Genomic DNA, 55,296 nt, shown 5'->3' with positions numbered 1-55,296 from the left:
ATTCCTTGTCGGGTAAGTTCCGACCTGCACGAATGGTGTAACCATGGCCATGCTGTCTCCACCCGAGACTCAGTGAAATCGAATTCGCCGTGAAGATGCGGTGTACCCGCGGCTAGACGGAAAGACCCCGTGAACCTTTACTACAGCTTGGCACTGAACATTGAACCTACATGTGTAGGATAGGTGGGAGGCTTTGAAGGCGTGACGCCAGTTGCGCTGGAGCCGTCCTTGAAATACCACCCTTGTATGTTTGATGTTCTAACGCAGGCCCATGAATCTGGGCCGCGGACAGTGCCTGGTGGGTAGTTTGACTGGGGCGGTCTCCTCCCAAAGAGTAACGGAGGAGCACGAAGGTTGGCTAATCCTGGTCGGACATCAGGAGGTTAGTGCAATGGCATAAGCCAGCTTAACTGCGAGACGGACAGGTCGAGCAGGTACGAAAGTAGGTCATAGTGATCCGGTGGTTCTGAATGGAAGGGCCATCGCTCAACGGATAAAAGGTACTCCGGGGATAACAGGCTGATACCGCCCAAGAGTTCATATCGACGGCGGTGTTTGGCACCTCGATGTCGGCTCATCACATCCTGGGGCTGAAGTCGGTCCCAAGGGTATGGCTGTTCGCCATTTAAAGTGGTACGCGAGCTGGGTTCAGAACGTCGTGAGACAGTTCGGTCCCTATCTGCCGTGGGCGTTGGATGATTGAAGGGAGTTGCTCCTAGTACGAGAGGACCGGAGTGAACGAACCTCTGGTGTTCGGGTTGTCACGCCAGTGGCACTGCCCGGTAGCTAAGTTCGGAATCGATAACCGCTGAAAGCATCTAAGCGGGAAGCGAGCCCTGAGATGAGTCATCCCTGACCCCTTGAGGGTCCTAAAGGGCCGTTGGAGACCACAACGTTGATAGGTGGGGTGTGTAAGCGTAGCGATACGTTGAGCTAACCCATACTAATTACCCGTGAGGCTTAACCATACAACACCCAAGAAGTGTTCAGAGACTTGTAGCAGATACCGAGAACGAATAACTAAATCAGCTTTTTCAGATTGAAGATTTTTGCCTGGCGGCAATAGCGCAGTGGAACCACCTGACCCCATGCCGAACTCAGAAGTGAAACGCTGTAGCGCCGATGGTAGTGTGGCATTCGCCATGCGAGAGTAGGACACTGCCAGGCACCCAATTAAACGGTGATGTGAAGAATCACATGACCGGCTACGAGGATGACACCTCACAAACAAGCAGCAAAAGATTTAGCGAAAGCTAACCGAATGCGGAGCGGTAGTTCAGTCGGTTAGAATACCGGCCTGTCACGCCGGGGGTCGCGGGTTCGAGTCCCGTCCGCTCCGCCACTAAATTGAAAGGCCTTCCCTATCGGGAAGGCCTTTTTGCTTTCTGGCGTCGGGATAAGAGCTCAGGAAACAAGAGGCAACCACCAGGGCTGCGATTTGCCACTGGCAACTTTGTCCCGCTCTGTTGTCCCTTGTACTTGAGTTGGACTTTGTCCGTCTCTGCGTCCGTTATGCCACTAACAAGAAGCCCAGTCGAAAGACTGGGCTTTTTTTCGTCTCCACGGTCTCCTCTTCGATCTTCGCAGCAGAAGCATTGCCTTCTTGAGCCGTGAGCTTGCTAGTAATAGACGCAGAGCCAGACGGTTGTCTCGGTCGGATGGGTCCACTCCACCCTGTGCTGAAGGTGCGCCGGGATGTTGATGTAATCCCCCGGCCCCAGATGGACGCGTTCCTGTACCCCGGTATCCGGTGTGATGAAGACCAGGATGGCCTCTCCCTGCACCAGCAATACCCATTCGTGTTCATCCTGATCGAACCACTCTCCGGTAGGGGTCTGCTGCCCCTGGGAGAGAATGCGCTCGATACGAACATTGTTGGTACTGACCAGATCCGCGAACACTTCACTGGGCAGGGGGGAGGGGATCTGGCCAAGCAGGTTGCCTGTGTGCATGGGCTTCTCTCCGGTAGATGGGAACGTGGCTAGCTAAGAGTGTAGAAGCTTGGGATGGGCCGCTCTCATGGAAAATGAGGCCTCCAACGAGCCCTTTTATGAAAAACTTCGGGGAAATGGGGGCTTATCCGCTGCAATCTCGCCAAATTCTTGCTATTTTGCGCGCCAGCAAGCAAACGATTTCCTTCACACTTTCAGGATGAACTATGGCAACGCAACAAACGACGGCCCGCGCCGGCAATGGCGGGTTTCTGGATTCCTATTTCTCCATCAGCCAGCGTGGCAGCACGGTGCGACAGGAGCTGCTGGCCGGGTTGACCACCTTCCTGGCGATGGTCTACAGCATCATCGTCGTGCCGAACATGCTGGGCGCAGCCGGTTTTGAGCAGGGCCCGGTGTTTGTGGCGACCTGTCTGATCGCCGCCTTCGGCTCCCTGCTGATGGGGCTCTGGGCCAAGCTGCCGATGGCCATCGGTTGTGCCATCTCTCTCACCGCCTTTACCGCCTTCAGCCTGGTGCTGGGTCAGGGGCTGAGCATTCCGGTCGCGCTGGGCGCCATCTTCCTGATGGGGGTGCTGTTCACCCTGATCAGCGTCACCGGCGTGCGCCAGTGGATCCTGGACAACCTTCCCTCCGGCATCGCCCACGGTACCGGCATCGGTATCGGCCTGTTCCTGCTGCTGATCGCCACCAACGGGGTCGGCATGGTGATCAAGAATGAAGGGGCTGGCCTGCCGGTGCAGCTCGGCGAGATCACTGCCTTCCCGGTCATCATGACGGTGCTGGGGCTGGCTGCCATCTTCGGTCTGGAGCGCCGCAAGGTGCCGGGCGGCATCCTGATGGTGATCATCGCCATCTCCATCCTCGGCCTCATCTTCGATCCGAAAGTGACCTGGCAGGGCTTCTTCGCCATGCCGAGCCTGAGTGGCGAGAATGGCTCCCTGGTGGGCAGCATGGATCTGCTGGGCGCCCTCAATCCGGTGGTGATTCCGACCGTGTTGGCGCTGGTGATGACCGCCGTGTTTGACGCCACCGGCACCATCCGTGCCGTGGCCGGTCAGGCTGGCCTCATCAACGAACGTGGTCACATCATCAGCGGTGGCAAGGCCCTGACTGCGGACTCCGTCAGCAGCATGGTGGCGGGCGTGGTGGGTGGTGCTCCGGCAGCCGTCTACATCGAATCCGCCGCAGGGACCGCTGCCGGCGGCAAGACAGGTCTGACCGCCACCCTGGTCGGCGTGCTCTTCCTGCTGATGATCTTCCTCTCCCCGCTGAGCTATCTGGTACCGGCCTACGCCACCGCACCGGCCCTGATGTATGTGGGCCTGCTGATGCTGGGCAACGTCACCAAGCTGGACTTCAGCGACTCGGTCGATGCCCTTTCCGGCATGCTGTGCGCCGTCTTCATCGTGCTCACCTGCAACATCGTCACCGGCATCATGCTGGGCTTCGTGGCCCTGGTGGTCGGCCGCCTGTTTGCCGCCGAGTGGAAGAAGCTCAACATCGGCACCGTCATCATCGCTGTGGCCCTGGTGATCTTCTACGCCGGTGGCTGGGCCATCTAATCCTCACGCTATCGAGAAGGGCCCTGCGGGGCCCTTTTTCATGGCTGTGAGGCGGCTAACAATTTCCCGGATCTTCCCCATCCGCTCGTTTCAGATTGAAACGTCAGGCTTCGTTTGTTGTTTCAGATCCGAACCGAAACCCCTGTCATGTTTATCCCCCTATGGCTCGCTAGACTGGCTGCATCAACCATCTGTCCACCCGTATGGTGGCAAGCCAAGGAGTGAGCCATGAAGAAGCTGATCAATGCTGTCGATGCCGTGGTCCGTGAACAACTGATGGGGATGGCTGCTGCCCACCCCGAGCTCAAGGTGCGAATCGAACCCCACTACATCACCCGCGCCGACGCCCCCGTGGCGGGCAAGGTGGCGCTGGTCTCCGGCGGCGGCAGCGGCCACGAGCCCATGCACGGTGGCCTGGTGGGCAAAGGAATGCTGGATGGTGCCTGCCCCGGCGAGATCTTCACGTCCCCGACCCCGGATCAGATGTACGAGTGCGGTCAGGCCGTCGACGGCGGCGCGGGCGTGCTGTTTCTGGTGAAGAACTACACCGGCGACGTGCTCAACTTCGAGACCGCGGTCGAGCTGCTGCACGGCGACGGGGTCAAGGTGGGCTTCGCCCTCATCGATGACGACGTGGCGGTGAAGGACAGCCTCTACACCGCTGGCCGCCGCGGGGTTGCCACGACAGTGCTGTGCGAGAAGCTGGTCGGTGCCGCCGCCGAGGCGGGCTACGATCTGGCGCGTTGTGAGGCGCTGGCCCGCCGGATCAACAACCAAAGCCGCACCATAGGCGTGGCCATGCACGCCTGCACCGTCCCTGCTGCGGGCAAGCCCTCCTTCACCCTGGCTGACAACGAGGTGGAGTTCGGCGTGGGCATTCACGGCGAACCCGGTATCGAGCGCCGTCCCTTCACCGACCTCAACGCCCTGGTGGATGACATGTTCAAGGAGCTGACCGACAACAGCCCCTATGGCCGCACTCTGCGCCACTGGGACAGAGCCACCGGCAGCTGGCAGGAAGAACACACCTTTATCGAACCGCTCAATGGGGGTGACCGGGTCATCGTCCTGGTCAACAGCCTCGGCGGCACCCCTGTCTCCGAGCTCTACGGCGTCTATGGTCGCCTCGCCACCCTGTGCGAAGAGGCGGGCATTCATCTGGTGCGCAACCTCATCGGCCCCTACTGTACCTCTCTCGACATGACCGGCATCTCCATCACCCTGCTCAAGGTGGATGACGAGCTGATGACCCTGTGGGATGCCCCCGTTCACACCCCGGCCCTGCGGCGCGGCTGCTGAGGAATATTCATGTTAAGCAAGCATCAGATCGTCAACTGGCTGCTCGATTGCGAGCACATCTTCACCGAGCAGCGTGACTACCTCACGGCGCTGGATACCGACATCGGCGACGGCGATCACGGCCTCAACATGCAGCGCGGCTTTGCCAAGGTGGCGGAGAAGCTGCCCGCGGTGGCGGACAAGGACATCGGCCAGGTGCTCAAAACCACCGGTATGACGTTGCTCTCCTCGGTCGGTGGCGCCAGCGGACCCCTCTACGGCACCTTCTTCATCCGGGCCGCGGCCAGCAGCGATGCCTGCCAGAGCCTGACCCTCGGCCAGCTCGGCAAGATGCTGAGCGACGGGGTGGAGGGGATCGTCTCCCGCGGCCGCGCCGAGCCGGGTGACAAGACCATGTGCGACGCCTGGTGGCCCGCTCTGGCCGCCCTGCAGCAGGCTGAACAACAGGGCCTGCCGCTCCCCGAGGCGCTGGACAAGGCGGTGGCTGCCGCCGCAGCCGGCACCGAGGCCACCATCCAGATGCAGGCCCGCAAGGGGCGCGCCAGCTATCTTGGTGAGCGCAGCATCGGCTATCAGGATGCGGGGGCCACCTCGACCCTGCTGCTGCTGACCGCCCTGCGTGACAGAGCGAGGTTGTGACATGATCGGCATCGTAGTGGTCTCTCACAGCGCCATGCTTGCGGCCGGTTTGAAAGCCCTGGCCGATCAGCTGGGCAGCCCGGCGAAACTGTTGCTGGCGGCCGGGGTCGATGACCCCGCCCATCCCATCGGCACCGACGCCATCGCCGTGATGAGTGCGATGGAAGAGGCGGATGACGGCAGCGGGGTGCTGGTGCTGATGGACTTGGGCAGCGCCCTCCTGAGCGCCGAGACCGCCCTCGAGCTGCTGCCCCCAGAGCTGAGCGCCCGGGTGCGGCTCAGCCCCGCGCCCCTGGTCGAGGGCACTCTGGCCGCCGTGGTGGCCGCTGGCGCAGGCCTGACGCTGGACGAGGTCGCCGCCGAGGCGCTTGGCGCCCTGGGCCCGAAGCAGGGAATGCTGCCTGCCAGTGCGGCGCAGGTCACCACGGAGGCAGCCCCCGTTGCCGACGACGGCTGGCTGCGCTGCGAGGTGGTGGTGGAGAATCCCCACGGCCTGCATGTGCGCCCCGCCGCCCGACTGGTCGCGGCACTCAAGCCCTTTGCCGCTGAACTCAGGCTGCAAAAGGGGGAGAAAGAGGCGAATCCCCGCAGCCTGAGCCGGCTCGCCATGCTCGATGTGCGCCAGGGGGACAGGCTCATCCTGCTGGCGCGAGGGGAGGATGCCGGGGCGGCGCTGAGCTGCTTCCAGCAACTGGCGCAGGATCGCTTCGGCGACTGAAACATTCCCCCATCCGGGCCCCGTCACGACGGGGCCCGCTTTTTTTGAGGGGCGTTCTGGTCAGTGGTGGTAGTCGGCGGGATCGATGTCGAGCAGTTTGAGTCGCCGCCAGAGGGTGGTGCGGCTGATCCCGAGCTGGCGCGCCATCTGGCTGACCTGGCCCTTGCTGGCACGGGCGGCCCGCAGGATCGCCTGATGCTCCAGCTCCGCCAGGGTGAGCAGCGGCTGTCCCACCACTTCGTCCGCCAGCAGGCAATGACCCTGGCGGATGGCGGCCGGGAGCGCCCGGGGCGGGATCTGTGCCTCACTGCAATGAAGCAGGGCGTACTCGATGGCGCTGCGCAGCTCCCCCAGGTTGCCGGGCCAGGGGTAGGCCAGCAGGCAGTCGAGGGCGTCAGGGGTGAACTGGCGCCCCGGCTCGCCCCCTTGCACCGCCAAGTGCTGGCGGATGAGGCCGGGCAGATCGGCGCTGCGCTCCCGCAGGCTCGGCAGCCAGAGTTCGCACCCTTGCAGCGCATAGAGCAGCTGGCGACCGAATCCCCCCTCCTGCACCCGCTGCTCCAGCGGGGCGCTGCTGGTCGCGATGATCCTCACCCTGAGGGGCAGGATGCGGGCGGAGTCGAAGCGCTGGATGCGCCCCGTCTTGAGCAGTTGCAGCAGGGCGGCCTGCATGGGGGCGGGCAGGCACTCCACCTGCTCCAGCACCAGGGTGCCACCGTGAGCCAGCTCGAACTTGCCGGCCCGCTCCTGCCCCGCCTCGTCGGACCCCATGAGTTCCAGCGCCATCCGCTCCCTCGGCCATGCCTGGCAGTTGAAGATGACCAGGGGGCCGGCGGCTCGCTCGCTGCCAAAGTGGATGGCCTCCGCCAGCTGGGCCTTGCCCACCTCCTCCTCCCCCCGCAGCAGGACGGGGCCCTGTCCCCTGGCCGCCTGGCGGGCGTGGCGCAGCAGTTTGCGCATGGCGCTCGACTCCCCCACCAGGGCGGAGAGCTCGGGAACCGTCTGGCGCAGTTGATGAATGGCGCGCAGCCGATCGGTGGGATGGAGCAGGACGATGAAGCTGACCCCGTTCGGTCCCGGCAGGGGCTTGAGGCTCACCAGGGCGTCGATGAAGGCCTCGCCCCGGGTCTCCCGCCGCTCCAGCGTCACCTCCACATGGCTCAGGGGGGTCATCTCCGCGATGGCCAGACGCAGGCGCTGGGGCAACAGCAGATGGTGATCGAGGGGCTGACCCAGGCAGACAGCCGGGTCGAGTTGCAGCCGACTGGCCGCCAGGGCGTTGAGGTAGCGCAGCCGCCCCTGGGGATCCCAGGCCAGCACGCCGTCTTCCATGCCATCCAGCAGGGCATAGAGCTCGCTCAAATGGTGCTGGGACTCCTGCATCAGGCGCTCCATCTGCAGCAGATTGGCCAGCTCGCGGCCGGCGCTGACGGTGAGCGCGAGATCCCCCGGCGCGGCCTCTTCCACCCGGCAGATCAGGGCCACGATCGCCACCTGGCGACCGGTGCTGTTGTAGACGGGGCTGGCACAACAGTGCCAGGGGTGCAGACGCTGGTTGAAGTGCTGGGGGCCGCTGACGCAGAGCGGCACCCCCTCCAGGGCCGCCAGGTTGACGGCATTGGTGCCGATGCGTCCCTCGCTGAAAAACGCGCCTGGGCCAAAACCGAGTGCCGCCAGCGCCTGCAGGGTATCGGGGTGGCCGGTCCGGGCCAGCAGGCAACCGCTCTCGTCTGTGAGCAGCAGGGCGCAGGGGCGCCCCTCCATGAACTCGTAGAGATCCTCCAGCGCCATCTCGCCGGTGGTGAGCAGGTCCCGCTTGCGCTGGCGTAGGCTCTCCAGGGTCTGCCCTCTGGCGCAGTGGGGAGGATGCCAGAGGGACGCGCTGGTCTGGTGGGCACAGCGCAGCCAGGAGGCCTGCAGGTGCTCGGGCCAGGACGAGAGGGGCTGGGGGACGGATGGCATGGTCACGGCGATATCCGGCAAAAGGGAAGAGGCCATTTAATCACCCTTGCCGCCCCGATTCAGTGACCGCTCTCAGAGTGTCGCGTCCTTGCCCCGGGTGGCAGCCTCTGCAGCAAACTGCTGCTGGAGCCATTGGCTCACCGCGCGGCACTGGGGGCTGCCTTCGCTTTCCTGATGGATCAGCATGTTCCAGTTCGGCCCGGCCACCCGGTGGGACGAGAGGGGCAGCAGCCACCCCTGTCGGCGTGCGTCGCGAGAGAGCAGCTCGCTCGCCAGTGCCACCCCGAGCCCGGCGCTGGCCGCATCCTGCAACAAGCCGGGATCGGAGAAGTTGAGCCCCTGGGTCTGCAGGTGCAGATCGTCGCCGCCCTTGAGGGTCCAGTGGTGCCAGTCCATCTCCCGCTCCCCGTGCAGGGTGGTGCGCTCCTGCGCGGGCTGTGCCAGCACGGCCGGGCTCGCCACCGGCAGCAGCCGATCCGCCAGCAGCGGCTGATGGCGGCATTCCGCCTGGGGAGCCAGCCCCCAGCGCAGCGAAATGTCGATGGTCTGCTCGGCCATGTTCGGCGTGTCGTCGCTGGTGAACAGCCAGAGATCGATGCCCGGATGCTGGCGGTGAAGGTCGGCCAGCCGGGGCAGCAGCCAGAGGCGGGCGATGGCGGTGCTGGTGTTGAGCACCAGCTGGTTCGGCTTGCGGTACTGCTCGAGGCGCTGTATTCCCACCGCCAGTTGCAGCAGCACCTGCTGGGTCGTCTCCAGCAGATCCTGGCCCGCGTCGGTCAGGGCGACGGAACGTCCCTGGCGGTGAAACAGAGGCTGGCCAAGCAGCTCCTCCAGCGAGCGGATCTGCTGACTGATGGCAGACTGGGTGAGGTGCAGCTCCTGGGCCGCCTGATGAAAGCTGCCGAGCCTGGCCGCCGCCTCGAAGCCGCGCAGCACGTTGAGAGGGGGCCAGTGTTTGAACATCATTGATTAGCTCCGCTTATCACTTTTATCGAAAATCGATCGTTTGTTACCCATCAACGGGGAGAATAGTCTATTCCCATCGTCAATAACCTTAATGGTACCTAATCAGAGAGGCTGAGATGCGCGAGCAGGGAATGAGGGCTGTGGGCTGGTTCATGCCAGCGGAGTGGTGCCGGCACGCGGCGACCTGGATGGTCTGGCCGCACAACAAGGCGCTGTGGGAAAACGGCTGGGGCGTGACCCTGCCTCAGGTTCAGCAGGACTTCGCCCGGGTGGTCAATGCCATCGCCCGCTTCGAACCGGTGAACCTGGTGGTGGATCCTGCCGCACAGGCCGAGGCTCGCGCCCTGTGCGGCGACGGGGTGCGCTTCATTCCCCTGCCAGTGGATGACAGCTGGTGCCGTGACTCCGGCCCCACCTTCATCTGCCATCCCGAGCTTGGCACCGCCGGGATCAGCTGGCGTTTCAACGCCTGGGGCGGCAAGTCGGCCCACGGTCTGGACGAGGGGCTGGCGCGGCGCGTTCTCAACAGCCTGGAGCTGGAGTGCATCGGCAGCTTCCTCGCCAACGAAGGGGGCGCCATCCATGTGGATGGGGAGGGCACCCTGATCACCACGGAGTCGGTGCTGCTCAACAGCAACCGCAACCCCGGCATGACCAAAGTGGAGATCGAACGGATCTTCAGCCGCCTGCTCGGCATCGAGAAGACTATCTGGCTGCCGGGGGATCCGGACCACGTCACCGGCGACATGACGGACGGTCATGTGGACGGGGTCTGCGCCTTCAGCCGCCCCGGCCACCTGTTGGTGGACGCCACCCTGGACGGGCACTCCACCTATGGCCGCGTGGTGCGGGAGAACCGCCGAGCCCTGGCTCTGGCCACCGATGCGAGAGGTCGCTCCTTCGAGTGCCTCGAGCTGTTCGAGGCGAGCGAGGCGGTGGACGCCGAGGCGGAGGTGTTCTGCGCCTCCTACACCAACTTCTACCTCGCCAACGGCGCCATCATCATGCCCGCCTACGGCGTAGGTGCGGACGAGGCGGCGGGGGAGGTGCTGAGGCGCGCCTTCCCGAACAGGCAGCTGGTGCCGGTGCGCATCAACCAGTTGGCCCACGGCGGGGGCGGCATTCACTGCATCACCCAGCAGCAGCCGGCCTGGCCGGTGCAGGGGTAAGCGTTTGGAGCGGCCTCGTCAGGCGTCTGCGAGGCCTCATGACGGGATCAGGGAGGAGAGATTCATGAACAAGGTCGTCGCAACCATGCAGTTTGCCTGTCAGGGGGAACGCGTGTCAGGGAGGGTATCCGGATGAGCAAGATCGTCGTCGCCACCACACAATTCGCTTGCAGCTGGGAGCTGGAGCGCAATCTGGACACAGCGGAGAGCCTGGTACGGGACGCCGCCGCCAGGGGGGCCAACCTGGTGCTGTTGCAGGAGCTGTTCGCTACCCCCTATTTCTGCATCGAGCAATACCACGGCCATCTGGCGCTGGCGGAGTCGTTCGAACAGAGCCGGGTGTTGTGCCGCTTCTCGGCCCTGGCGCGGGAGCTGGGGGTGGTGTTGCCCATCAGCTGGTTCGAGCGCGCGGGCAACGCCTGCTTCAACTCCCTGGCGATGGCGGATGCGGATGGTCGCCTGCTCGGGGTCTATCGCAAGACCCATATCCCGAACGCCATCGGCTATCAGGAGAAGGAGTATTTCAGCCCGGGGGATACGGGGTTTCGGGTCTGGGACACGGCCGCTGGCCGCATCGGGGTCGGCATCTGCTGGGATCAGTGGTTCCCGGAGGCGGCCCGCGCCATGGCGCTGCAGGGGGCCGAGCTGCTGCTCTATCCCACCGCCATCGGCTCGGAGCCGGGGGCAGAGGGGCTCGATTCGCGGGATCACTGGCAGCTGACCCAGCGCGGCCATGCCGCCGCCAACATCATGCCGGTGATCGCCGCCAACCGGGTGGGTCACGAGGTGGCGACCCGGGATCCCGCGTTGCAGATGCGCTTCTATGGCTCCTCCTTCATCACGGATCACAAGGGGGCCCTGCTGGCCGAGGCGGACAGGGATACCCCGGGCGTGCTGGTGCGGGAGCTGGATCTCGCCGCCATGGCCGAGGAGCGGCTGACCTGGGGCATCTACCGGGATCGTCGCCCCGAGATGTATGGCGCCTTGCTGAGCCTGGATGGGCAGGGCCAGCGGGGAGGGCGTCCATCATGAGCGCCTTGACCAAGATAGCCATGGGGCTGGCCCTGCTGCTGGGTCTGGGGGCCCAGGCCGCAGAAGGGGCGGGGGAGGCGACAGAGGAGAAGGTGCTGCGCCTCTACAACTGGTCCGATTATTTCGCCCCCGATACCCTGAGCGAATTCACCCGGGAGACCGGGATCCGGGTCATCTACGACGTGATGGACAGCAGCGAGACCCTGGAGGCCAAGCTGATGGCGGGTCGCAGCGGGTATGACCTCATCTTCCCGGGGGACACGGTGGCGGAGCGGCTGATGCGGGCGGGCAGCCTGCAGCCCCTCGACAAGGGCAAGCTGCAACACCTGGGGGACATAGACCCCGGCCTGGCGCGGTTGCAGCAGGCCTATCCCCATGCGAAGGAGGCGGTGGTGCCCTACACCTGGGGCACCATAGGGCTCACCTACAATGCGGACGCTATCAAGCAGCGGATGCCGGATGCCCCGGTCAGCAGCCTGGACATGCTGTTCAAGCCCGAGCTGGCGGCGAAATTTGCAGATTGCGGCATCTCGGTCATCGACTCCCCGGACGAGGTGCTGGCGGTGGTGCTGCACTATCTTGGGCGGGATCCCCGCAGCGGCAAGGCGGACGATCTGGAGGCGGCCCTGGCCCTGCTCAAGGGGATCAAGCCCTATATCCGCAAGTTCCAGTCCCAGCCGGTGACCCAGCTGGTGAACGGGGATCTCTGCCTCTCCCTGGGCTACAGCGGTGACATGACCCAGGCCAGGCGCGCCGCCGCCGAGGCGGGCAAGGGGGTCGACTTCGAATACCGATTGCCGAAGGAGGGGAGCACCATCTGGATGGACACCATGGCGATCCCGGCGGATGCCCCCCATCCTGACTATGCCTATGCCTTTATCAACTTCGTGATGCGCCCGGCCAACATGGCAGCCATCACCAACAGCACCGGCTATCCGACCGCCAGTGCCAAGGCCAAGCCCATGGTGGATGCCTCCATGACGGCCAACCCGGATATCTACCTGGACGAGGCCAGCTACCAGCGGCTCATTCCGGGCCAGGATATCGCTCAATCCCAGATGCGTGCCCGCATGCGAGCCTGGACTCGCTTCAAGAGCAGCCTCTGAACCCAGGAGTAGAACGATGTTTTCCCGACGCCACGTATTGAAACAACTGGTCGCCCTCGGCGCCATCGCCGGGTTTGGCAGCCTGCCCGGCGCCCGCTCGGCCTTCGCCGCCGGCGAACCCGGCGCCGCTGCTCGCTACCACATGCCGGAGGAGTCCTCCCCCCAGGCCCTGGTGTGGGTGGCCTTCGGGGCCACCAGCGAGATCTGGGGTCGCCACTACAAGGAGGTGCAGGCCACCATAAGGCGGCTGGTGCAGGCCATGGTGCCCTACACCCGGGTCAACGTGCTCTGCCACGAGGATGACGAGGCGCTGGCGCGCCAGTTATGCGGCGAGCGCAACACCCACTTCGTCCACGCCGAGATGGATGACATCTGGCTGCGGGATACCGGCGGCGTCTTCGTGCAGGACGAGCAGGGAGGGCTCGGGCTGGTGGACTTCAACTTCAACGGCTGGGGTGACAAGCAGGAGCACAGCCATGACGCCAGGGTCGCCGCCCTGGTGGGCCGGCAGACCGATGCCTATTACCTGCAGAGCGAGCTCATCGGTGAGGGGGGCGGCATCGAGGTGGATGGCAACGGCACCGCCATCATGACCGAGAGCAGCTGGATCAACAGCAACCGCAACCCCGGCCTCACCAAGGCGCAGGTGGAGGCGGAGCTCAAGGCCAACCTGGGGCTGCGCAAGATCATCTGGCTGCCGGGGATCAAGGGCAAGGACATCACGGATGCCCACGTGGACTTCTACGCCCGCTTCGTGCGCCCCGGGGTGGTGGTGATCAACATGGACAACGATCCCGACTCCTACGACTACAAGGTGACCCGCCAGCACCTCGCCATCCTGCAGCAGGCGACGGACGCCGACGGCAACAAGCTGGAGCTGCATCAGCTGCCGCCGCCCCTGGGCGGGCGGGACAATAAATTCAGCCGCAGCCCGGACTTTGCCGCCGGTTACATCAACTACCTGCCCATCAACGGCGCCGTCATCGCTCCCCAGTTCGGGGATGCCAGGGCCGACCGCCATTGCCGGGATCTGCTGGCCCGCCTCTATCCGGGGCGCAAGATAGTGCAGATAGACATAGACCCGGTGGCGGCCGGTGGCGGCGGCATCCACTGCATCACCCTCCATCAACCTGCCTGATCTTACGCGCAGGCCGCCTCTGGCGGTGTGACGCAGAACAAGGGGCGCCTCGGCGCCCCTTGTCCTTGCTGGCGTTCCATGGTGCCTCGCTCAGATCCCAGTCATGCCGATCTCGTCGAGCTGGACGTGAGCGGGTTGGCACAGGGTGTAGAGCACGGCCTCGGCCAGATCCTCCACCTGGAGCCAGCCGGGCTTGCGATCAGCGGCGCAAGCCGGGGGCGGCACCTGCACCAGTCCGGGACAGAGGGTGTGGACCCGGATGCCCTGGTGTTGCACCTCTTCCCGCAGTGCCCGGGCGAACCCCAGGACCGCAAACTTGGCGGCGCAGTAGACGCTGGCCCTGGCATAGCCGTGCCTGGCGGCCTGGGAGGCGATGTTGATGACGGTGCCGTGGCGGTTTGCCAGCATGTCCGGCAGGCAGGCCCGGGTCAGCAGGAAGGTGCCCTTGGCACAGGTATCCATCACCCTGTCCCACTCCGATTCCGGCAGGTCCTGCACCAGGTGGTCGCTGCCGACCCCGCTGTTGTTGATCAGCAGATCGACGGGGCCGAGCCGCTCCCGGATCCGGGCATGGCCGTCCCGCACCTGATCGCCGTCGCACACATCCAGCGCCAGTGCCATGACTCGCACTCCGTATCGCGCCTCCAGTCTGGCCGCTTCCTGCTCCAGCAGCCCCAGGCGGCGGGAAGCCAGGATCAGCTCCACCCCCTGGCTGGCCAGGGCCTCGGCGATGGCCAGTCCGATGCCGCTGGCGCCGCCGCTGATGAGGGCCCGTGTTGCTCTCAGTTCGTTCATCTTGTCTTCTCCTCCAATGGTGCAGGCATTGTGGCGGGCGCCTTCGGCAGGGAACAGGGGAGGGGAAGGAGTGATTCGAACCCTGGTTCGTGTTTTGGCGTTCCGGTTCGAACTTTGGTTCTAAAGGCCGCGACCAGCCGTTGGCTCGATTAGCCGTAAGGGGTAATCGGAGGTTCGCGTAAATCAATTCTTCCACTATAACAGCCATCCATATTTTCCTGCTGCAGATGCCGATGATTCATGGACACACCGGACAGCGGCATCTCGATCGTCCGATTACGCTTCGCTCATCGAACCTGCATGGGACGGCAATAAACAAAAGAGCCGCCCTGGGGCGGCTCTTTGCATCGGGGATGAATGAATCGTCACGGCGCCTTGGGCGGCTCCACCAGAGCGCTCGCCGGTTGGTCATCTTCCTTGATCCAGGCATCCAGCAGGGTGTAGCCCACCGCCAGCACCACGGGGCCGATGAAGAGACCGATGATCCCCATGGCCAGCAGGCCGCCGATGACCCCCACCAGAATGAGGATGAGGGGCAGGTCGGCCCCGCGTTTGATGAGGAAGGGGCGCAGGAAGTTGTCCATGGTGCCCGCCAGCAGGGACCAGACCAGCAGGAAGGTGCCCCAGGTGGTGTCCCCGCTCCAGTAGAGGTAGCCGACGCTGGCCAACAGTACCGGGAAGGGGCCTATCTGGGCGACGATCAGCAGGAACATCAGCACCACCAGCACCATGACATAGGGAATGCCGGCGATGAGCAGGCCCAGGCCCGCCACCGAGGATTGTACCAGGGCGGTCACCACCACCCCCATGGCGACGGCGCGGATGGCCTGGGAGGCGAGCACCACCGCATTGTCACCGCGCTGGCCCGCCAGACGGTGGGCGAAGCGGCGAATGCCTTCTGCCGCCTTCTCTCCCGAGTGGTAGAGCAGGCCGCAGATGGCCACGGTCAGCAGGAAGTGGACGAACAGCAGGCCGAGGTTTCCCGCCTGGGCCGCCAGCCAGCGGGCGGTCTGGCCGAAGTAGGGGGCCAGCTTGGTGAACAGCACCTGGCCGCCGCTCGCGAGGATCTGCTGCCAGAACTCATAGAGCTTGTCGCCCACCAGGGGCACTTGCTGCAACCAGAGCAGCTCGGGGGGCGGGGATTGGCTGAGCTCGGTGCCCAGCTCGATGAGCATGGGGGCCTTCTCCGCCACGTTGGCCAGCGTCATGAAGAGGGGAATGACGAAGATGAGCAGCAAGATGCTGGTCATCAGCAAGGCCGCCAGGGTGCGCTTGCCCCACAGCAGGCGCTGGGCCATCTGCATCAGGGGCCAGGTGGCGATGGTGATCATGGTCGACCACACCAGGGCGGGCAGGAAGGGGCGCAAGACCATGAAGCACGAGATGATGAGCAGGCTGAGGAACAGCAAGCCCAGGGTGATCTTGGCCAAATCCACTTTTTTCATATTCATGGCATTCCCTTAACGAGGGGTTGAGCGCCCGGTTCGGGCACCGTGACGGATAGCGGATAACGACCACCAGAGCCCGGCGCTGAGCCAGAACCCCAGGCAGCCAAAGAGCCACCCTTGTCCCGCGAGGATCAGCAGAGAGCTGCTGGTGAGCGCGGGCACCAGGAACAGGAGCCCTGCCACGACCAGTCCCCCTGCCAGGGTCAGCAGTGCGGCGGGCAGGGCGGGGGTGGGGCTCCGTTCGAGTGATAGCAGATTACCCGATACCAGCCCCAGGGTGAACATGGCAAGCCCGGCCAGGGCGGTGGACTGGGTGAGCCAGGCCGAGAGGGCGCTGGCGATGAGCAGCCCGGCCCAGGGGAGCGGGCGCGCCGCCAGCTTCGCCAGCGTGGCGCGCAGTGCCAGCAGCAGGGCCCCCAGAGCAAGGCCGGCCACCACATCCGAGAGGAAGTGGACCCCCAGCCAGACCCGGGCCAGCCCGGCCACGCCGGCCAGCAACAGGGCCAGCAGGGCCCCCTGCCATGCCCGCAGCGCCGGCAGCCAGCCAAGCAGCAGGCCCCAGTAGAGCAGGGTCGAGGCGGCGTGGCCGCTCGGCATGCCGAAGCCCTGGGCACTCTGGCGGGCCAGCTCGGGTTGCAGGTGGAAGGGCCTGGGCCAGCCGATGCCCGCCTTGAGCAGGTTCACCACCAGGGTGAGCAGCACCATGGCAAACAGCAGGTGGCGCAGCCTGGACCAGCCGAGCAGGGGCAGCAGCAAGGGCAGCAGCGCCAGCTGGAAGGGGGCCGAGCCCAGCAGATTGCCCGCCATTGGCCAGAGTGCATCCGGCCCTAGCCACCGTTGCAGGCGCTGGATCAGCGGCAACTCGGCGCGGTGCAGCGCACTGGCCGCGTCGCTGAAATCCGTCACCCACAGCACCTGGCTCTCGGGCACCTCGGCCAGCCTCGGGGCTATCCAGTCGAGCTGCGCCGGGAAGCGACGCTGGTCAGGGGGCAGGTCGGCGGCCGTGATCAGCCTGGCGTTCAGGATCTCGCCACCGAGATCCGGGGCCTGGAGCAAGGAGACAAACCCCGTCCCTCGCTGGACCCGCAGGGGCTCCAGGGTCTGGCAGGCGAACACCCTGGCCCGTTGCCAGCGCCCCAGCTCGCCGGTGACGCGACCCTGCAGGCCGGTCTCCTCGAACAGCTCGCGCAGGGCCGCCTGCTCCGGGGTCTCCCCCCTGTCGATGTAACCGCCGCTCAGGCTGTAGCGCGAGGAGAGCCTGTCCTGCACCAGCAGGATCCCTTGCTGGTGGCGGATCACGCAGGCGGCCGCAGAGGGAGGGGATTCGGCGCGGGAGGCGGGCAGGGCACCGCCCAGCAACAGCAGCAGGCAGAAGACGACTCGAAACATGATGACACCCAGGGGTAAGGAGTGGGGACAAGGGTCACAGAAATCAGACGGCCGGGCAATGGGTTGCAGGGGCACCGACCCTGTCGGGGACGCAAGGATTGCCGTCTGCGCGGGCAGTCCCTAGTATTGGCGGCTATTGTTCTTCTCATTCACTACATTGTGGGGCTCTTCATGCGACAGTTCGGTTTCTTTCTGGGGATTGCCATCGGCGTCATCCTGATACTGTTTGGCAGCATCGTCATCTTCCAGGCCCTGCCTGCGGCGCTGGACGTGCTGGAGATGCCGAGCCGGATCCCCTTCGTGCGCGAGGTGTACACCTGGCTGATGAGCAGCGCCAACGGGCTCACCGCCCAGCTGGAGCAGAACTTCCTGGAGGCCTTCCAGACGGTGCTCAAGCTGATCCTGCTCATCACCTTCATGTGGGTCTGCGTCAAGCTGGTCAACATGGGGGTGCTGATCATCCGGGCTGGCGTCGACCTTATCCGCACCGCCATCGAGCACAGCGAAGAGAAGGGTGCCAAGCCCACCGAGCAGGACCGCCATTTCTGATCTTCCCCTGCCACGGGTCAGATAAACAACAGGCCATCATGTGATGGCCTGTTTTTATGGTGGCATGACGCTTAAATAAATCAGTTAAGCAGTTTTTCCAGCTCCGCTTCGGCATCCGCCCTGGCCTGATCGCTCAGGGTGCCGGAGGTCGCTTCCCGCTTCTCGCCCTGTTGCTGCACCGCCTTGGCGGCTTGCTGCTGCGCACTGGTCGCGGTACTGATGGTCGCGGCACTGCTGGCGGCTTGTTGCTTCGCCGTGGTTGCGGCGCTGCTGGCGGCCTGCTTGGCGCTGTCGCTCACTGCCTTGGCGGCTTGCTGTTGCGCCGTGGTGGCGGCACTGATGGTCGCTGCGCTGCTGGCAGCCTGTTTGGCGGTGTCACTTACCGCCTTGGCGGTTTGCTGCTGCGCCGTGGTTGCGGCACTGATGGTCGCTGCGCTGCTGACGGCTTGCTTGGCGCTGTCGCTCACTGCCTTGGCGGCTTGTTGCTGCGCTGTAGTGGTGGCGCTGCTGACGGCCTGCTTGGCGCTGTCGCTCACTGCCTTGGTGGCTTGCTGCTGCGCCGTGGTTGCGGCACTGATGGTGGCTGCGCCGCTAGCGGCCTGCTTGGCGCTGTCACTCACCGCCTTGGTCGCTTGCTGCTGCGCTGTGGTGGCGGCACTGATGGTCGCTGCGCTGCTTGCGGCCTGCTTGGTGGTGTCGCTCACCGCCTTGGCGGCTTGCTGCTGCGCTGTGGTGGCGGCACTGATGGTCGCGGCGCTGCTGGCAGCCTGCTTGGCGGTGTCGCTCACCGCCTTTTCGGCTTGCTGCTGCGCCGTGGTTGCGGCACTGATGGCGGCGGCACTGCTGGCGGCCTGCTTGGCGCTGTCGCTCACCGCCTTGGTCGTTTGCTGCTGCGCCGTGGTTGCTGCGCTGCTGACGGCCTGCTTGGCGCTGTCGCTCGCCGCCTTGGTCGCTTGTTGCTGCGCCGTGGTGGCGGCACTGCCGATCACCTGTCTGGTGGAGTCGGACAGGGCCTTGCTGGCGCTCTGTTGCAGGCCCCCCATCATGGTGCCCAGCAGAGAACTGCCCGCGCCCGTGAGCCCCTGACCGGCACCGGTCAGGGCCGTGGCGGCCGGGGTGGCCTGGGACTGCCAGCCCTGCATGGCGCTGGGCCAGGTCGGGGTGGCGGCCGTCAGGTTTTCCCCGAAGACCTGGGTCGCCCCGTCACCTTTTTGCACCATGACGGCGAGCTGGTTGGTGTCGGCGTTCCAGACCATGCCGGCCTGCTTGGCTACGTCCGGCACTGGGGCGTAGCGGGAGACCACGTAAAAGAGCGGCCCCTCCTGTTGCAGCTCGTCGGCGGTCTTGAGCAGCTGCATGGTGCTCTCGTAGTTGGGCCCCAGCATGGCGGTCATTCTGTCCTTGATCAGCGGCTGCTCGAACAGGTTGGCCTCGTTCGGATCGAAACCGACCAGCGGCTTGAGCAGGGCCCACATCAGCTGGCTGGTGGGGCTCATCATCAGCAGGGGGGCGACACAGGCGGACAACATCAGGCTCAGGCAGGCAGCCTTGAGCAACGGCATGATACGCATTGACAACATATCCAGTTAATTATCTGATTATTAAGGGTTATTCATTACCGCATCCCGGCGATGCCGGTGGGGGCCCACGGCAGAACCCTGACAGGCCTTGGCGGGCGCAGGCAGGCTATCATATTGCTTCCGGAATGCCAGATGAGCCGACATTTATTGGTCAAGTCGAGGGCTCTGCTGGTCGCTCTACACTTTCACTCCCCCGTGACAGGAATTCCCATGATCCGTTGTGCAGGTTGTCTGCTGGCCCTTGGCTGGCTCTTCCCCGCGTTGGCCGCCCCGGCGTCCAACACCCTCAGCCACTCGGTGGGCACCGAGCTGGTGCTGCCCCTTGGTTCGCTGCCCGAGCGGGTGTGCTGGTATCAGGATCAGAAATACTCCCAGGGGGCCCGTATCCAGCAGGGGGAGCTCTGGCTGGAGTGCGCGCCGCAACAGGCGATGGAGACCAATGGCCCCCTGATCTGGCGAGAGGTGACGACGCCGTCACAGAGTGGTGAACCGGAGGGCAACCAGCGGATGATCCGGGTGGGCCAGTGAGCCTTTTCTTGATCCAGCTACAGACACGGGCGTGATCTCTATCGCATAATGCGGCTCTTTCTTCTCTTGACTGGGATCTAAGCAATGGCTCGTCGCTCTTCCAATGCACAACGTCGTCGCAGTAGCTGGTGGTACAAACGCTTGTTGGCAAGGGAGCGGGAAGAGCGCGAAGCGCGTTCCGTCCGGGATTGATACTGCATTGAACAACGGAGCCTCGGGCTCCGTTTTTATTGGTGACTAAACGTGCATTACCGCAGGCAGGTTTATTACCACAGGTGGATAATGATGCCGCTCTGTCAGTGCACAACGTCGTTGCCGTCGTGAGCTGGCGGTACAACCCCTTGTTGGCAAGGGAGGGAAGCGCGCGAGGGCGCTGCGTCCGGGATGGATACGGCATGGAAGAACGGAGCCTCGGGCTCCGTTTTTATTGGTGAATATAAGTGCATTATCACAGGCAGGTTTATTACCACAGGTGGATAATGATGCCGCTCTGCCAGTGCACAACGTCGTTGCCGCCGTGAGCTGGCGGTGCAAATCCTTGTTGGCAAGGGAGGGAAGCGCGCGAGGGCGCTGCGTCCGGGATGGATACGGCATGGAAGAACGGAGCCTCGGGCTCCGTTTTTATTGGTGACTAAAAGTGCATTACCGCAGGCAGGTTTATTACCAAAGGTGGACAATGGTGCCGCTCTGCCAGTGCACAACGTCGTTGCCGCCGTGAGCTGGCGGTACAACCCCTTCATTCAGCAAAGACCGTCATGCGAGAACGGGGGCCATCGGGCCCCCGTTTTGCTTTTGCAGAGGTTGGCTGCCTGCGACTCAGCGCAGCAGGGCGGCCAGGGCCAGCTCGACCCGCTTGGCGTACTCGGGGTCGGCCTGCTCGAAGTGCCTGAGCTGGGCCGCGACGATGGCGTCATCCTCCACATTGATGAGGGAGCGGGCCAGGTTGGCGGCGAGGCGGGCACGCTGCCCCTCGTCCATCAGGCGGAAGAGATCCCCCGGCTGGCTGTAGTAGTCGCTGTCGTAGTCGCGAAAATCATGGTGCAGGGCAGCCCCTTCCAGAGTCAGGGCCGGTTCGTGCTGCTCGCTCGGCTGCTGGGTGCCGAAGCGGTTTGGCTGGTAGTTGGGGCTGGCGCCACCGTTGCTGTCCGCCCGCATGGCGCCGTCGCGGTGGGCGCCGTGGTGGAACGGGCAGCGCGGGGCGTTGACCGGCAGCAGGCCGTGGTTGACGCCGAGGCGGTAGCGCTGGGTGTCACCGTAGGAGAAGAGCCTCCCCTGCAACATGCGATCCGGCGAGAAGCCGATGCCGGGCACCAGGTTAGCCGGGGTGAAGGCGGCCTGCTCCACGTGGGCGAAGTAGTTGTCCGGGTTCTGGTTGAGCTCCAGCACGCCCACCGGGATGAGCGGGTAGTCCTTGTGGGGCCATACCTTGGTGAGGTCGAACGGGTGGATCTTGTAGGTCTGGGCCTCGGCCTCTGGCATCACCTGCACATAGACCTTCCAGCGCGGGAAGTCCCCCCGCTCGATGGCGTTGAACAGATCCGCCTGGCTGGTCTCTCTGTCCTGACCGACGACGGTGGCCGCCTCTTCATCGGTGTAGAAGCGGTGGCCCTGCTCGGTCTTGAAGTGGAACTTGACCCAGAAGCGCTCGTTGGCCGAGTTGATGAAGCTGAAGGTGTGGCTGCCGTAGCCGTTCATCTCCCGCAGGCTCCTGGGGATGCCGCGATCGCTGAAGAGGATGGTGACCTGGTGCAGGGATTCCGGGTGGCGGGACCAGAAGTCCCAGGCGGCGGTGGCGCTGCGCAGGTTGGTGCGGGGATCCCGCTTCTGGGTGTGGATGAAGTCGGGGAATTTCAGGGGATCGCGGATGAAGAACACCGGGGTGTTGTTGCCCACCAGATCCCAGTTGCCCTGCTCGGTGTAGAACTTGAGGGCGAAGCCGCGCACGTCGCGCTCTGCGTCGGCGGCGCCCTTCTCGCCGGCCACGGTGGAGAAGCGCAGGAACACCGGGGTCTGCTTGCCGACGGCGTTGAACAGGTCGGCCTTGCTGAAGGCGCTGATGTCGTGGGTCACGGTGAAGGTGCCGTAGGCGCCCGAGCCCTTGGCATGCACCACCCGCTCGGGAATGCGCTCGCGGTCGAAGTGGGCGAGTTTCTCCATCAACCAGATGTCTTGCATCAGGACGGGGCCGCGGGGGCCGGCGGTGAGGCTGTTGTTGTTGTCGACGACGGGGGCGCCGTTGGCGCTGCGCAGGGTCTTGTCGGTCATGGCGGGTCTCCTTGTGATGAGTCGCCAGACTAGGTGAAGTGGGGGAGCGGCTCCAATGGAGTGTGCCTAACCCTTTGATTGGTTTCGCTGATGGGGGTGGAAACAGACGCCAGCCTTGCGGCAAGATGGGATTCAGCCAATCAGGAGGTCTCATGTCCATCACCATTCGCCGCGCCGGGCCGGAAGATGCCGCCGCCCTGCGGGATCTTCACGCCATGCCCCATGCCCAGGCGGGCACCCTGCAACTTCCCTTCCCCTCCCTGCAGCAGTGGGAGCAGAAGCTGACCCCGCGGGATGGCATCTACAGCCTGCTGGCGGAGTGGGAGGGGGAGGTGGCGGGCGCGCTGGTCCTGATGGTGGAGCCTGCCCCCCGCCGCCGCCACGTGGCGAGCATCGGCATGGCGGTACACGATGACTGGGCCGGGCGCGGGGTGGGCACCGCCCTGATGCAGGCTGCGCTGGATCTGGCGGACAACTGGCTCGGCTTGACGCGGGTGGAGCTGACGGTCTGGGCCGACAATCAGGCGGCCCTGGCCCTCTATCGCAAGGCGGGCTTCGTGGAGGAGGGCGTAGCCCGGGATTACGGCCTGCGTCATGGGGTGCTGGTGGATGCCCTCTACATGGCCAGGGTGCGCCGATGATCGACTATCGCGAGCGCCTGACGCCGGTGCTGCGGGCACTGGAGCAGGATCCGGATCTCTCCATCGAGGCGCTGGCGAGTCGCGCTTGCCTCTCCCTCTACCATTTCCACCGGGTGTTCACCGCCGTGGTGGGGGAGGCCCCTGGCGAGATGTGCCGCCGCCTGCGGATGCAGCGGGCGGCCTGGCAGCTCTGCTACACCGATGCCAGCGTCACCGCCATCGCCCTGGGGGCGGGGCTTGGCAGCTCCCAGGCTTTCGCCAAGGCGTTTCGTCGTCACTATGGTTGCACCCCGGGGGAGTTTCGCCGCGACAAGGGCAAGAACGGACACCTGGATCGCAAGGAAGGACACGCATGGCAAGGGGCACTCCCTTATGCTGAAGGCCACTCATCAGCAAGGAGCAACACCATGAACACCGTCGAGATGGACGCCCGCACCCTGGCCTATATCCGCGTGACCGGCCCCTATGGCGAAGGGTATGACGCCGTCTGCCATCGCCTTCACCAGTGGGCCGCGCCCCGTGGCCTGGAAGGGGGAGAGTGGATCTTCATCTACCACGACAACCCCGAGGTGACGCCGCCGGCCCAGTGCCGCACCGACATCGGCATCAGCGTGCCGGTGGGTACCCTGGGGGCGGGGGAGGTGGAAATTCAGCTCATCCCCGCCGGGCGCTACGCCCAGTCCCGCTATCTCATCACGGATCGCAGCCAGTACGGGGTGCGCTGGCAGGAGCACATCGGCGATATCGTCGCGGCCGGGCTCGCCTTTGGGGACGGCCCCTGCTTCGAGCTCTATCACAGCGTGAGCAATGACCCGCTGCGGGATGACGTGAGCTTCTGCTCCAGCGTGCGCTAGGCAGGCGGCAATAAAACGAGGCGCCCAAGGGCGCCTCGTTTTATTTGGGACCAATGACTACCGCAGATATCAGGACTGGCTGGGCACCTTGTTGCGGCGGGACTTCCACCACCAGCGCAGGCGGATCTGGGAGATGAGCATCCCCGCCAGCATCAGGGCGCAGCCGACCACGGCCCGTTCGTCCAGATGTTCCCCCAGCAGCAGGACACCGCCGATGGCGGCGAACACCGTCTCCAGGCTGAGGATGATGGCGGCGTGGGCCGGATGGGCACCGCGCTGCCCCACCACCTGCAGGGTATAGCCGATGCCGACCGAGACCAGACCGGCGTAGAGCAGCGCCTGCCAGCCCGCCACGGCACCACTCGCCGTCGGAGTCTCGATGACGAAGGCCGTGGCCAGGCTGAGCAGGCCGCACACCACGAACTGCACCCCGGCAAGGCGAATGGGGGCGACCCGGTTCGAGTAGTGATCCAGCACCAGCAGATGCACGGCCCAGAACAGGGCCCCGATCACTTGCAGCAGATCGCCGTAGCCGATGGTGAACTCCTCGGTGACGCTGAGGTAGTAGAGCCCGGCCATGGCGATGAGGGCGCCTACCCAGGTGTTGGCCCCGGTCTTGTGGCGCAGGGCCAGGCCGATGACGGGGACCAGGATGATGTAGAGGCCGGTGATGAAGCCCGCCTTGGCGGCCGTGGTGTAGAGCAGCCCCACCTGTTGCAGGGAGGCGGCGGAGAAGAGCACGGTGCCGGCGATGAGGCCCCCGGTCAGCAGCAGGCGGTTATCACCGGCAGGCTGGGGCGGCTGGCGTGACTTGAGCCACCACAAGAGCGGCAGCAGGGAGAGGGCGCCCAGCAGGAAGCGCAGGCCGTTGAAGGTGAAGGGCCCCATGTGATCCATCCCCAGACGCTGGGCGACGAAGCCCAGCCCCCAGATGGCGGCGGCCATCAATAACATCATGTTTGAACGCATACGGAATCATCCCTGAGAAAGAGTCTCGGCGGCACTCGGGCCCCGCCATTACGATACCTGCGAGAAGGGGCGTTTGTCGTCAGCCATTTGTTGCCGGGCGAGGGCAGGATCAGCGGCTGGCCAGCTTGGCGAGCAGGGGCAGCAGGGCGAGCAGCAGCAGGTTGCCCCTAAGGATCCAGATCACCCAGAACTGCTGCTGGGTGGAGACAAGGGGAGCCCGTCCCTGGCGCAAGGATCGGCGCCAGTGGTGGAACAGCCGGCTGGGGTAGCCAAAGCTGATGGCCATGGCGAAGAACATCAGCAGCTTGGTGCGGTAACCCGGATTGGCAAACAGGATGGCCGGTGGCTGGGGATGGGCGACCACCAGCAGCACGCCCGTGATGAAGATGAGCAGCAGGGCCAGGGCGGCCAGGCTGTCAGCCAGCAGCAGCTTGCGCACCTGCTCGATGGACATGCCGCGCCGGAACAGGAAATACTCCGAGGTGATGGCACCGGTCAGGGTGATCACGGCGCAGTAATGGAGGGCAGTCAGCAGTTCCGGTTTCAACATCCAGGCCAGTTCCTTCTCGTTGGCCACCCGATGCGCTTCCCTTTGGACGCCATCAGGTGGGGCTGATATTCTGACACTACACGATGTCAGGGGATAGCATGGAGTCAGGGTTGGATAAGCGAGCAGTCTCCAAAAAGACCTGGTCCCTGGTGGCACGGATGCGCCTGGGCCTGCTTCTGCTCTTCATTCCCGTCCTGATGCTGGGCGCCATCTACTACCTGCACATGGAGCGCAGCCTGCAGCGAGAGCTGCAACAGCGCCTGCTCGCCACCAATCACCAGTTGCGCCACGTCTTCATCGAACCCTACCTGAACGAGATGGAGCGTCAGTTCTCCCTCATCTACGACCAGGTCAAGGTGGAGGACATCAGCGGCCCCCGTCTGCGCAACACCGACTCCTATCTCAGGGAGTGGCGTCTCTACAAGGGGGTGATGGCTGATCTCATCTACATCTATGTGGGCACCGCCGAGCGCCAGATGCTGATCTACCCCGAATGGCAGGCGGATGCGGACTTCGATCCCAGGGTGCGCCCCTGGTATCAGCTGGCCAGCCAGCATGTGGGCAAGATGGTCTGGACCGAACCCTACTACGACTACACCAATGGCACGCTGGTGATCGCCCTGGCGCGGGCCATCACCGACAAGGAGGGCAAGGTGCGGGGGGTCTTCGCGGTGGATGCCATCCTGGCCCCCTTCTCCGCCCAGCTGAACCGGCAGTGGAACAGCGGTTACCAGATGATCGTCAACCAGTCGGGCAAGGTGCTGGCCCACCCCGATCCCTCACAACTGCTCAAGCCCATGACCCACCCGACCTGGCTCTCCCGCTTCAGCGGGGAGGACGGCATCTTCCTGGATCAGGCGTCTCGCCAGTTCGTGGCCTACAGCCGCCTGCCGGACCACAACTGGGTGCTGATCAGCGTGTTGCCCGCCTCCAGCATCCAGGCGGTGGTGGCGAGTGCCTCCCTCAACGTGCTCGGGATCATCGTGCTGGCCAGCGTGCTCTACATGGTGCTGGCACTGATCTGGTCCCGTTATTTCAGGCGGATGCTGGACGAGATCGCCACCGTGATCCGGGCCAGCCGGACCCAGCCTGACGAGGTGCACCAGGGGGGGATGCGCGAGCTCAGGCACGTCTATGCCGAGCTGGCGGAGGTGAGCAAGGATTATCACGAGGTGCGCCAGCAGGCGAACCTCGACAAGCTGACCGGCCTTTACAACCGGCGCTTCTTCGACGAGCGGTTGAATCGGCTGCTGCTCGATCAGGACCGCTTCTGCCTGGCCATGATCGATCTGGACGGTTTCAAGCGGATCAATGACACCTATGGTCACCAGACCGGGGACGTGGTGCTCAAGCGGGTGGCCAGCTTTGGCGCCAAGCTGCTGGGGGATCATGGCTGGGTATGCCGCTATGGCGGGGAAGAGCTGGTGGTGCTGTTCGCCAATCCGGACATCCACTTCTGCCAGATGCTGCTGGAGCAGTACAGGATTGGGGTGGCCTCCCTGCACTGGCGTGAACCCGGTCTTGGGATCACCTTCAGCGGCGGCCTGGTGGCGAGTGCCCCCGGGCTTGGGGCCAGGAGCCTGCTGACCATGGTCGATGCCGAGGTCTATCGCGCCAAGGGTGACGGCAAGAATCGCATCTACATGGTGGATCCCCTGGCTCCCCGGGACGACTCGCCCTCAGGGGATGGCATGTTGAGCAAAGAAGAGGCCTGAGGGCCTCTTCTTCATTGCGCGGATCAAGGGTGCAACTGCCAGGTCCAGAGGGGCCAGCCCAGCTCCTCGGCGCACTGGCGCAGGGCGGGGGCCGGATTGACCGCATGGGGATGGCTCACCGCCTGCAGCATGGGCAGATCGTTGTGGGAATCGCTGTAGCCGAAGCTCTCCTGCCAGAGGTGTTCCTTTCCGGCAAAGAGCTGGTTGATGCGGGCCACCTTGCCTTCGCGAAAACTCAGGGTGCCGCGGGTCTGGCCGGTCAACATGCCGGCTTCCTCGTCGAGCAGGATGGCCACGCAGTGATCCATCCCCAGCATCTGCGCCATGGGAGCCACCAGATGCTCGCCGGAGGCGGAGATGAGCACCAGCTCGTCGCCACGCTGGCGATGCCACTCGATGCGGGCCAGCCCCTCGGGGTAGAGGCGCTCCCGCAGCACCTGTTCGGCAAAGCGGGTGCAGAGGGAGTCGAGCCACTGGCGCGTCCTGCCTGCCAGCGGTTGCAGGGTGAAGGCCATGTACTGGTGCATGTCCATCTTGCCCTGATGGTAGAGTGACATCATGGCCTGCTCCTCGGCCACCATGCCCGCCGGGGCCAGCTCCTGGGCCACCATGTACTCCAGCCAGAGGCTGGCGGAATCCCCCGCTATCAGGGTCTCGTCCAGATCAAACAGTGCCAGGGCCATGGCTGCTCCTCGGGTTGGCTGCCAGCATCGGGGTACTGGCTGAAAAATGAATGGGATTCATGGCGTTATGCTACCTCACAGAGTTGATCCCGGGCCACCACCAGGGTCACGGCGCTGCCCACCGGCAGCAGATCGCCGGCACGGCGGTTGAGGCTATCCACCGTCAACAGCCCTGCCTCGCACTCCACCTGATAGCGGATGACGTTGCCGAGCAGCTGCTGCTGGCGAACGATGCCGGGCAGGCTGGGCTCGTGGCTGACCGCCCCGGCGGGCAGCAGGGTGATGGACTCCGGCCGCAGCGCCAGCTTGCCGCGAAAGCGCGGGCCGAACAGGGATTTGGCCTGCTCGCCACCCAGCAGGTTGTAGTTGCCGATAAAGCCCGCTACGAACTCGCTGGCGGGGCGGGTGTAGATCTGCTCTGGCGTGCCGCTCTGGACGATGGACCCCTTGTTCATCAGGAAGATCCGATCCGACAGGGTCAGCGCCTCCTCCTGATCGTGGGTCACGAAGATGGTGGTGAGCTCGAGGCGCTGCTGGATCTCGCGGATCTGCTGGCGCAGGCTGCGGCGGATGCGGGCATCCAGCGCCGAGAGCGGCTCGTCCAGCAGCAGGATCCGCGGTTGCACCACCAACGCCCGGGCCAGCGCCACCCGCTGGCGCTGGCCGCCGGAGAGCTCGCTCGGATAGCGGCGCTCGAAGCCGGTCAGCTCCACCAGCTCAAGCGCCTCTTGCACGCTGGCGGCGAGATCCCGCCCCGGCTGGGGCTTCATCTTGAGGCCGAAGGCGACGTTGTCCCACACCGTCATGTTGGGAAACAGCGCATAGCTCTGGAACACCATGCCGATGCCCCGCTTCTGGGGCTCCTGCCAGGTGATCTCCTCACCGGCCACCCGCACCTGACCGCCATCCACCGGGGTGAGCCCGGCCAGGGCCCGCAGCAGGGTGGATTTGCCGCAGCCGGAGGGGCCGAGCAGGGTCACCAACTCCCCCTTGCGAATGCCGAATTCAATTCCCTCGAACACCTTGGTGTCGCCGTAGGATTTGTGCAGTTGATTCACTTCTAGATGGAACATGTTGATTCACCGATGAAATCTGTTGGCCGCCCAGGTGAGCAGCAGGGTCAGCAGGAAGTAGCTCATCACCAGTGCGCTGGTGAAGTGGCCCGAGGTGGCACGCATGTTGTAGAGGTAGACCTGCAGGGTCTCGTAACGGGTGCCCACCAGCATGTTGGCAAACACGAACTCCCCGAGCAGGAAGGACAGCGAGAGAAACAGCGCCGCCAGCAGCCCCTTGCGCAGGCAGGGGATCACCACCAGCAGGAAGGCGCGGGCACTGCTCGCCCCCAGCAGGTGAGCGGCATCCATCAGATCCTTCAGCGGCACCCCTTGCAGGCTGTTGGCCAGCGCCCGGTACATGAAGGGGAGCACCACGGTGAACCAGGTGCCGATCAGGATCCACGGCGTGCCGATAATTGGCAGCACGCCGTCAGCGTAGATCTGCAACAGCCCCACCGAAGAGACCACTGGCGGCACCGCGAAGGGGAGCAGGATCAAGAGATTCATCCAGGGATCCAGCCTGGGGAAGTAGTAGGCCACCACCAGCACGGTCGGCACCAGCACCAGGGTACCCAGCAACAGGGTAGCGAAGCAGACCAGGAGGCTGCGGCCAAAGGCCGCCAGAAAGCGCGGGTCGCCCCAGAGCTTGAGATACCAGTCGAGGGTGAAGCCATCCGGCAGCAGGGTCGCCCCCCAACGGGTGGAGATGGAGTAGATAAAGGTGGCCAGCAGCGGCAGCAGCAGGGTGGCGACCAGCGCCCCCAGCACCCATCTGGGCCAGCGCGGCGTCAAATCATGCATGGGATTGCCCCTTGTTCACATAGCTCTTTTTCAGCAACCACTGGTTGGCGGCTGTCACCACCCCCAGCAGCACCATCAGGATCACCGCCAGCGCCGCCGCGAGATTCGGCTCGAGGAAGATGTCGCCGGAGACCAGACTGGCCACCCGGATGGTCACCAGGTTGAAGTTGCCGGTGGTGAGAGCGTAGGCAGAGGCATAGGCCCCCACTGCGTTGGCAAACAGGATGATCAGGGTGCCGAGCAGGGCAGGGGTGAGCACCGGCAGCGCCACGTGCCACACATACTGCCCCTTGCTGGCGCCAAGCAGGGCGGCGGCCTGGGGCCACTCATCCTGCAGGGCGTCGAATGCCGGGTAGAGCAGCAGCAGGGCGAGGGGGATCTGGAAGTAGGTGTAAATCAGGATAAGGCCGCTGCCCGAGTAGAGGTTGAAGCCATCGATGAGGCCCCAGGATTTGAGCAGCAGGGTCACCGCGCCATTGATGCCGAGCACGATGATGAAGGCGAACGCCAGCGGCACGCCGCTGAAGTTGCCCGTCATGGTGACGAAGGCCAGCAGCACCCGCTTGACCCGCTCGCCGCTGTGGCGCAGCGCCGCCGCCCCGAGGGTGCCGATGGCGAGCCCCGCCAGGCTGGCGATGCCGGCAATGCGCAACGAGTTGCCGAAGGATTGCAGGTAGAAGGGGGAGCTCAAAATCTCCCGGTAGTGGTCGAGACCCCAGCCATCAGGGGTCTGGACGCTGCCCACCAGTACCCACACCATGGGGGCGAGCTGAAACAGGATCATCAAGAGGACAAAGGGCAGCAGCACCAGGGCCGGCAGCCAGTGGCGGCGCACCCGGCGTGGCTTCACCTGTTGATCCGCGAGGATCTCGGTGGTGGCAGGCATCATCAGTGCACCTCGCGCATAAAGGCCGCCTTGAGCAGCGGGGGGGCTGCCGGCTTGTCGTGGGGAACCCCCAGCAGATCCGCCATCAGGGCGCAGAGCTGGGTCTGGGCGATCGCCACACCATCCGGCCAGCGCTCGACGAAGGCATCGCCAAAGAGCCAGAGCGGCACAGTGCGCTCCTCGACCAGAGTGCCGCCATGGCTGAGATCGTTGTTCATGCCGTGATCCGAGGTGATCACCACCTGATACCCCTCTGCCAGCCACTGGGGTAGCAGCTCGGCCAGCAGGCTGTCCATGCGGCGCGCCTGATTGCGGTACTGGCGGGAATCGAGACCAAACTGGTGGCCCGCATCGTCCACCCCCATGGGGTGGATCAGCAGAAAATCGGGGTCGTACTGGCTGCGCAGCCACTCGCCGTCCATCAGCAGATGGCTGTCGGGGTAGGCGTCGTCCCAGTAGAAGCAGCCGTGCTGGATGGGCAACTGTTCATCGTGAGTAAAGCGATCGCGGGCCGCCAGCCAGGGGCTCTGGTTGTAGAGCTCGCTCACCCAGTGGTAGGCCGCCGCTGCGGTGCGTTTGCCCGCGGCCCGGGCGAGATGGAAGATGGAGTCGTGTTGGCTCAGGCGCGTCACCCCGTTGTGGGTGATGCCGCTCGCCACCGGCGGCACGCCGGTCAGGATGCACTCGTAGAGAGGGCGGGAGAGGGAGGGCAGGGCGGCACTCAGGGTCGTATGCAGGCCGCGCTCTGCCTCCACCATGCCACAGAGGTAGCCCATGCAATGGGCTACCTCTGCTGCCAGGCCATCCACAAGTACCACTATCACCTTGTGTTGCACTGGCCACTCCTTACTGCATGTTGATCATGACGGTTTCCTGCCACTGGCGCGGCAGGGCCTTGGAGCTCTGCTCCCAGGCGGCGTGATCCTGCACCGGCTTGGCGTTGGCATACTGCTCGGCCGGCAGCAGCTTGGCCTTGACGTCATCCGGCAGGGTCACGTTGCTGCGAATGGGGCGGGCGTAGCCACGGGCCAGGTTGATTTGACCTGCATCGGAGAGGATGTATTCCCGCGCCAACTTGGCGGCGTTGGGGTTCTTGGCCCACTTGTTGATGATGGTGGTGTAGCCGGCGATGACGGAGCCGTCGCTCGGGATCACCACATCAAACTTCTTGGGGTCGATCTGGTCGCGGTAGTTGAGGGCGTTGAAGTCCCACAGCACCCCCACTTCCACTTCGCCTTTCTCGATGTTGGCGATGGTCGGGTCGTTCAGCGACAGACGGCCCTGCTTGGCCAGCTTGCCGAACAGATCCAGGGCGGGTTTCAGATTCTTCTCGCTGCCGCCGGTGGCATAGGCCGCCGCCAGCACGCCGTTGTTGGCCTGGGAGGCGACGCCCACGTCACCCAGGGTCACCTTGTAGTCGCCACCCAGCAGGGATTGCCAGCTGGTGGGGGCGGCCTTGACCAGATCCTTGTTGATCAGGAAGGCGATGGTGCCGGTATAGGCCAGCATCCAGTGGCCATCCGCATCCTTGGCCCAGTTGGGAATGTCGGCCCAGGTGGAGGGCTTGTAGGGCTGGGTGACACCCTGCTTGACCGCCACCGGGCCGAAGGCGCCGCCCACGTCGCCGATGTCGGCGGTGGCATTGGCCTTCTCGGCGGCGAACTTGGCGATCTCCTGGGCGGAGCTCATGTCGGTATCCTGATGCTTGATGCCGTAGATGCTGCCGAGCTGCTGCCAGGTATCCTTCCAGTTGGCCCAGCTGTCCGGCATGCCGACGCTCTGGAGCTGGCCCTCACCGCGGGCGGCTTTTTCGAGATCCGCGATGTTCTCGGCGGCAAACAGCGGTTGACTGATGGCCACCAGGGCCAGTGCACTTGCGATCACGCTTTTCATCATCCCATCCCTCTGGACTAGGTCAGTTAAGGTTCGAGAGGGATGCTAGAGGGGAAATATGACGGTGGCGGGGCGCTTTGATGGCAGTTTCGTGACAATCGCCCTGTCATGGCGCTGTCATCAGGGGCGGTTACAACTCGGGGTCGACAACCTCTGGTCTACTCCAGTGGTGTGCAAACCCGAATGACCGACAGGGATGTGACAGTGACAGAGCGATTGAGTGAACAGGGGATGGCCGATGGCCGCATACCCTCCAAGTGCGAACAGATTTGCCGGACCCTGCGCCGCTATATCGGCAGCGGACACCTGGCGGCGGGGCAGCAGCTGCCCGCCGAACGGGCCCTGAGCGAGCGATTCGCCACCACCCGCATCACCATCAAGGAGGCGCTCTCCAGCCTCGAGGCGGACGGCCTCATCTACCGGGCCGAGCGGCGTGGCTGGTTCGTGGCGCCGCCCCGCCTCACCTACGATCCCGCCATCCACACCCACTTTCACCAGTGGATTGGCGAGCAGCAGCGCACCGCCGAGACCCGGGTGCTGGCCCATGGCAACCAGCTTGCCAGCAGCGAGTTGTGCCGCTGGATGGGTCTGGAACCCTTTACGCCGCTCTACGAGATCCGCCGCCAGCGGCTGATCGACGGTCGCCCGGTGCTGCACGTCAGCCATCACCTGCTGGCGAGCCGCTTCCCCGGCATCGCCAGCGCTCCTCTGGCCAGCTCCCTCACCGAGCTTTACCGGCAGCGCTATGGCATAGGCCAGGGCTGGGCGAGCCTCGAGATCACCCCCTCGGCGGCCCGGGGAGAGATAGCCCGCGCCCTCAACCTGGCCCAGGGGAGCGCCGTGCTGCGCTTGGTGCGGGTCAATCATGACGAGGAGGGGAAGCTGGTGGATTGCGACATCGAGCACTGGCGACCGGACGCCATCCGCATCTGCCTGGATACCCGGGCACTGCAACCGCTCGCCACCGGCGCGCGGCAGGTGCAACTGGCAGAGTAGCGGCGTTCTGGCGCCCTGACATGGCGGATCCCGCAGGATCCACCGGGATCAGTTGTCGATGTTGGGGATCAGATCGTCGAAGCTCTGGTAGCCGCAGTCGGCCAGTTGCAGCGACATGGTGTAGGTCTTGCTGCCCTCCCGCTGGCCGATGGCGGGGCGGTTGAGCTTGAGCTCCTGATGCCAGTACTCCTTCATGCGATCGATCAGCGCCATGGCCTCGCTCTCCCCCAGATGGAGCTGGCACAGGGCCATGTAGTTGTTGGGCCTGTGCATGTTCTCCACCAGATAGTCCCCCAGCACCGACATGGCCTGGCGCGCCTGCTGGCGGGCGAAGCGGCTGTGCTGCTCGAAGCTGATGCGCTCGCTGATGAGGAAGTGGTAGCTGTTGTCGATGCCAAGCTGCAGGATGCCGAGCTTCTCCAGCTTGCGCAGATAGAGGTAGCAGGAGGCATCGGTCAGGCCGTACTCCCGCTTGAGATCGATGAGGGTCTTGTCGCGCCAGAAGATGTTGGCGAGGAAGGCATAGAGCCCCGGCTCCTTGTGAAACGCCTCATCCTGCTCCTGAGTGAAGACGGCCCGGCGGCTCTGGGCATCCTGGGTCCGGTCCAGCAGCTCTTCGAAGGAGAGTCCCACCAGATGGCAGATCTCCAGCAGGGTGTCGAACGGCAAGGAGGGCTTGTTCATCATGCGCTTCACGGTGGCGATGGAAACCCCCATGGCTTCTGCCAGGGTCTGATAGCGGATCCCCTTGTCGGTCAGGGTTTTCTTCAGGGTGTCGAGGATGTGATTGGCCAGTGTCTGGCTGTAGGTCATGCAACTATTCCTTTATCTGCATTTTTAGTCGTGTCAGAAATTGAGTGGTTTGTCTGTATCGGGCTCAAATTTTGACACCTAGAAAAACCAGAGGAGAGTAACCCGGTGATAATGGCGGAAATGGCCTGACCAGTTGTGGTGCAAGGTGGCAGAAAATGACACTCGGTGGTGCATATCCTTCAACCTTTCAACATTTTGCTGGTGATGCATATTACATCGCACATAATTCAACACGAATCGGATTCAATACCTTCCTGGTTGAGAAAACGATTGTTTGCTTCCAATTTAAGGGTTTTTTTAACCGCAAGGTTTTATTCTTTCCTGGCATTGAGCGGAACTCGCAAGAGGTCCGCTTTTTTTCTTTTCTCCGAATCTGAGCCCGTCGTCAAGAATGGGGCGCAGTTTTGGTACTTCCTGCGCCACCGACCCCGGAAGGCAGTCCTTTATTCCCCCTGACCGGCAAACAGCTTGGGGATCTCCCGCACCAGCCAGCTCTTGGCCTTGCCCATGGTGTCTCGCCGCCAGGCCAGCACGACCTGGATCTGGTGGCGATATTCGGGACTGATCACCTTGAGTCTGCCCGCCTTGATGTCCTCTTCAATCCAGCGTTGCGGCATGGTGCCGATGCCGAGCCCCGCCAGCAGGGCGTCCCGCTTCTCCCCCATGGTGCTGACGGTCAGGCGCGGCTGCTTGTCGAGCAGGCGGTAGGTGAGCACCGGCTTGCGCAGCGCCGTGTCGGCCACCGCGATGGCGCGATAGCGGCGCAGGGTCTCGTCCGCCAGGGGCTCGGGTTCCTGATGCAGGGGGTGATCGGGGTGGGCGACGTAGAGCATCACCTCCTCCCTGAGCACCTGGTGCTTGATGCCGGTCATGGCGATATCGGCATTGAGGGAGGAGATGAGCAGGTCGGCGCGGCCATCTTCCAGGCACTCCCAACTGCCCGCCAGCACCTCGGCGCGAAACCTCAGCCGGGTATCGGTCTGTTCGGCCAGCCGATCCACCAGGGGGTAGAGAGCCTGTACCGGCATCAAGGCATCGACGGCGATGGTGATGTCGGTCTCCCAGCCACGGGAGAGGGCCCGGGTCTCCCCCACCAGGTGCTCGGCCGCCTCCAGCAGCACCCGGCCCCGCTCCAGCAGCATGCGGCCCGCCGGGGTGAACTTGGTCCTGTGGCCGCTGCGGTCGAACAGCATGGCGTCCAGCTCGTCTTCCAGCTTTTGTACCGTGTAGCTCAGCGCCGAAGGCACCTTGCCCAGCTCGTCGGCCGCCGCCGCGAAGCTGCCACGACGGTCGATGGTGTCCAGCACCCGGATCGCCTCCAGGGTCAGCGCCCGCTCCTTGTTCGATTCCTTGGCCATATCCAACCTTCAATTTTTTTGAATGTGTTTACCAGATTATCTCGCTAACAACTTAGGGGAAGTCACTTTAATATTCAATCAACGCTTAGGCAGGAACGCCTGGCAGCCAAATAAAAGGTAGTTCCGGGCTGAGACATCCCCAAACACGATGTCTGATGTCAGCAAAAGAACAACATAGTATTTGAATGATCTCTTGCATGGATGCATTGATTCGGGCCCAAGGGGCCTTGGCAATGACATAAAACCCAAGAGAGTGAATGAACATGAAAAACGCAATCAAGATGCTGGCCGTTGCAGGCCTGATGACCGCAGGTGCCGCCCAGGCTTCCGTTCCCGCTGACTTCAATGCCGCCCCGGGCGTGCTGTTCGTCAACTGGAGCGCCACCGCCGCGATGGACGGCAAGGCCAACCCCATGCTGGAGGTGCGCGACGAGTCCGGTGATCTGCTGGCTTCCGTCCACGCCAACCTGATCGGCACCCAGCAGGTCGCCATCCCGAGCCGTACCCAGGGCAAGCTGACGGTGAGCCTGGGCAACGAAAGCAGCAGCTACCGCATCCCCTTCGGTCTGGGTGACGGTCGCCAGCGTTAATGAACCAACTTGGTCAGTGAGGAGCACACCATGATGAAATTGAGAGCCGCAGAAGCACGGGGCAAGGCCAACTTTGGCTGGCTGGATGCCCGTCACAGCTTCTCCTTCGGTCACTACTATGACCCGGAATGGATGGGACACTCTGCCCTGCGGGTCATCAATCAGGATCGGGTGGCGCCGGGTGGCGGTTTCGCGACCCACCCTCACGCCAACATGGAGATCCTCACCTGCGTGCTGCAAGGCACCATAGAGCACAAGGACAGCCTCGGCCACGCCGAGCAGATCCCGGCGGGGGATTTCCAGCTGATGAGCGCAGGGTCCGGCATCCGGCACAGCGAGTACAACCCCTCGCAGACCGAGCCGCTCTCCCTGCTGCAAATCTGGATCGAGCCGAATGAACACGGCACGACCCCGGGTTATCAGCAGAAGAAGATTGAAAACAAGCCCGGGATGACGCTGGTGGCGTCACCGGACGGCGAGGCGGGATCCTTCAGGATCCGCCAGCAGGCCAGAGTGTGGCGTCTGCAGCTCGCAGAAGGGGAGACCCTGGAGTGGGCACTGCAAGGGCGTCATGGTTACCTGCACATGATTTCAGGGGAGCTGACCGGCAACGGTCTGGCTGCCCGACCCGGCGACGGGCTGCTCAGCCGCGACGAGTCGAGCTGGGTGCTCACCGCCTCCAGGGGGAGTGAAGCCCTGCTGTTTGACCTGCCTTGATAGAAAAATCTTGGCGAAATGAATGAGTTAACAATTAGCTTTTACACTGTAAATACCATGATGGTAAGCAAAGGAATATGACGATGGACAAGATGAAAGATGTGGCACTGCTGGTGGGTCGTGTACTGCTGGCACTGATGTTCGTGATGGCTGGCTGGGGCAAGATCGGCGGTTACGCCGGTACCCAGGGTTACATGGAAGCCATGGGTGTGCCCGGGTTCATGCTGCCCCTGGTGATCCTGCTGGAGCTGGGTGGCGGTCTTGCCATCATGCTGGGCCTGTTTACCCGCAGCCTCTCCGTGCTGCTGGCCGGTTTCACCCTGATGGCCGCCTTCATCTTCCACTATCAGCCTGCCGAGCAGATGCAGATGCTGATGTTCATGAAGAACGTCTCCGTGGCCGGTGGTTTCCTGGCCCTGGCGGCGGCCGGTGCAGGGGCTTTCAGCCTGGATGCCCGCCTCGGCAAGCACTGGTAATACCCTGACGTTTCAAGTTTTCCAACGCCTTTTGGCCGGTGCCCTGCACCGGCTTTTTTGTGCCCGCTTCCCGGGGATGCCATCTGTGTGACGGCGCGCAGTCCGGACGCCACAAGTGCCTTTTGCATCTTATCCCCCGATCCCCGACAATCCCGATTCGCGTGCCGTGACGGGAATGCCAGAGAGTGTTCCCCCGCGCACCCCCTCTTCATGAAATTGGCGGGAGTCGTCCATGTTTACCCTCTACCACTCCAATCAGCTGGACCTGCTCAAAGAGCTGCTGGTGAGCCGCATCCGGCAGGCTCCGCTCTCCCACCCCTTCGATCGGGAGCAGATCCTGGTGCAGAGTCCCGGCATGGCCCAGTGGCTCAAGCTGGAGCTGGCCAAGGCGTTCGGCATCGCCGCCAACATCGATTTTCCCCTGCCCGCGAGTTTCATCTGGGAGATGTTTACCCGGGTGCTGGCGGACGTGCCGCGCCAGAGCCCCTACAACAAGGGGGCCATGAGCTGGCACCTGATGACCATTCTGCCCACTCTGCTCGGCAGACCCGCCTTTGCGCCCCTCGCGGCCTATCTGGGGGGCCGTGACGGGGCGGCGCCGGAGCAGGTGCGGCTCTGGCAGCTCTGCCAGAAGGTGGCGGATCTGTTCGACCAGTATCTGGTCTACCGGCCGGACTGGATCGCCCGCTGGGAAGAGGGGGAAGGATTGAGCCAGGAGCTGGCCGGAGTGAGCGGTCAGGATTGGCAGCCCGAACTCTGGCGCGAGCTGGTGGCCCGCACCCTGGCCCTCAGCCCCAGCGGCTACCACCGCGCCAACCTCTACGAGGCCTTCATCCACGAGCTGGAGCGCACCCGGGATCTGCCGGGCAGGCTGCCGCAACGGGTCTTCGTGTTCGGCATCTCGGCCCTGCCGCCCCGCTATGTGGAGGCCCTGCTGGCCCTCGGCAGCCGCCCCGAGGTGGAGGTGCACCTGTTTGTGACCAACCCCTGCCGCTACTACTGGGGGGACTTGCTCGATCGCAAGACCCTGGCGCGCCTCGAAAACAAGCTCAAGCCCGGCACGGATCTCGAGACCCTGCAGGGCCCCGCCAACCCCTTGCTCGCCTCCATGGGCAAGCTGGGGCGCGACTACCTGCACCAGCTGATGGAGCTGGAGGTGCCGCAGATCGAGGCCTTCGTCGACATCGAGGATCGCGACGATGAGGGCAAGGTCACCTTGCTGCGGGCCATCCAGAAAGACGTGCTGGAGCTGGCGGAACGGGGGGCCGGCGAGTTCAATCTCGATGCCAGCCACCACAAGAGCCCTGTCAGCCTGGATGACGGCACCCTGCAGATCCACGCCTGCCACGGCCCCATGCGGGAGCTCGAGGTGCTGCACGACCGGCTGCTGGCCCTGTTCGAGCAGGATCCCACCCTCACCCCCAAAGACGTGGTGGTGATGATGCCGGACGTCAACAGCTACGGCCCCTACATCCAGGCCGTCTTTGGCAAGGAGGGCGGCAAGGGGCGGAGCGGGGCCCGCGGCCAGATCCCCTTTGCGATCTCCGAGCGGGCGGCGAGCCAGGAGAGCCCGTTGCTGCAAAGTTTCCTCGCCCTGCTCAGGCTGCCGAACGCCCGCTTCGGGGCGGGGGAGCTGCTCGCCATCCTGGAGGTGCCCGCCGTGCTGCGCCGCTTCGAGCTGGACGACGACGAGTTCAACGTGCTGCGGCGCTGGGTGCAGGAGACCGGCATCCGCTGGGGGCTGGATGACGACTATCCCGAGCGCTTCGCGCTGCCGCGTCTGTCCGGCAACAGTTGGCTGTTCGGCCTGAGGCGCATGCTGCTGGGCTTTGCCATGGGGGACGGGGAGCCGGTGGCGGGGATCCTGCCCTATGCGGACATCGAGGGGCAGCAGGGGCTGATCCTCGGCAAGCTCGCCTGGTTCGTCGACTCCCTGGCGGAGTTTCTGCCCCGGCTGCAACAGGCGCAGCCGCTGGCCGAGTGGCACGCCTGCCTGCTGGCGCTGCTGGAGCGCTTCTACCTCGCCGACGAGGATGAAGAGCGCCAGCTCCAGCTCATCCGCAGCCAGCTCACCGACTGGCAGGCCCAGCTCGGCGAGGCCCGCTTCGAGCAGGCCATCAGTGCCGATCTGTTGCAGGACTACCTCGGCAGCGTGCTGGGGGAGTCCCGCTCCAGCCAGCGATTCCTCGCCGGTCAGGTCAACTTCTGCACCCTGATGCCGATGCGCTCCATTCCCTTCCGCCAGGTCTGCCTGCTCGGCATGAACGACGGCGTCTACCCGCGCACCCTGCCCCCCATGGGCTTCGATCTGATGGCGGTGGCCTCGCGGCGCGGGGACCGATCCCGCCGGGATGACGACCGCTACCTCTTCCTCGAGGCGCTCCTCAGTGCCCAGCAGGGGCTCTACATCAGCTATCAGGGGTTCAGCGCCCAGGACAACAGCGAGAAGGTGCCCTCCGTGCTGCTGGCGGAGCTCATCGACTATGTGCGCCAGGGCTTCGTGCTGGCGGGGGATGAAGATCTCGACGATGACACCTCGGGCCAGCGGCTGCTCGAACACCTTATCGTGGCGCACCCCCTCACCCCCTACAGCCCGGCCTACTTTTACCCCGAACCCGGCTCCGGTCTCTTCACCTATGCCGCCGACTGGCTGCCGGCCCTGAGCCCGGAGCGGGGGGCCGCCAACTTCCAGAGCGGCGATCTGCCCCTGCCCGCGGAGTGGGGCAGGGAGCAGGGGCTGGAGCTGGCGGAGCTGCTGCGCTTCTATCGCCAGCCAGCCAGGTACTTCCTCAACCGCCGCCTCAAGGTGTGGTTCGAGCTGGAGGAGGCGACCATCGAAGACAGTGAGCCCTTCGAGCTGGACGGCCTGCAGCATTATCAGCTCAAGGCGCTGCTGCTGGATGCCCATCTGACCGAAGGGGAGAGCGAGGCCCGTCGCCACCGGCTGCAACTCTCCGGCCTGTTGCCGCAAGGGTGGTTCGGCAGCCTGCTGCTGGAGGAGATCGACGGCGAGATGGGCAAGCTGGCGGCGCGGCTGCGTCCCTGGACGGGGGACAAACAGGCGGTGGAGATCGACATCGCCCTGGCCCAGGGGCAGCTCCAGGGCTGGATAGACACCCAGAAGGGACGAGCGCTGGTGGTCAAACCCGGCAGCTTCAACGGCAAGGATCTGCTGCTGGCCTGGATCCAGCACCTTTGCCTCTCATTGAGCAGCGCCCCCGGCGACACCCTGCTGTTCGATGCCAAACAGAGTCTGCGGCTGCCAAGGCTTGCGACGGACGAGGCGCGGCCCAGGTTGGCGGCCCTGGTGGCCCTCTGGACCCAGGGGATGAAGCGGCCGCTGCCCTTCTTCCCGAGCACCGCCTGGGAGTGGCTCAGGGCGATCGAGAAGGATCCGGCAAAGCCGGAGGAGGCCGACAAGGCGGCGCTTGCCCGCTTCAACGGCGGCTACATGGTGACGGGAGAGGGGCAGGACGTCTATGTCGCCCGCTGCTTCCCGGAACTCGATGACGAGGTGCTGGCCCAGTTGCAGGGGCTGGCCCGTGAACACCTGACCCCGCTCCATCAGGCGCTGGAGGAGTTGCAATAATGGCTAACCCGCTCAATCCCCTGCGTTTCCCCCTCTATGGCGAGCGGCTGATCGAGGCCTCCGCCGGGACCGGCAAGACCTATACCATCGCGGGCCTCTATCTGCGCCTCTTGCTGGGCCACGGCCCGGTTATCGAACAAGCAGGCGAGGAGGGGGGAGACGCCGGTCAGCCCTGTGCCCACGAGCGGCCCCTGTCGGTGACCGAGATCCTGGTGGTGACCTTTACCGAGGCGGCCACCGCCGAACTGAGGGGGCGGATCCGCGCCCGCATCCACGAGGCGCGTCTCGCCTTTATGCGCGGTCACAGCACGGATACCCTGCTGGCCCAACTGCTGGTGGAGGTGGAGGATCACGATCTGGCGGCCCGTCGCCTGCTGGCCGCCGAGCGGCAGATGGACGAGGCCGCGGTTTTCACCATCCACGGCTTCTGCCAGCGGATGCTCAGGCAGAACGCCTTCGAGTCGGGCGCCCTCTTTGAAACCGAATTTTTGACCGACGACAGCCGGCTCCGGCTGCAGGCGGTGAGTGACTACTGGCGCGCCGAGTTCTATCCGGTGGATCAGCCCCTGGCCCGGGCGGTGCGAAGGCTCTGGCCGAGCCCCGCCGCCCTGCTGCGGGAGATGGGGAGCTGGCTCGACAACGACGAGCTGGAGATCCGCCCGGTGGCGGGGGACGAGACCCTGGCGGCGCGGCACAGCGTCGCCATGGCCCGCATCGGGGCGGTGAAAGCCGGGTGGCTGGCGCAGACGGACGAGATCCGCCGCCAGACCGAGGGGCAGATCAGCCGTTACACCGGCAAGAACTATGAGGGCTGGCTTGCCAAGATTGGCGACTGGGCGCAGGACGAGACCAGCGGCTACGTCCTGCCCAAGGAGCTGGAGCGCTTCGGCCAGCAGGCGCTGGAGGAGAACCTCAAGAAGGGGGGAACGGTGCCCACCCTGCCGCTCTTTGGCGAGATAGACGCCCTGCTGGCGAGCCGACCCGGCATCCGGGATCTCGTCTTGCAGCGGGCGGCCAGGGTGGTGCGCAGCCGGATGCAGGAGAGCAAGCGCCAGGCCCATCAGCTCTCCTTCGACGATCTTCTGCGGGATCTCGACGGGGCGCTCGGCTCGGGCCTGGGGGAGCGGCTGTGCGAGCGCATCCGCGCCACCTACCGGGTCGCCATGATCGATGAATTCCAGGATACCGACCCCCAGCAGTACCGCATCTTCCACCGCCTTTACGGCGGTCACCAGGACACGGCGCTCCTGATGATCGGCGACCCCAAGCAGGCCATCTACGGCTTTCGTGGCGCCGACATCTTTACCTACATCCAGGCGCGGCGAAATGTGAGCGCCCACTACACCCTGGGGCGCAACTGGCGCTCAAGCCGCGCTCTGGTGGCGGCGGTCAACGGCCTGTTCGAGCGGGCGAAGGATCCCTTCATTTACGAGGCGGACATCCCTTTCCTGCCGGTGGAGGCGCAGGGCAAGAGCCGGGCACTGCTGATCGAGGGGCAGAGCGCCCCCGTGCTGCACTGCTGGCAGCTCACCGGTCAGCCCACCTTCAACAAGGGGGAGTACCAGAGCAGTATGGCCCGCGCCACGGCGGCGGAGATCCATCGCCTGCTCACGCTGGCCCGGGAGGGCAAGGCGATGCTCGGCAGCGAGCCGGTCAGGGCCGGGGATATCGCCGTGCTGGTGCGCACCGGCGCCGAGGGCAAGCTGGTGCAGCAGGAGCTGGCGCGCCTTGCCATCGCTTCCGTCTATCTGTCGAACCGCGAGAGCGTGCTGGCCCAGGTGGAGGCGCGGGAGATCCTGCTGATCCTGCACGCCTGCCAGAACCCGAGCGATGAGCGAAGCCTTGGGGCAGCGCTCGCCACCGGCCTGTTCGATCTCGATGCCAGGGCCCTGGACGCGCTGGCCTCGGACGAGCGGGCCTGGGAGAGCGCGGTGCAGGAGTTCATGGGATACCGCGCGGTCTGGCATCGCCACGGGGTGCTGGCCATGCTGCGGGCCCTGATGCACGGGCGCAACCTCGCCGCCTCCCTGCTGGCGAGCCCCTACGGGGAGCGGCGGCTGACCAATTTCCTCCATCTCGGCGAGCTGCTGCAACAGGCGAGCGGCGAGCTGGACGGGGAGTACGCCCTGCTGCGCTGGCTCGGGGAGGCGGTGAGCCAGCCCAACGGCCAGGACGGGGAGCAGATACTTCGCCTGGAATCCGAGCGCAAGCTGGTGCAGATCGTCACCATCCACAAATCCAAGGGGCTGGAGTACCCGCTGGTCTTCCTGCCGTTCATTTGCAGCCACCGCGCCGCCGACACCCCCCTGTTCCACGAAGCGGGGGAGGCGGGCAATCGCACCGTGCTCGATCTTACCGGTGCCGAGGAGTCCCTGGCCGAGGCCGACAAGGAGCGCCTTGCCGAAGACTTGCGCCTGCTCTACGTGGCCCTGACCCGGGGGGTCTATGCCACCTGGCTCGGGCTGGCGCCGGTGCGCTCCGGGGCGGGCAAGTCGGAGAAGACCGACCTGCACCGTACCGCCATCGGCTACCTGCTGCAAAAGGGGGAGGAGGGGGACGCCGGGACACTGGCGACCGCCCTCACCGACCTGGCCCAGGCGCTGCCGGGGGTGGCCGTCGGTGAGCCCTCGCTCACCCGCCCGGCCCCGCTGCCCGCCGAAGCGGAGACGCCGGGGGAGCCCACCGTGCGCGCGTTCCAGGGGCAGCTTGAGCGGGACTGGTGGATCAGCTCCTACTCCGGGCTCGCGGCCCAGGGCAACGGCCACGGCAAGGGGGTGCTGGCCAACCCCGGCTTCGACGACGAGGTGGCCACCGAGGCTGCCGTCACCGTGCAGGAAGAGGAGGCGCCCGCCCCTTCCATCTTCACCTTCCCCAAGGGGGCGCGTCCCGGCACCCTGCTCCACAGCCTGTTCGAGACCATCGACTTCGAGCACGCGGGGGGCGAGTCGCTGGCACAGCACATCGCCGCCCTGCTGACCCAGGAGGGGTTCGACGAAGGCTGGGCCCCCGTGCTGCAACAGCAGGTGGAGGCGGTGCTGGATACCCCCCTTGAGACCGGCCTTGGAGATCCGGTGCGGCTGCGGGATCTGGCCCCCGAGCGCAAACAGGTGGAGCTGGAGTTCTTCCTGCCCATGGGGCGGGTGACGGCACCGGCGCTGACCGCACTCTGCCAGCAGCACGACCCCCTGTCGCGGGACGGCAAGCCGCTCGGTTTTGCCACCGTGCAGGGGATGCTCAAGGGCTTCATCGACCTGGTGTTCGAGTGGCAGGGGCGCTGGTATCTGCTCGACTACAAATCGAACCACCTTGGCATGAGCCCCGCCGATTACGGCCGCCCGGCCCTGGAGCGGGCCATGCGCGAGCATCGCTACGATCTGCAATACCAGCTCTATTCGCTGGCGCTGCATCGGCTGCTCGCCTTGCGGCTGCCGGGCTACGATTTCGACCGGCATTTTGGCGGGGTCTTCTATCTCTTCCTGCGCGGCATGCCCCAGGGGGGCATTTTCCATGCCAGGCCCAGCCGGGAACTGGTGCTGGGGCTGGACGAGTTGTTTAGTAAAGGTGTGACATCTGACGATCATCGTTTAGAGAAATCGAACAAGGCAGAGGCATGAGGGGCGAGATGAAGGGCGAAACCATGATAGAGCGGCTGAAAGCCTTGGCGCTGGCGGGGCGCATCCGCCAGCTTGACCTGCAATTTGCCAGGCTGGTGGCCGACCTGGGCGGCAGCCCCGAGCTGGTGCTGGGGGCCGCGCTCGCCTGCCATGAGCTGGGGCGCGGCCATGTCTGCCTGCCGCTGGCGATGCTCGCTCAGGGCGGTGACGGGCAGGGATCCTCGCGCCCCTTCGGGCTGGATCCGGATCAGAGCCGGGATCTGCTGGCGGATCTCGCGGATCCTGCAAGCTGGCCCGCCCTCTTTGCGGCCAGCCCCCTGGTGGGGAGCGAACAGGAGGAGGGAGAGGCCCCCCGCTGGCCCCTGCGACTCTGGGGGGATCGCCTCTACCTCACCCGCTACCACGACTTTGAGCTGGGGGTGGCCCGCCACCTTAGCGCCTTGAGTGAACGGGCCGAATGGCCGGAGATTGCCCCGGCCCTGTCACGCCTCTTTGCCCGCGACTACGGCCTGGTGTTCGGGGCCCTGCTCAAGGCCCGCCTCGCACCGGATTTCTCCGTCCGCCACTTTGTGGAGAAGTACCTGGATCTGGTCTTTCCCCATGAGGTGGAGTGGCCCGCCGTGGAGACCCTGCTAAAAAGCGCCCAGGCGGCCAGCGAGCTGGAGCGGCTGGATACCCTGGTGCCCGAGGCGCTCTGCTGCAACGGCCAGAAGCTGGCGGCGGCCACGGCGGCGGCGCGCCCCTTCGCGGTCATCTCCGGCGGCCCCGGCACCGGCAAGACCACCACGGTGGCCAAGCTCCTCGCCATCCTGGTGGAGACCGGCCTGCAAGGGGGCAAGGCCCCGGCGATCCGGCTGGTGGCGCCCACCGGCAAGGCGGCGGCGCGTCTGACCGAGAGTATCGGCGCTGCCCTGCAGGCCCTGGATCTGCCCCCCGAGTGGGTACAGGCCATCCCCACCGAGGCGGGCACCCTGCACCGGCTGCTCGGGGTCATTCCGGGGCGCAGCCAGTTCCGCCATCACAGAGGCAACCCGCTGCACCTCGACCTGCTGGTGGTGGATGAGGCCTCCATGGTGGACCTGCCCATGATGGCGCGCCTGCTGGATGCGCTGCCCCGCCACGCCCGCCTCATCCTGCTCGGCGACAAGGATCAGCTCGCCTCGGTGGAGGCGGGGGCCGTGCTCGGGGATATCTGCGGCTTTATCGAACAGGGCATCAGCCCCGCCCAGGCACACTGGCTCTCCCGCCAGACCGGCTATCGCCTGCAAGGCACGCCGGCGGGGGCCAGCGTGCGCGACAGCCTCTGTTTGCTCTCCAAGAGCTGGCGCTTTGACCAGCATTCGGGCATCGGCCAGTTGGCGCGGGCCTGCAACAGCGGCGACGGGGCGGCGGTGGAGGCGGTCTGGGGCGCAGGATTTGGCGACATCCGCCTGCACCCCTGGGCGGGGGAGGCCTACAACGCCCTGATTGCCGAGGGGGTGGCCGGTTATGGCAGCTACCTCAAGGCGGCCCGGGCCGGCGAGGATCCGGCGGCGGTGTTCAAGGCGTTCAACGGCTTCCAGATCCTCTGCGCCCTGCGGGACGGCCCCTTCGGGGTGACGGGGCTCAACGAGCGCCTCGAACTGGCCCTCGCCAAGGCAGGGCTGATCCAGCGTGATGGCGACTGGTATGCGGGCCGCCCGGTGATGGTGGTGCGCAACGACCACGGGGTGGGCCTCTACAACGGCGACATGGGGCTCTGCCTGCCCGATGACACCGGCCGCCTCAAGGTATGGTTCGAGCAGCCGGACGGCACCCTGCGGGCCCTGCTGCCCAGCCGGTTGCCCCCCCATGAGACGGTCTACGCCATGACCATCCACAAATCCCAGGGCTCCGAGTTTGCCCATACCGTGCTGGTGTTGCCCGACAGCCCCAGCCCGCTCCTGACCCGTGAGCTGGTCTATACCGGCATCACCCGCGCCAAGGCCCGACTCGATCTCTACGGCGATCGCGCCCTGCTGGCACAGGCAGTGCGGAAAAAGACCGAGCGGTATTCCGGATTGGCGGAGAGGTTGGGGGATAAGATTTAATATAATCGGAAATATATTTAGAGGGTTACATGATCACAATATATACAGGGGATAATGGCTCAGGGAAGAGCAGGCAGTTGTCAATGTTGGCGAGAGATGCTGTAAATAACAACCAACATGTGATTGCAATTTCCACCTCACTAACTGACCGATTTCCAAGTAGGAGTTCTCGGGGTAGCTATTGTTACATGGGGCGGAAGTTAAATGGAAACATTTATTTAAAGGCTGTTAAGAAAGCTTTTATCTCCGCTGTCAATGAGGCGGATTTATTCTCATATACGTTATCTAACATCTTAGAGTATGCTGGTTTCGAACCTCAAATAGGTTTTGACATGTCATCCTTTAACATGAACATTGAAAGTTATAAATATTATGTTGATGAGCTAAGGAAGGTGCGAACAAGTCCCTGATATGAGATCATGTTTGTCATCTGGAGCCATGGAACAGGGTTCATCATGAGTCATCAACTTACCTTCGCCGACAGTGAATTCAGCAGTAAGCGCCGTCAGACCAGAAAAGAGATTTTCTTGTCCCGCATGGAGCAGATTCTGCCATGGCAAAACATGGTGGAAGTCATCGAGCCGTTTTACCCCAAGGCTGGTAATGGCCGGCGACCTTATCCGCTGGAAACCATGTTACGCATTCACTGCATGCAGCATTGGTACAACCTGAGCGAGGCGTTGTTGATCAAATCCGTCGCTGGATGGCCGTTCCCCAACCCGTTGATACCACTCAATTCACTGGCTGGCGAACAGGCATACCAAGCCCTGTCAGCTTGTTCATCACCTTCACGCCAGCCAGGATTTCGCCCACCTGGGCGTTGTAGTTCCGCAGGCTCAGCGTTGGCCCGATGAGTTGCTTGAACCGGTACATGGCGGTCTCGGCTATCGAGCGCTGGTGATAGCCGGAGTCTTTCTTCCATTGCTTCAGTTCACCGGCCTTGAGCGCCGTCACCGCCTCGTTGCGGGGATGGCCTTCCTCCCACGGTGCCGCATTTTTTCTCGGCGGTATGGTGGCTTTCGCCCCCTTCTTCTTCAGTAGCGCATGACAGGCCTTGGTGTCATACGCACCATCGGCGCTGACCTGTTTTATCTTGCGTCGTAAGGGGTTGAGCAACGTCGGTAACACCTCGTTATCCGCCACCGTCTCCAGGCTGACTTCGGCAGCGATGACCGCATGGGTTGTGGCATCCACCGCCAAGTGGAGCTTGCGCCACACTCGTCGCTTCTCCTTGCCGTGTTTGCGAATTTTCCATTCGCCTTCGCCATAGACCTTGAGGCCGGTGGCATCAATGACCAAGTGAGCCACCGGGCCTTGGCTGGGGACGCGGTACTTGATGTCGACGGTCTTGGCGCGCTTGCTGATACAGCTATAGTCCGGCGACTGCAAAGGCACCGCCATCAGTTGGAACAACGAGTTAATGAAGCCTTCTAGCGCCCGCAGCGGCAACTTGAACAAGCCTTTTAGCATCAGGGCCGTCTCAATGGCGGTGTCACTGTAGTGGAAACCTCTCCCTCGGCGGCCATGGTGGACCAGGCAATGCCACTGCTTAATGGCTTGTTCGTCCATCCAGATGGTCAACGAACCGCGTTGCACCAAGGCTTGGTTGTACTGCTGCCAGTTGCTGATCTTGTGCTTGGACTTGCCCATCTGATGCTCTCGGAGACTGCGCTACAGGATCAGATCACCGAGATGTCAGATAGTTCCCCGATTTGAGCAACAAGGCCCCTGAGCGATGGCGCGATGGAAGATGCTCTGTACGAAATCGCCTCCATGCGTCTGTTTGCCCGGTTATCCCTGGATAGCGCCTTGCCGGACCGCACCACCATCATGAATTTCCGCCACCTGCTGGAGCAGCATCAACTGGCCCGCCAATTGTTCAAGACCATCAATCGCTGGCTGGCCGAAGCAGGCGTCATGATGACTCAAGGCACCTTGGTCGATGCCACCATCATTGAGGCACCCAGCTCGACCAAGAACAAAGAGCAGCAACGCGATCCGCAGATGCATCAGACCAAGAAAGGCAATCAGTGGCACTTTGGCATGAAGGCCCACATTGGTGTCGATGCCAAGAGTGGCCTGACCCACAGCCTAGTCACCACCGCGGCCAACGAGCATGACCTCAATCAGCTGGGTAATCTGCTGCATGGAGAGGAGCAATTTGTCTCAGCCGATGCCGGCTACCAAGGGGCGCCACAGCGCGAGGAGCTGGCCGAGGTGGATGTGGACTGGCTGATCGCCGAGCGCCCCGGCAAGGTAAGAACCTTGAAACAGCATCCACGCAAGAACAAAACGGCCATCAACATCGAATACATGAAAGCCAGCATCCGGGCCAAGGTGGAGCACCCATTTCGCATCATCAAGCGACAGTTCGGCTTCGTGAAAGCCAGATACAAGGGGTTGCTGAAAAACGATAACCAACTGGCGATGTTATTCACGCTGGCCAACCTGTTTCGGGCGGACCAAATGATACGTCAGTGGGAGAGATCTCACTAAAAACTGGGGATAACGCCTTAAATGGCGAAGAAACGGTCTAAATAGGCTGATTCAAGGCATTTACGGGAGAAAAAATCGGCTCAAACATGAAGAAATGAAATGACTGAGTCAGCCGAGAAGAATTTCCCCGCTTATTCGCACCTTCCTTAGTGTATCCTGCAAAAGATGCAATATGAATATAAAAGGTGAAGATGTTAGCTTTCTTAATGTCCCCTTGAATAACTTACCTAAAAGAATATTTAGGTCTAAATTCTACAAAATAATTCACCCCAATTTGGATAAATATCATGCTCATTTAGAGAAAATAGCGATTCAAATAGGTGATAGTATAGTGGTTAAATATTTCATAAGAAATGGAAGTGAGAAAGGACAATTTACTAGGAACTACTTCAAATTAAGTGAGTTAGAAAGGAATTCATTCAATAAAGCGCAAGGTGGGCGAAGTTCTGAAATTAATAGCCAGATTTTAATGCGCTTATTTGATGAACTACATCAATAGAACTCGTATTTTGGGCTGTACAGATCTAGTTATCACCTGACACCGGCCTCAAACCGGTGTCTTGTTTACGCTACTTTAGTGCGCACTTCCTTCGGTATCAATTTCAGACCCTTTTTGAACATGCTGTAGGGAGTCTGTCCTTCCATCATCCTGCCTTGATGTGGCCGCTGGGTGTTGTAGTGATCCAGATAGCTGTCCAGGTCTGTCTGCATCTGCTCTACCGACTCATACCAGGTTGTCCTCCCCTTGATACGGAAGTGTTCATCCAGCAGGGTGCGATGTAGCCGCTCGATAAAGCCGTTGCTCTGCGGCCTGCGTACCTTGGTGGTCCGGTGCTCAATCCCCTCCAGTTGCAGGAACAGCTCGTAGGGGTGATGGTCAGGGCGCCCGCAGAACTCGCGCCCGTTATCTGACAGGATGGTATAGACCCGCGCCTCGTGAGCCTCGAAGAACGGCAGGACCGTTTCGTTGAGCACATGGACCGAGGTCACCGGCAGCTTGCTGGTGTAGAGCCGTCCCCAGGCGTGGCGGCTGTAGCAGTCCAGTACGGTTTGCAGATACACCTTGCCCACCCCCTTGAGTGCGCCGACGAAGAAGGTGTCGACCGCCACCAGTTCCCCGGTGTAGTGAACCTCAATTTGGCGTTCGCGAAACTCGGGGCTGAAGCGCTCGAGCAGGCGGATCTGCTCGTCATTGAGCTCAATCGTCTGTTCCCTGTGGGTTTTCTCGAGGCGCAACAAGCGGTCATGCTTGGAGAGCAAGTCGTGACGTTGCCACACGCCACGCACACCGCCCGCACTGACGTTGATGCCTTGCAGAGCCAGTTCTTGCGCGACCCGCAGCGGGCCATGGGTTGGTCTGGTGAGAGAGTAATCGAGGATAGCCTGTTCAATCTCGGGAGCGACCCGGTTGGGATGCGCCCCTTTACAGCCGGGTAGTTTGTCGAGCAAGCCCTCGGCGCCATAGGTCTGATAGTTACGGCGAATTTCGTAGAACTGCTGACGGCTGTAGCCGATGAGCTTGCAGGCTTTGCTGACGTTATTGAGCTCTTTGGCGAGCTCTAGCAGGCTGAGTTTGCGACGTGCTACTTTCTCGTTGGTGGTCATACGGTGACTCCGGATAACACGGTAGGGGTACCGTTTTGTTATCCGGTTTGAAGCCGTATGACCACTCCCTTTTGTGGGCAACTGTCAGGTGAATACCATCTCCATACATTTTGGGCTTTGCAGCCTCAGCACCAACCTACCGATCGTGTAGGTTGTGGCTGATCTCGTATGTTGGGCTTCGCAGGCTTAGCACCAACCTACCGATTGGGTAGGTTGTGGCTGAGCGTAGCGAAGCCCAACGTTTACCGCGAACTCTCTTTTTCCTGCCCCTTATCCCCAGCCCTTCTCCTCCTTTTTTAATAAACGGGAGAAGGGAGCAATGCTGTTACCGCTGTCCGATTACGCTTCGCTAATCGAACCTACGTGGCTGCCACCTCGATTATTTGACCTGTCCAGACAGGGGCCGCTTGATTGCTCCTCCCCCTGCCAAGGGGGAGGCGGGGAGGGGGTTATGGCCCCATCCGTAAGCCGCCACGGTAAACCCCGCCCCTCCCCTTGAAAAGGGGAGGGGCAAAGCAGGTGGTTCACCGGCTACTTGGCAGAGTTGCATCACTCGAACCGTCCTCCTGCCTTCAGGGGCGCTGAGGGCGCCCAAAAAAACGGGGCCCGAGGTGTCCCCCGGGCCCCGCAAGCAGATGGCGTGCTTAGATGCTGGATTTGACGCTGACGAACTCGGGGTAGGCATCGATGCCGCACTCGTGGACATCCACACCCATCATCTCTTCCTCTTCGCTGACCCGCAGGCCCATGGTGGCCTTGAGCAGGCTCCAGACCACGAGGGAGACGACAAAGACCCAGCCGAAGATGGTGGCAGCACCCAGCAACTGGGCACCGAAGGTGGCGCTCGTGTTGGAGAAGGGCACCACCATCAGGCCGAACAGGCCGCAGACGCCGTGTACCGAGATGGCACCGACCGGATCATCGATCTTCAGGCGATCGAAGGCGACGATGGCGTAGACCACCAGGGCACCGGCCAGGGCGCCGATCAGGCTGGCGAACAGCGGGCTGGGGGAGGCCGGGTCGGCGGTGATGGCGACCAGACCGCCGAGGGCGCCGTTGAGGATCATGGTGAGATCCGCCTTGCCCCAGGTGAGCTTGCTGACCAGCAGGGCGCCGACCACACCGGCGGCCGCGGCGGCGTTGGTGTTGACGAACACGGTGCCGATGGCGGTGGCATCAGCGGCGCTGGAGAGCGCCAGTTGGGAGCCACCGTTGAAGCCGAACCAGCCCATCCAGAGGATCAGGGTGCCCAGGGTCGCGAGCGGCAGGTTGGAGCCGGGGATGGGGTAGATCTCCCCTTGCTTGCCATATTTGCCGCGACGGGGGCCGAGCAGCAGCACGGCGGCCAGGGCAGCGGCAGCGCCCGCCATGTGGACGATGCCGGAGCCTGCGAAGTCGGAGAAGCCCGCCTCCTTCAGGAAGCCGCCGCCCCAGCTCCAGTAGCCTTCCACGGGGTAGATGAAGCCGGTCATCACCACGCAGAACAGCAGGAAGGACCAGAGCTTCATCCGCTCTGCCACCGCACCTGAGATGATGGAGGTGGCGGTGGCGACGAACACCACCTGGAAGAAGAAGTCGGAGTGCAGGGAGTGGCCCGCGTCGTCCGCCTGGCTGCCCATCAGGCTGCCAAAGCTCGGCAGCCAGCCGCCGGCGCTGTTGTCCACGTACATGATGTTGTAGCCGACCAGCAGGAACATGATGCAGGCGATGGCATAGAGCAGGATGTTCTTGGTCAGGATCTCGGTGGTGTTCTTGGCGCGGACCAGGCCGGCTTCGAGCATGGCGAACCCGGCGGCCATCCACATGACCAGCACGCCGGAGATCAGCAGGTAGAAGGTGTCGAGTGCATAGCGCAGCTCGCTGACGGATGTGATCAACTCTTCCATGTCGTATTCCTCAGTTCCAGTCGTATCAAAGGGCGTCTGCGTCGGTCTCGCCGGTGCGGATGCGCACGGCGGCCTGCAGGTCATAAACGAAGATCTTGCCGTCACCTATCTTGCCGGTGTGGGCGGCCTTGCTGATGGCTTCGATGATCTGCTCGACGTTGTCGGCCAGGGTGGCGATCTCCAGCTTTACCTTGGGCAGGAAATCCACCTGGTATTCGGCACCCCGGTACAGCTCGGTGTGCCCCTTCTGGCGGCCAAACCCCTTGACCTCGGAAACCGTCAGCCCCTCGACGCCGAGGTTGGCGATGGCTTCGCGCACGTCGTCGAGTTTGAACGGCTTGATGATGGCGGTGATTAATTTCATGCAATATCCCCAATCCTTGTGGTTCACCCAGATAAAGGCAAATATTGCGCCAGAAAAGTATTTTTCTTTTTATTCATGCACTTACTTATTAATCGCAGCCCTGGTCAGCGAGGCTTGCCCAATATGGGCAGGGCTGCGCCAAAGGTGTGCACCGCCGTGGTGCAATCTGGCCAGCAGAAGAACGGAAGGGAGCGTGACGGCGCGCAAAACTCGAAAGTGTGCGGGCTGCTACTGTTGTTCAACAAGAGGGCTACTTGGCCGATAACCCGTCATGACGGGGTGTCGAGGCCAGTCGCCCCCTTGAAGGCTCGACCGGCAGGCCCGGTTTTCCCGCCAGGTCAACAAGCGGATCCGTGGCGCCGAGTAGCAGAACAAGGAAGGTTTTCATGCTGCATGACAATGAGATGACAAGGCTACCGGCCCTCGACGAGGCCGTGATGAGCGGCATGCTGGAGGTCGTGAGCGACGGTCTCTGGGACTGGAATGCCAACACCGGCTATGTCCATCGCTATCCCGGCTGGTATCAGATGCTGGGGTATGAGCCCCACTCCCTCGACAACACCGTCTTCACCTGGGAGAACCTGATCCACCCGGACGATCTGGCGCAGGTCATGGAGAGCTTCGATGCCTGCCTGAGCGGGCGGGCGGCGGACTACCGGGCCGAATACCGCTGCCGTTGCCGTAACGGTGACTACCTCTGGGTGGCGGATTGCGGCCGCATCGTCGCACGCAACCCGGACGGCAGTGTCGCCAGGATGGTGGGGGCACACCGCAACATCCACGCCCAGCGGGAACTCTACGCCCGGCTGGAGCTGCAAAACCGCACCCTGGAGCAGCAGGTGGCGCAGCGTACCGCCGAACTGGAGCGGCTCAACCAGGCATTGCAGTTCCAGGTGGAGGAAAACCGCCGCCTGGCGGAGACGGACTCCCTGACCGGCGCGGCCAGCCGCTATCGGCTGGAGCAGGCGGTGCGGCTGGAGCATGAGCGCGCCAAGCGCTTCAAGGAGCCCTTTGCCGTGATCGCCATGGACGTGGACGACTTCAAGCAGATCAACGATCGCCATGGCCACGGGGTGGGGGACCAGACCCTGATCGATATCGTGCAGCTGACCCGGGGCTGCATCCGCGAGATCGATCTGCTGGCCCGCTGGGGGGGTGACGAGTTCATGCTGGTGCTTCCCAATACCCGGTTGCCCGACGCCCGGATGGTGGCCGAGAAACTGAGGCAGCGCCTGAGCCATGCCAGGGTCAAGGGGATCGAGCCCGTGACCTTGAGTTTCGGGCTGGTGGAGTCCGACCCCGACGAGCAGGTGTCCCACCTGATGGCACGGGTCGACAGGGCGCTCTACCGGGCCAAGCTGGCGGGCAAGGACCAGCTCAGCGGCTGACAAGGGCACTGGTCGGAGCCGCTACGGGGCTTTTCCCCCCCGAATACGGCTTGACCAAGGGATTTTCTTGACTCCAATTCATCCCGCTGGTTTCATGCGCGCTCTTTTCATTCTTGCGAGATGTATCTTCATGAAAAAGTCCTTGCTGATTGCCCTGACCGCCCTGCCTCTGGTTGCCCACGCCGGCCTGATGGATTCCCTGACCGACACCGTGACCAGCAGCGTCACCAGCACCGCCAAAGAGATGGCTGGCAACGCCATGGACACCGCTTCCAACGAAGCGATCAAGAAGGCCCTGGACATCAAGGAAGGCGGCTCCAACAAGCAGGCTATCAAGGACAAGCTGGGCGCCCCGGCCAGCACCAAGACCGACGCCGGTCTGGAAGTGTGGACCTATGACCTGGATGCACTGAACAAGGCCTCCCCGCTGCTGGCCGAGACCACCAAGTCCTTGCTGAAAGACTCCGAAGTGGCCCAGAAGAACGTGGTCATCAAGTTCGAAGGCGAGACCGTGAAGACCCTGAACCTGGCCAACAAGGCCTGAGTCCTGGCAAGGTGAATGAAAAAGGGGCCCGCGGGCCCCTTTTTGCTGCCTGGTATTCAGGCTCACACCTTGAAGCGGTGCACCAGGGCCAGCAACTGGCGGTTGGACCCCAGCAGGGTGGCGGCGCTCTGCTCCGTGTTGCCGCCGTTCTCCACCAGGAGGTTCAGCATGTCGCGAATGCTCACCATGTTGCGGTTGATCTCCTCGGTCACCCGGCTCTGCTCCTCGGCAGCGGTGGCGATCTGGCTGCTGAGATCGTGGATCTGCACCACGGCGTCGGCCATGGTGTCGAGCCCGCCGGTGACCTGCCCCGTGGTGTCGGCCGCCGCCTGGCAACTGCGCTTGGTCTGCTCCATGGCGACCACGGCCTCGGCGACCCCCTGGGTGAGCCGTGACAACATGCTGCCCACTTCGGCGGTGCTGTTCTGGGTGCGTGCCGCGAGGGCACGCACCTCGTCGGCCACTACCGCGAAGCCCCGGCCCTGTTCACCGGCCCGGGCCGCCTCGATGGCGGCGTTGAGCGCCAGCAGGTTGGTCTGGGCGGCGATGCCGCCGATCACCCCGAGCACGCTGCCGATCTGCTGGGCATCTTCCTGCATCTCCAGCACCTTGGCGGCGGCGAGATCCACCTCGTCGATGAGGGC

The 55,296-nt window shown here is 63.8% G+C and carries 45 protein-coding genes, 1 tRNA gene, 2 rRNA genes and 3 pseudogenes (2 of these 51 running past the window's edge); 28 read left to right on the top strand and 23 right to left on the bottom strand.

Annotation, left to right across the window (positions count from 1 at the left end; translation table 11 throughout):
• The 3 genes from ACPW74_RS18385 to ACPW74_RS18375 all read left to right on the top strand — a co-directional run.
• A 23S ribosomal RNA gene (locus ACPW74_RS18385) occupies positions 1–968 on the top strand (it extends 1,921 nt beyond the left edge of the window).
• An 84-nt stretch (positions 969–1,052) separates the two neighbouring features.
• A 5S ribosomal RNA gene (rrf, locus tag ACPW74_RS18380) occupies positions 1,053–1,167 on the top strand.
• A gap of 98 nt (positions 1,168–1,265) precedes the next feature.
• A tRNA-Asp gene (locus ACPW74_RS18375) sits at positions 1,266–1,342 on the top strand.
• A gap of 277 nt (positions 1,343–1,619) precedes the next feature.
• On the opposite strand, the gene ACPW74_RS18370 is transcribed toward ACPW74_RS18375, so the two are convergent.
• Positions 1,620–1,952: a cupin domain-containing protein gene (locus ACPW74_RS18370; RefSeq protein WP_010675945.1), complete on the bottom strand. Its 333-nt coding sequence runs from the start codon at positions 1,950–1,952 to the stop codon at positions 1,620–1,622.
• 206 nt (positions 1,953–2,158) lie between these two features.
• Between ACPW74_RS18370 and ACPW74_RS18365 the strand changes: the two genes are divergently transcribed.
• The 4 genes from ACPW74_RS18365 to dhaM all read left to right on the top strand — a co-directional run bounded on the left by ACPW74_RS18365 (position 2,159) and on the right by dhaM (position 6,173).
• Positions 2,159–3,517 (top strand): NCS2 family permease, encoded by a 1,359-nt coding sequence (locus ACPW74_RS18365; protein ID WP_425858425.1) that lies wholly within the window; start codon positions 2,159–2,161, stop codon positions 3,515–3,517.
• Positions 3,518–3,745: 228 nt separating this feature from the next.
• Positions 3,746–4,816 carry a dihydroxyacetone kinase subunit DhaK gene (gene dhaK, locus ACPW74_RS18360; protein WP_202040670.1) on the top strand — a complete coding sequence of 357 codons (1,071 nt, stop codon included), beginning with the start codon at positions 3,746–3,748 and terminating at the stop codon, positions 4,814–4,816.
• Between the two features lie 9 nt (positions 4,817–4,825).
• Complete coding sequence (gene dhaL / locus ACPW74_RS18355) at positions 4,826–5,455, top strand: dihydroxyacetone kinase subunit DhaL (protein WP_279982080.1); 630 nt, start codon at positions 4,826–4,828, stop codon at positions 5,453–5,455.
• Position 5,456: 1 nt separating this feature from the next.
• Entirely contained in the window at positions 5,457–6,173 is a 717-nt protein-coding gene (dhaM, locus tag ACPW74_RS18350; RefSeq protein WP_128272464.1) for a dihydroxyacetone kinase phosphoryl donor subunit DhaM, read from the top strand.
• A 60-nt stretch (positions 6,174–6,233) separates the two neighbouring features.
• Here the strand turns inward: dhaM and dhaR are convergent, their stop codons facing one another.
• Both dhaR and ACPW74_RS18340 read right to left on the bottom strand, forming a co-directional pair.
• Positions 6,234–8,135, bottom strand: a complete 1,902-nt coding sequence (dhaR, locus tag ACPW74_RS18345; protein WP_279982311.1) for a dihydroxyacetone kinase operon transcriptional regulator DhaR — start codon at positions 8,133–8,135, stop codon at positions 6,234–6,236.
• Positions 8,136–8,207: 72 nt separating this feature from the next.
• Entirely contained in the window at positions 8,208–9,101 is an 894-nt protein-coding gene (locus ACPW74_RS18340) for a LysR family transcriptional regulator (RefSeq protein WP_160838603.1), read from the bottom strand.
• 116 nt (positions 9,102–9,217) lie between these two features.
• On the opposite strand from ACPW74_RS18340, the gene ACPW74_RS18335 reads away from it, so the two are divergent.
• The 4 genes from ACPW74_RS18335 to ACPW74_RS18320 all read left to right on the top strand — a co-directional run bounded on the left by ACPW74_RS18335 (position 9,218) and on the right by ACPW74_RS18320 (position 13,546).
• Positions 9,218–10,270, top strand: coding sequence for an agmatine deiminase family protein (locus tag ACPW74_RS18335; protein WP_139736820.1), 1,053 nt, complete (start codon positions 9,218–9,220; stop codon positions 10,268–10,270).
• 132 nt (positions 10,271–10,402) lie between these two features.
• Positions 10,403–11,302: an N-carbamoylputrescine amidase gene (gene aguB, locus ACPW74_RS18330; RefSeq protein WP_279982077.1), complete on the top strand. Its 900-nt coding sequence runs from the start codon at positions 10,403–10,405 to the stop codon at positions 11,300–11,302.
• The gene (locus tag ACPW74_RS18325) at positions 11,299–12,408 is read left to right on the top strand and encodes an extracellular solute-binding protein (protein WP_279982075.1); all 1,110 of its coding nucleotides are present in this window, start codon (positions 11,299–11,301) and stop codon (positions 12,406–12,408) included. The genes aguB and ACPW74_RS18325 overlap by 4 nt, the downstream gene beginning before the upstream one ends.
• A gap of 16 nt (positions 12,409–12,424) precedes the next feature.
• A complete protein-coding gene (locus ACPW74_RS18320; protein ID WP_279982073.1) occupies positions 12,425–13,546 on the top strand; it encodes an agmatine deiminase family protein in 1,122 nt (373 codons plus the stop codon).
• Positions 13,547–13,636: 90 nt separating this feature from the next.
• Here the strand turns inward: ACPW74_RS18320 and ACPW74_RS18315 are convergent, their stop codons facing one another.
• The 3 genes from ACPW74_RS18315 to ACPW74_RS18305 all read right to left on the bottom strand — a co-directional run bounded on the left by ACPW74_RS18315 (position 13,637) and on the right by ACPW74_RS18305 (position 17,178).
• Complete coding sequence (locus ACPW74_RS18315; RefSeq protein WP_279982071.1) at positions 13,637–14,341, bottom strand: SDR family oxidoreductase; 705 nt, start codon at positions 14,339–14,341, stop codon at positions 13,637–13,639.
• A gap of 365 nt (positions 14,342–14,706) precedes the next feature.
• Positions 14,707–15,792, bottom strand: a complete 1,086-nt coding sequence (gene ydiK / locus ACPW74_RS18310; protein WP_029314855.1) for an AI-2E family transporter YdiK — start codon at positions 15,790–15,792, stop codon at positions 14,707–14,709.
• Between the two features lie 9 nt (positions 15,793–15,801).
• Entirely contained in the window at positions 15,802–17,178 is a 1,377-nt protein-coding gene (locus tag ACPW74_RS18305; RefSeq protein WP_279982070.1) for a bifunctional NUDIX hydrolase/phosphatase PAP2 family protein, read from the bottom strand.
• 171 nt (positions 17,179–17,349) lie between these two features.
• On the opposite strand from ACPW74_RS18305, the gene ACPW74_RS18300 reads away from it, so the two are divergent.
• Positions 17,350–17,727, top strand: coding sequence for a hypothetical protein (locus ACPW74_RS18300; protein WP_010675931.1), 378 nt, complete (start codon positions 17,350–17,352; stop codon positions 17,725–17,727).
• Positions 17,728–18,047: 320 nt separating this feature from the next.
• Here ACPW74_RS18300 and ACPW74_RS18295 read toward each other — a convergent pair.
• A pseudogene (locus tag ACPW74_RS18295) lies at positions 18,048–19,298 on the bottom strand (hypothetical protein); the annotation flags it as partial.
• Positions 19,299–19,517: 219 nt separating this feature from the next.
• Between ACPW74_RS18295 and ACPW74_RS18290 the strand changes: the two are divergent.
• A complete protein-coding gene (locus ACPW74_RS18290; RefSeq protein WP_279982069.1) occupies positions 19,518–19,835 on the top strand; it encodes a YnjH family protein in 318 nt (105 codons plus the stop codon).
• 816 nt (positions 19,836–20,651) lie between these two features.
• Here the strand turns inward: ACPW74_RS18290 and ACPW74_RS18285 are convergent.
• A complete protein-coding gene (locus ACPW74_RS18285; RefSeq protein WP_279982067.1) occupies positions 20,652–22,100 on the bottom strand; it encodes a catalase in 1,449 nt (482 codons plus the stop codon).
• A gap of 152 nt (positions 22,101–22,252) precedes the next feature.
• Between ACPW74_RS18285 and ACPW74_RS18280 the strand changes: the two genes are divergently transcribed.
• Together ACPW74_RS18280 and ACPW74_RS18275 are read left to right on the top strand one after the other, a co-directional pair.
• Positions 22,253–22,741, top strand: a complete 489-nt coding sequence (locus tag ACPW74_RS18280) for a GNAT family N-acetyltransferase (RefSeq protein WP_010675925.1) — start codon at positions 22,253–22,255, stop codon at positions 22,739–22,741.
• Positions 22,738–23,595, top strand: a complete 858-nt coding sequence (locus tag ACPW74_RS18275; RefSeq protein ID WP_279982066.1) for an AraC family transcriptional regulator — start codon at positions 22,738–22,740, stop codon at positions 23,593–23,595. The genes ACPW74_RS18280 and ACPW74_RS18275 overlap by 4 nt, the downstream gene beginning before the upstream one ends.
• A 69-nt stretch (positions 23,596–23,664) precedes the next feature.
• On the opposite strand, the gene ACPW74_RS18270 is transcribed toward ACPW74_RS18275, so the two are convergent.
• Positions 23,665–24,564 (bottom strand): DMT family transporter, encoded by a 900-nt coding sequence (locus ACPW74_RS18270; protein WP_279982065.1) that lies wholly within the window; start codon positions 24,562–24,564, stop codon positions 23,665–23,667.
• Between the two features lie 109 nt (positions 24,565–24,673).
• Entirely contained in the window at positions 24,674–25,114 is a 441-nt protein-coding gene (locus tag ACPW74_RS18265) for a DUF2214 family protein (protein WP_029314852.1), read from the bottom strand.
• A gap of 110 nt (positions 25,115–25,224) precedes the next feature.
• On the opposite strand from ACPW74_RS18265, the gene ACPW74_RS18260 reads away from it, so the two are divergent.
• Entirely contained in the window at positions 25,225–26,829 is a 1,605-nt protein-coding gene (locus ACPW74_RS18260; RefSeq protein WP_279982064.1) for a sensor domain-containing diguanylate cyclase, read from the top strand.
• Between the two features lie 23 nt (positions 26,830–26,852).
• Here ACPW74_RS18260 and ACPW74_RS18255 read toward each other — a convergent pair whose 3' ends face one another.
• The 6 genes from ACPW74_RS18255 to ACPW74_RS18230 all read right to left on the bottom strand — a co-directional run bounded on the left by ACPW74_RS18255 (position 26,853) and on the right by ACPW74_RS18230 (position 32,147).
• Positions 26,853–27,512 (bottom strand): HAD family hydrolase, encoded by a 660-nt coding sequence (locus tag ACPW74_RS18255; protein WP_010675920.1) that lies wholly within the window; start codon positions 27,510–27,512, stop codon positions 26,853–26,855.
• A 65-nt stretch (positions 27,513–27,577) separates the two neighbouring features.
• Positions 27,578–28,585 carry an ABC transporter ATP-binding protein gene (locus ACPW74_RS18250; RefSeq protein WP_128272485.1) on the bottom strand — a complete coding sequence of 336 codons (1,008 nt, stop codon included), beginning with the start codon at positions 28,583–28,585 and terminating at the stop codon, positions 27,578–27,580.
• Positions 28,586–28,591: 6 nt separating this feature from the next.
• Entirely contained in the window at positions 28,592–29,368 is a 777-nt protein-coding gene (locus ACPW74_RS18245; protein ID WP_128272487.1) for an ABC transporter permease, read from the bottom strand.
• Positions 29,361–30,257, bottom strand: coding sequence for an ABC transporter permease (locus ACPW74_RS18240; RefSeq protein ID WP_128272489.1), 897 nt, complete (start codon positions 30,255–30,257; stop codon positions 29,361–29,363). Before ACPW74_RS18240 ends, ACPW74_RS18245 begins: the two co-directional genes overlap by 8 nt.
• On the bottom strand, positions 30,257–31,090 hold the full coding sequence (locus ACPW74_RS18235; RefSeq protein WP_128318202.1) for an alkaline phosphatase family protein: 834 nt from the start codon (positions 31,088–31,090) through the stop codon (positions 30,257–30,259). Before ACPW74_RS18235 ends, ACPW74_RS18240 begins: the two co-directional genes overlap by 1 nt.
• A gap of 10 nt (positions 31,091–31,100) precedes the next feature.
• Positions 31,101–32,147: an ABC transporter substrate-binding protein gene (locus ACPW74_RS18230; RefSeq protein WP_010675915.1), complete on the bottom strand. Its 1,047-nt coding sequence runs from the start codon at positions 32,145–32,147 to the stop codon at positions 31,101–31,103.
• 183 nt (positions 32,148–32,330) lie between these two features.
• On the opposite strand from ACPW74_RS18230, the gene ACPW74_RS18225 reads away from it, so the two are divergent.
• Positions 32,331–33,143, top strand: coding sequence for a UTRA domain-containing protein (locus ACPW74_RS18225; protein WP_161646905.1), 813 nt, complete (start codon positions 32,331–32,333; stop codon positions 33,141–33,143).
• Between the two features lie 48 nt (positions 33,144–33,191).
• Here ACPW74_RS18225 and ACPW74_RS18220 read toward each other — a convergent pair whose 3' ends face one another.
• Positions 33,192–33,956, bottom strand: coding sequence for a helix-turn-helix domain-containing protein (locus ACPW74_RS18220; RefSeq protein WP_010675913.1), 765 nt, complete (start codon positions 33,954–33,956; stop codon positions 33,192–33,194).
• Positions 33,957–34,399: 443 nt separating this feature from the next.
• The gene (locus ACPW74_RS18215) at positions 34,400–35,314 is read right to left on the bottom strand and encodes a LysR family transcriptional regulator (protein ID WP_279982059.1); all 915 of its coding nucleotides are present in this window, start codon (positions 35,312–35,314) and stop codon (positions 34,400–34,402) included.
• Between the two features lie 257 nt (positions 35,315–35,571).
• Here ACPW74_RS18215 and ACPW74_RS18210 point away from each other — a divergent pair, with 257 nt between their 5' ends.
• The 7 genes and pseudogenes from ACPW74_RS18210 to ACPW74_RS18180 all read left to right on the top strand — a co-directional run.
• Entirely contained in the window at positions 35,572–35,904 is a 333-nt protein-coding gene (locus tag ACPW74_RS18210; RefSeq protein WP_128272493.1) for a hypothetical protein, read from the top strand.
• Positions 35,905–35,934: 30 nt separating this feature from the next.
• Positions 35,935–36,621 (top strand): pirin family protein, encoded by a 687-nt coding sequence (locus ACPW74_RS18205; protein ID WP_010675910.1) that lies wholly within the window; start codon positions 35,935–35,937, stop codon positions 36,619–36,621.
• Between the two features lie 83 nt (positions 36,622–36,704).
• The gene (locus ACPW74_RS18200) at positions 36,705–37,097 is read left to right on the top strand and encodes a DoxX family protein (protein ID WP_010675909.1); all 393 of its coding nucleotides are present in this window, start codon (positions 36,705–36,707) and stop codon (positions 37,095–37,097) included.
• 232 nt (positions 37,098–37,329) lie between these two features.
• Positions 37,330–40,686 carry an exodeoxyribonuclease V subunit gamma gene (gene recC / locus ACPW74_RS18195; protein WP_425858424.1) on the top strand — a complete coding sequence of 1,119 codons (3,357 nt, stop codon included), beginning with the start codon at positions 37,330–37,332 and terminating at the stop codon, positions 40,684–40,686.
• Entirely contained in the window at positions 40,686–44,300 is a 3,615-nt protein-coding gene (gene recB / locus ACPW74_RS18190; protein ID WP_279982054.1) for an exodeoxyribonuclease V subunit beta, read from the top strand. Before recC ends, recB begins: the two co-directional genes overlap by 1 nt.
• Before the next feature lie 8 nt (positions 44,301–44,308).
• On the top strand, positions 44,309–46,369 hold the full coding sequence (gene recD, locus ACPW74_RS18185; RefSeq protein ID WP_279982053.1) for an exodeoxyribonuclease V subunit alpha: 2,061 nt from the start codon (positions 44,309–44,311) through the stop codon (positions 46,367–46,369).
• A gap of 455 nt (positions 46,370–46,824) precedes the next feature.
• Positions 46,825–47,055: pseudogene (locus tag ACPW74_RS18180) on the top strand (transposase); the annotation flags it as partial.
• Between the two features lie 46 nt (positions 47,056–47,101).
• Here the strand turns inward: ACPW74_RS18180 and ACPW74_RS18175 are convergent.
• Entirely contained in the window at positions 47,102–48,019 is a 918-nt protein-coding gene (locus ACPW74_RS18175; RefSeq protein WP_336580497.1) for an IS5 family transposase, read from the bottom strand.
• 78 nt (positions 48,020–48,097) lie between these two features.
• Between ACPW74_RS18175 and ACPW74_RS18170 the strand changes: the two are divergent.
• Positions 48,098–48,865, top strand: a pseudogene (locus ACPW74_RS18170) (IS5-like element IS5 family transposase); the annotation flags it as partial.
• Between the two features lie 172 nt (positions 48,866–49,037).
• Positions 49,038–49,364 carry a hypothetical protein gene (locus ACPW74_RS18165; RefSeq protein ID WP_425858423.1) on the top strand — a complete coding sequence of 109 codons (327 nt, stop codon included), beginning with the start codon at positions 49,038–49,040 and terminating at the stop codon, positions 49,362–49,364.
• Positions 49,365–49,429: 65 nt separating this feature from the next.
• Here ACPW74_RS18165 and ACPW74_RS18160 read toward each other — a convergent pair whose 3' ends face one another.
• The 3 genes from ACPW74_RS18160 to glnK all read right to left on the bottom strand — a co-directional run bounded on the left by ACPW74_RS18160 (position 49,430) and on the right by glnK (position 52,720).
• Positions 49,430–50,470, bottom strand: coding sequence for an IS481-like element ISAs19 family transposase (locus ACPW74_RS18160; RefSeq protein ID WP_042017433.1), 1,041 nt, complete (start codon positions 50,468–50,470; stop codon positions 49,430–49,432).
• A 644-nt stretch (positions 50,471–51,114) separates the two neighbouring features.
• Positions 51,115–52,356, bottom strand: coding sequence for an ammonium transporter (locus ACPW74_RS18155; protein WP_042864817.1), 1,242 nt, complete (start codon positions 52,354–52,356; stop codon positions 51,115–51,117).
• 25 nt (positions 52,357–52,381) lie between these two features.
• Positions 52,382–52,720, bottom strand: a complete 339-nt coding sequence (gene glnK, locus ACPW74_RS18150) for a P-II family nitrogen regulator (RefSeq protein ID WP_010675904.1) — start codon at positions 52,718–52,720, stop codon at positions 52,382–52,384.
• 386 nt (positions 52,721–53,106) lie between these two features.
• Between glnK and ACPW74_RS18145 the strand changes: the two genes are divergently transcribed.
• Both ACPW74_RS18145 and ACPW74_RS18140 read left to right on the top strand, forming a co-directional pair.
• Positions 53,107–54,108, top strand: a complete 1,002-nt coding sequence (locus ACPW74_RS18145) for a sensor domain-containing diguanylate cyclase (RefSeq protein ID WP_134997309.1) — start codon at positions 53,107–53,109, stop codon at positions 54,106–54,108.
• A gap of 130 nt (positions 54,109–54,238) precedes the next feature.
• The gene (locus ACPW74_RS18140) at positions 54,239–54,652 is read left to right on the top strand and encodes a hypothetical protein (RefSeq protein ID WP_010675902.1); all 414 of its coding nucleotides are present in this window, start codon (positions 54,239–54,241) and stop codon (positions 54,650–54,652) included.
• Positions 54,653–54,714: 62 nt separating this feature from the next.
• On the opposite strand, the gene ACPW74_RS18135 is transcribed toward ACPW74_RS18140, so the two are convergent.
• Positions 54,715–55,296, bottom strand: the 3' end of a protein-coding gene (locus ACPW74_RS18135) for a methyl-accepting chemotaxis protein (RefSeq protein ID WP_425858422.1). The gene runs 1,413 nt beyond the window's last position; the window shows 582 of its 1,995 coding nt (coding positions 1,414–1,995); the start codon falls outside the window, past its right edge — the gene reads right to left on this strand; its stop codon occupies positions 54,715–54,717.

This window comes from Aeromonas sp. INTO2 (assembly GCF_049860605.1).
GTDB classification, from domain to species: Bacteria; Pseudomonadota; Gammaproteobacteria; order Enterobacterales; family Aeromonadaceae; genus Aeromonas; species Aeromonas caviae.
The sequence above is the reverse complement of the archived record's forward strand: the minus strand, read 5'-3'. Positions and strand labels throughout refer to the sequence as shown.

Bases quoted from the DNA above. Each gene is read 5' to 3' on its own strand.
- ACPW74_RS18370 (WP_010675945.1), bottom strand. From the start codon at position 1,952: ATGCACACAGGCAACCTGCTTGGCCAGATCCCCTCCCCCCTGCCCAGT.
- ACPW74_RS18365 (WP_425858425.1), top strand. From the start codon at position 2,159: ATGGCAACGCAACAAACGACGGCCCGCGCCGGCAATGGCGGGTTTCTG.
- dhaK (WP_202040670.1), top strand. From the start codon at position 3,746: ATGAAGAAGCTGATCAATGCTGTCGATGCCGTGGTCCGTGAACAACTG.
- dhaL (WP_279982080.1), top strand. From the start codon at position 4,826: ATGTTAAGCAAGCATCAGATCGTCAACTGGCTGCTCGATTGCGAGCAC.
- dhaM (WP_128272464.1), top strand. From the start codon at position 5,457: ATGATCGGCATCGTAGTGGTCTCTCACAGCGCCATGCTTGCGGCCGGT.
- dhaR (WP_279982311.1), bottom strand. From the start codon at position 8,135: ATGCCATCCGTCCCCCAGCCCCTCTCGTCCTGGCCCGAGCACCTGCAG.
- ACPW74_RS18340 (WP_160838603.1), bottom strand. From the start codon at position 9,101: ATGATGTTCAAACACTGGCCCCCTCTCAACGTGCTGCGCGGCTTCGAG.
- ACPW74_RS18335 (WP_139736820.1), top strand. From the start codon at position 9,218: ATGCGCGAGCAGGGAATGAGGGCTGTGGGCTGGTTCATGCCAGCGGAG.
- aguB (WP_279982077.1), top strand. From the start codon at position 10,403: ATGAGCAAGATCGTCGTCGCCACCACACAATTCGCTTGCAGCTGGGAG.
- ACPW74_RS18325 (WP_279982075.1), top strand. From the start codon at position 11,299: ATGAGCGCCTTGACCAAGATAGCCATGGGGCTGGCCCTGCTGCTGGGT.
- ACPW74_RS18320 (WP_279982073.1), top strand. From the start codon at position 12,425: ATGTTTTCCCGACGCCACGTATTGAAACAACTGGTCGCCCTCGGCGCC.
- ACPW74_RS18315 (WP_279982071.1), bottom strand. From the start codon at position 14,341: ATGAACGAACTGAGAGCAACACGGGCCCTCATCAGCGGCGGCGCCAGC.
- ydiK (WP_029314855.1), bottom strand. From the start codon at position 15,792: ATGAATATGAAAAAAGTGGATTTGGCCAAGATCACCCTGGGCTTGCTG.
- ACPW74_RS18305 (WP_279982070.1), bottom strand. From the start codon at position 17,178: ATGTTTCGAGTCGTCTTCTGCCTGCTGCTGTTGCTGGGCGGTGCCCTG.
- ACPW74_RS18300 (WP_010675931.1), top strand. From the start codon at position 17,350: ATGCGACAGTTCGGTTTCTTTCTGGGGATTGCCATCGGCGTCATCCTG.
- ACPW74_RS18290 (WP_279982069.1), top strand. From the start codon at position 19,518: ATGATCCGTTGTGCAGGTTGTCTGCTGGCCCTTGGCTGGCTCTTCCCC.
- ACPW74_RS18285 (WP_279982067.1), bottom strand. From the start codon at position 22,100: ATGACCGACAAGACCCTGCGCAGCGCCAACGGCGCCCCCGTCGTCGAC.
- ACPW74_RS18280 (WP_010675925.1), top strand. From the start codon at position 22,253: ATGTCCATCACCATTCGCCGCGCCGGGCCGGAAGATGCCGCCGCCCTG.
- ACPW74_RS18275 (WP_279982066.1), top strand. From the start codon at position 22,738: ATGATCGACTATCGCGAGCGCCTGACGCCGGTGCTGCGGGCACTGGAG.
- ACPW74_RS18270 (WP_279982065.1), bottom strand. From the start codon at position 24,564: ATGCGTTCAAACATGATGTTATTGATGGCCGCCGCCATCTGGGGGCTG.
- ACPW74_RS18265 (WP_029314852.1), bottom strand. From the start codon at position 25,114: ATGTTGAAACCGGAACTGCTGACTGCCCTCCATTACTGCGCCGTGATC.
- ACPW74_RS18255 (WP_010675920.1), bottom strand. From the start codon at position 27,512: ATGGCCCTGGCACTGTTTGATCTGGACGAGACCCTGATAGCGGGGGAT.
- ACPW74_RS18250 (WP_128272485.1), bottom strand. From the start codon at position 28,585: ATGTTCCATCTAGAAGTGAATCAACTGCACAAATCCTACGGCGACACC.
- ACPW74_RS18245 (WP_128272487.1), bottom strand. From the start codon at position 29,368: ATGCATGATTTGACGCCGCGCTGGCCCAGATGGGTGCTGGGGGCGCTG.
- ACPW74_RS18240 (WP_128272489.1), bottom strand. From the start codon at position 30,257: ATGATGCCTGCCACCACCGAGATCCTCGCGGATCAACAGGTGAAGCCA.
- ACPW74_RS18230 (WP_010675915.1), bottom strand. From the start codon at position 32,147: ATGAAAAGCGTGATCGCAAGTGCACTGGCCCTGGTGGCCATCAGTCAA.
- ACPW74_RS18225 (WP_161646905.1), top strand. From the start codon at position 32,331: ATGACCGACAGGGATGTGACAGTGACAGAGCGATTGAGTGAACAGGGG.
- ACPW74_RS18220 (WP_010675913.1), bottom strand. From the start codon at position 33,956: ATGACCTACAGCCAGACACTGGCCAATCACATCCTCGACACCCTGAAG.
- ACPW74_RS18215 (WP_279982059.1), bottom strand. From the start codon at position 35,314: ATGGCCAAGGAATCGAACAAGGAGCGGGCGCTGACCCTGGAGGCGATC.
- ACPW74_RS18210 (WP_128272493.1), top strand. From the start codon at position 35,572: ATGAACATGAAAAACGCAATCAAGATGCTGGCCGTTGCAGGCCTGATG.
- ACPW74_RS18205 (WP_010675910.1), top strand. From the start codon at position 35,935: ATGATGAAATTGAGAGCCGCAGAAGCACGGGGCAAGGCCAACTTTGGC.
- ACPW74_RS18200 (WP_010675909.1), top strand. From the start codon at position 36,705: ATGGACAAGATGAAAGATGTGGCACTGCTGGTGGGTCGTGTACTGCTG.
- recC (WP_425858424.1), top strand. From the start codon at position 37,330: ATGTTTACCCTCTACCACTCCAATCAGCTGGACCTGCTCAAAGAGCTG.
- recB (WP_279982054.1), top strand. From the start codon at position 40,686: ATGGCTAACCCGCTCAATCCCCTGCGTTTCCCCCTCTATGGCGAGCGG.
- recD (WP_279982053.1), top strand. From the start codon at position 44,309: ATGAAGGGCGAAACCATGATAGAGCGGCTGAAAGCCTTGGCGCTGGCG.
- ACPW74_RS18175 (WP_336580497.1), bottom strand. From the start codon at position 48,019: ATGGGCAAGTCCAAGCACAAGATCAGCAACTGGCAGCAGTACAACCAA.
- ACPW74_RS18165 (WP_425858423.1), top strand. From the start codon at position 49,038: ATGAATATAAAAGGTGAAGATGTTAGCTTTCTTAATGTCCCCTTGAAT.
- ACPW74_RS18160 (WP_042017433.1), bottom strand. From the start codon at position 50,470: ATGACCACCAACGAGAAAGTAGCACGTCGCAAACTCAGCCTGCTAGAG.
- ACPW74_RS18155 (WP_042864817.1), bottom strand. From the start codon at position 52,356: ATGGAAGAGTTGATCACATCCGTCAGCGAGCTGCGCTATGCACTCGAC.
- glnK (WP_010675904.1), bottom strand. From the start codon at position 52,720: ATGAAATTAATCACCGCCATCATCAAGCCGTTCAAACTCGACGACGTG.
- ACPW74_RS18145 (WP_134997309.1), top strand. From the start codon at position 53,107: ATGCTGCATGACAATGAGATGACAAGGCTACCGGCCCTCGACGAGGCC.
- ACPW74_RS18140 (WP_010675902.1), top strand. From the start codon at position 54,239: ATGAAAAAGTCCTTGCTGATTGCCCTGACCGCCCTGCCTCTGGTTGCC.